Origin of the sequence: Motilimonas sp. E26 (assembly GCF_021278025.1) — a bacterium.
Taxonomy (GTDB): domain Bacteria; phylum Pseudomonadota; class Gammaproteobacteria; order Enterobacterales; family CBDFNC01; genus Motilimonas.
The window spans coordinates 270,851-328,521 of sequence record NZ_JAIBHJ010000001.1; the positions used below are offsets into that span (position 1 = coordinate 270,851).

Genomic DNA, 57,671 nt, shown 5'->3' on the forward strand with positions numbered 1-57,671 from the left:
ACCACTGGGTTTAAATGCAGATTCGAGTTGAAATGATTTTTTCACTGATAGGCTCCTTTGGATAAGTATGCACCGTAGCTCAACTGACTATATTTTACCAACCGAAAAATCGCGCTATTTTAACTGATAAAACTAGCGTTATCAGGCTTTGCTCTGCCTAGGCGCAGTAAAATTACGATAAGAGCGAGCCTGAATAGCAATATTTAGCTTTAGCAGCCCCTTAAACCTTAAATCTCGTCAAACTCACCGCGAAATCTAACGTCATTAGTAATGAGCCACTAACCTGCTCCATAAGGCTATTTTTTAAAAACCGAAAAATGGCGAATTAGCAATAAAAACACCGATAAAAAAATTAATTTTAAGGTTGACTATCGCTAATTTTTCTTAACGAAAAAAGAAATAACCCACAGATGAAGAATTGTACAACCAAGAAATTAAATTTTTCATCGCCACCTTAAACATGACACTATTGACATAATTAAGTCATTGTTATTAAAGAAAAAGAGGGTGAGCAATATAAAATATAGTAATACGCTCGAACCCTGATGGCACAAGGCTCAGGAGCACTTAACAGACCTTAACCCACACACTTATCCACAAAAATAGTGGATAAGTCTACACAAGCCTTACACAGCAAGGTTGCCAGCTTGATGTGTATAACTCTTATTTACTCATGACAAAAAAAACATCGAAAAAAAATGTGAACCAACATTCAATTTTCACTTTATTTTGATGTAGCGCGTCGGCAATTTTGGAAACAAAATCCGGTTAGAATGAAAAATCATCGCCAAAGCCCTATTTTACTAAGTTTACTTGTTAACCACCTGTTACTAGCTATATAACCATTTGTACCTGTAAATTAAGTCCATTAACCGACAATACTATTCATGCTCTCAGATAAGTCTATGTAACTTCATCCATGTCTCATCTTTACAGAAAGCTGTATATAAACACAGTAAATATGAATTATCAAAGAGTTTCGTGTGTTTTTACCAAGCCTATTGTTACACCCTCCATCTAGGCAAACACAGCGACTAACAATCCATAGTTTGCAGGGATATGGCTAAGGAAGACCACCTTTTCGGCATAACAGGTTTTGGTTAAGTGCGTAACGCGCTGCTTACATCAAATCAGATTCACCGAATTAGTGGGACGCGCAAAGCTGTAGCCGTCTGACGCGCTGCAGCAAAGATAATGAGATCGATTTTGTTATCAAGTTTCACCGCTAGGGTCATCTTGGTCATTCACATAACTGCTTTTAATATGGCTAAGCTGAAGTTGATTACGGTAAGGCTCGCTTTGTTATGATTTTAATACCCGTTGCAGCTTTGATACTTACCATCCAATCGACAAATTACTGAGCCTTGAAGGCACAATGGCTAGGTTAGGCTATTTTTACCTTACTTGTTGGCGCGGTGCTATTGGACCTAAGAAGATTTTAAATACGGAAAGAGCATTAAGCGTATGTACAATACAAAGTAGTCATCTGCTAGGAAGATTGAGCGAGTACATTTAATCAAAACATAAAAAGAGGTAACTCAGCCAACGGCAGCTCCCAGAGCCTAAGCAAGTTATTTTTCAGACTCATATTTCACTTCAGCATTGATTCCAAGTTGGCTACCTAAGTTACCGACAAAACGAAATACATTTAGGTTATGACCAAATAGACTTGTTGTCTCGTTGGTTTCTCTGGAGACTTCAATCAATTCACGCATATCAATCATGTCACCGAAGTTGTCCTTATTAACATCATATTTCCCCCAATATTGACTGGTACCATCAGGCCCGCCCCGCTCCATCTCGGTGTACTTTAAAAAATTCTCTTTTATGCCCTGCGCTAACCAAACAAAGCTGGTGTCTTCATTCAATATGTTTTCTAAATAGCTTTTTTCAGTGTCAGCGAGTTTTCCTGTCACCTCAATTGCCCCTTCGGTATTAACCGAGAACCCCCATTTTTTATCTGCTAGTTTTGGGTTTTCCGCTTCGATTTTTGACATAAATTCATCATAATAGTCAGCCATTTGGTCTGCTGCATGAAACATGTCACCTCCGAGATAGAGCTGGCCTATTGCGATGACCCTCATCCTCTGACGCTCTTCTATTTCAGCAATAGTATATTTAGATTCAGTGATCACCATCGGACGACTGTATACAGGATCAGGCTCTTGATCCTTTCCCTTATGATAGGTATCGGCACTCAAAGTAGGCAGCGTATCTTGGCTTAGGGGCGTAGAGCTTTCTTGTACTTTGTTATGATTAGTATTGCTTAATATTGTTGCCATTAAATTATTTGGGAATAGGCCAAGTTTCATCTCATCCTCGCATAAGTCACGTTGACATCACAAAATATGAATTAAATGTCATATCGGCTGCTTTTTTTGAACCTTTAGTAACTAATTTCTTAGTTTCGGTTGCGCTATCGAACATGTTTTATACGCTAATGGCTAGTATTTCAGCAGCCAGTCGCTAAATGACACTTTTTATCTGTTCAAGTGTTGACAGCCCTACGCCCGAGTTTTAATATGCGCCCCGTTGTTGTGAGACACATTGTGTAAATGATTCCTCCTTAGCTCAGCTGGTAGAGCGACGGACTGTTAATCCGCAGGTCGCTGGTTCAATCCCAGCAGGAGGAGCCACACAACAAACAAATATTAAAGAATCATTCCTCCTTAGCTCAGCTGGTAGAGCGACGGACTGTTAATCCGCAGGTCGCTGGTTCAATCCCAGCAGGAGGAGCCAAATTCTGGTTGAGGCAAGAAGCTTGAACCTCAAGTGCAGTGCACTTAGTAGTCAATAAGATTACAAAGTAAAAATTGTTCCTCCTTAGCTCAGCTGGTAGAGCGACGGACTGTTAATCCGCAGGTCGCTGGTTCAATCCCAGCAGGAGGAGCCACATTCTTTTCTTTCACACCTCTCTCAAGTTTTAATAAATGTCTGACGCAATTATATTTATGTCTCAATATTTAGATATGCTATTTTTGTAGTTGAACATACCATGTTAGACTCCATTAACATAACTAGGCCTATAATTGAATCAGCCTTAACTTAGCTTGGATGCGATATGAAAGAGTACAAACATAGCCTTATTATTACCAATGCCATTATTTTGGTTGCTGCGATAGCAGTATTATTGGCAATTAAGCTTCATTTCACACCACTAATTACAGTTGTTAATGAAGACGTCACCAGTGATATTACTCAAACGATTGAGATAAAAGGGGCAACTCAAAACACTGCAGACCAACTTGCCGCTAAGCATCATCTAAGCCATTTACAAATCACCGATAAATCAGGTGACTTCTCTTTTATGGCCAATACATCGGAAGGCGTTTCGCTACTCTTTAAACTTCTATTTCCAAGCGCTACCGAAAAAGTCGATATTCAGACCGCTACATTAAGTATTAATTACATCAATAGCTTTCAAGCAACAGCCAGCATAGCCACCACGCTTTTCTATCAATTATTAGTTTTATTCATAGCAACCGCGGTATTGGTAAACTGGGCGTATTTCCGTTTAATTAAGAACTTAGAAAAAAGCTTAGTGCAGGAAGTCAGCTCAGAAGACGCACAACTCAGCACTTTTTCTCAAGTAACAGAACAGTTATTGGAACAAAGACAACGCTTTCATCAAGTGATGCAAGAGCAGCAACAAAAAATTCAGTTACTTGCTAAGCAAGTTAACATGGATAATTTGACAGGTCTAAATAACCGCCACGCCTTTCGTAAAGAACTAACGCAAATATTAAGCTCTGAAGGTGACAGCAACGCCGCCATCCTTGCTCTTGTTCGCGCATCGGAATTAAACAACATCAACCAACAGCGTGGTTATCAACAAGGTGATATTTACCTGTCAGATATCGGCCGCATGCTAGTGCAATTAATTAAACGCTTTCCTGAATGCCAGTGTTACCGTATTTCAGGCTCAGATTTTGCCCTACTCGCCCCCAACATGACCATTAGCGCGGCGCAAAAACTAGCTAAAACATTAAAACATCATTTTGATGAATACCAAGCACTGCATAACTTAGAAAGTGTGGCTTACACAGGTTTGTCCGCTATTTCTTCAGGCCAATTACCTGAGCAAGTATTGGCTCGTGCCGATATTGCCTTAGCAAAATCACAAACCGAAGGCGTTAATGCTTGGGCATTTGAGCAGAATGACTCTAATGAAACCAATTTAGGTCAACTGCACTGGAAGAAGGTGATTGAAGAAATCATTGAAACCCGCGCAGTCATGTTGCTGCATCAACCTATCCAAGCCATTCATCGCAACATGAAAGGGTACCAAGAAATATTTACGCGTTTCGTTGGTCAAAACAACGCGATGATCCCAACGGAAACTGTGTTTGCTATGGCCCAGCGTATGGACCTAATTGTAAAACTAGAACAAGTTATTCTCGAAACCATGGTTAGCCAATGCCGACATAAAACCGATGGCTCAGCCCGTTGGGGGGTTAATATTTCCGCCACTTCATTACAAAACAGTGCTTTTATTGTCTGGCTTGAGCGTTTATTACTACGTGAACCAAACATTGCAGCATCGATGATTTTTGAATTTGATGAAGAAGTGTTAGATCGTAACTTAGTTGCCAGTAAACGTGTGTTTGATATGTTAAAACGCACTGGCAGTCGCAGTGCCATTAGTAAATTTGGTAAAGGTATTGGTTCATTTCGCTTGTTTAAAGAGCTAAAACCAGATTTTGTAAAAGTGGATGCGGGACTGATCAGTAATATTGAACGCGACAGTGCCAACCAACAATTTTTACGTATGATTGTCGATGTGGCCCACCGTATGGGCTGTCAGGTGATTGCGGAAGGGGTTGAACACCTAGAGCAGAAACAATTACTTGAAAATATGTACGTTGACGGTCTACAAGGCTTTTTAATTTCTCGCCCCACTCCTCTATCAAAAGTTAAATAATTTCACTCGCGGTTTAATAACCCCGCTATTTTAGGCCTTACTCACTGTAAGGCCTTTTGCCAAAAGCGATTAACCCTTCAGCAGTTGCACCAAATTAGCCATGATTTAGCTTATTTCATCGCGTAAAACTTGTTAATATAGCCATTCGGCAATCAAGTGAATGACCAAAATGAGCGAATATCTTCTGCTATTAATCGGTACGGTATTAGTCAATAACTTTGTACTGGTAAAATTTCTCGGCTTATGCCCATTCATGGGAGTATCAAGTAAGATCAGCACAGCTGTTGGCATGTCGTTTGCGACGACTTTTGTACTGACCTTAACCGCAGCCGTCTCTTATTTAGTCAATCAATACCTGCTACTGCCTTTAGACATGATTTACCTGCGCACACTGAGCTTTATTTTGGTAATCGCTGTGGTGGTTCAATTTACCGAGATGGTGGTGCATAAAACCAGCCCAAGCTTGTATCGATTATTGGGTATCTTCTTACCATTGATCACCACTAACTGTGCGGTATTAGGGTTAGCGCTATTAAACGTCAATGAAGGGCATAACTTTGTTGAATCACTCATTTATGGTTTTGGCGCCGCGGTGGGTTTCTCATTGGTTCTCATTTTATTTTCTGCCATGCGTGAGCGTTTGGCTGCTGCTGATGTGCCATTACCATTCAAAGGCGCATCTATTGCAATGATCACCGCCGGCCTAATGTCATTGGGCTTTATGGGCTTTACCGGCCTAGTTAAGTTTTAACGGAGCAGTACGAACAGATGGGTATTGGAGTTGCAATCATCAGCCTAGGGCTATTAGCGCTAGTATCTGGTTTGATCTTAGGCTACGCCGCGATACGTTTTAAAGTTAAGTCAGATCCGATTGTGGAGCAAATTGACGCGATTTTGCCGCAAACCCAGTGTGGTCAGTGTGGCTACCCCGGCTGTAAACCTTATGCCAATGCAATAGCTAACGGCGATGAGATTAATAAGTGTCCGCCAGGTGGCGAAGCTGTAATTTTAAAATTGGCTGATTTAATGGGCGTTGAGCCCACCAAGTTAGAAGGCGAAGAAAAGCCAAAAGCCGTCGCATTTGTCCACGAAGACGAATGTATTGGTTGTACTAAATGTATCCAGGCTTGTCCGGTTGATGCCATTTTGGGCGCAACGCGTCAAATGCACACGGTGATCACCGATGAATGCACGGGTTGTGAGCTTTGCGTCGCCCCATGCCCTACAGATTGTATTGAAATGATCCCAGTAGGCGAAACAACTAAAACTTGGCAATGGGATCTTAACTCTATTTCAATCAAAGAGGTTCAGTAGTTTGATTCAGTCTATATTGGCCCAAATTAAAAGAGGCAAACTCTGGCAATATGCTGGCGGTGTTTTTCCTGCAGAGCGTAAATCTCTTTCAAATCAACAGCCCATTGCACCCGCCCAAATACCCAATGAGCTTATTATCCCCCTTAATCAACACATTGGTGAAGTGGCGGACTTATTGGTGAATGTTGGCGATAAGGTTCTTAAAGGCCAAGCCTTAACCAACCATAATAACTTTAGAGCGCTCCCCGTACATGCAAGTAGTTCAGGCACAGTAAAAGCCATTGAGCCTCGCCCTAGCTGTCATGCTTCGGGCTTAGCTGAACTAAGTATCGTGATAGCAACAGATGGTAAAGATGCGTGGCGAGAGCGTATCCCTACACCTGACTTCACAGTATTAGACCGCCATGCCATCATCGACAAAATCCACCTTTCTGGCATTGCTGGTAAAGGCGGTGCCGGTTTCCCAGCGCACATAAAATTGTCTGTTAAAGCCGATATTGAGCTATTAATCATCAATGGTATCGAGTGTGAACCTTATATTACCTCTGATGATATGCTAATGCGCGAGTATGCCGATGAACTTATCAAAGGCATTGAAATCTTAGAGTTTGTTACGCAATGTAAACAAACAGTTATTGCAATTGAAAGTAATAAACCCGAAGCAATTGCCGCATTATCAGCATTTGATACCGACACCCGCCGCGTGACCAGTGTACCGACAAAATACCCCAGTGGTGGCGAGAAGCAACTCATCGAACTGCTCACTGGCAAACAAGTACCCAGCAGTGGATACCCTATCGATATGGGTATTTTAATGCACAACGTCGGCACCGCATTTGCAATCAAACGTGCTGTAATAGACGATGAGCCACTGATCTCTCGTATCGTTACCATCACGGGTGAAGCTTTCAAAGAAAAAGGTAATGCTCAGGTGCTATTGGGCACCCCGATCCAGTCTTTACTGCAACAATTTGAGCTTGAACCACAGCCTAATGGCCAAACACGTTTGATCATTGGCGGTCCAATGATGGGATTTACCCTGCCAGATGCAATGGCTCCAGTGATTAAGACCACTAACTGTTTATTAGCGCCAACTGTAAAAGAGTTACCACCTCCGGGCCAAGAAATGGCTTGCATTCGCTGCGGTGAATGCGCCGATGCTTGTCCTGTTTCACTATTACCACAACAGCTTTACTGGTATGCCAAGGATAACGACCACGAAAAACTCAATGACTACAACCTGTTTGACTGTATTGAATGTGGCAGTTGTGCGTACGTATGTCCCAGTGAAATTCCCTTAGTTCAATACTATCGCATTGCTAAAGCCGATATTCGCAAACAAGAAACGGAGAAGAAAAAAGCTGAAATAGCTCGGATCCGTCATGAAGCAAGGCAAGAGCGACTCGATCGTGAAAAAGCGGCACGCGAAGCGAAACACAAAGAAGCCGCTGCGAAACGTAAAGCGCAATTAAATGCGGCGGCGAAGTCAGAGTCTGAAACGGCAACCGCGCCAGCTAAAGATAAAGCGCAAGATGCTGTGGCACAAGCCCTTGCTCGCGCTAAAGCCAAACGTCAACCGCCCAACACTAACGCAGATACTGATGTAGCAGCAGCGCGCGCCGCCCGTAAAGAGCAAGCTCGTTTAGCAAAAGCGGCAAAAGCCGCACAAGAACAAGCTGACGATAGCGCAACAACAGCTCAAGAGCAGCAAACAGAAGCAAAACCAAAAGCCACGAATCCAGCTGTAGCCGCCGCCATCGCGCGCGCTAAGGCGAAAAAAGAAACGCAGCAAGCTGAAAATGAGGCACAAGCATCTGAAGAGAACTCTGCGCCAAGTAAAAATCCAGCCGTTGCCGCTGCTATTGCTCGCGCGAAAGCTAAAAAAGAGGCACAGCAAGACGATAACGAAACGTCTGCGCCGCAAGAAAAACCAGCGCCAAGTAAAAACCCAGCCGTTGCTGCAGCCATTGCTCGCGCCAAAGCTAAAAAAGAGGCTCTGCAAGACGATAACGAAACGCCAGCGCCGCAAGAAAAAACTGCGCCAAGTAAAAACCCTGCCGTTGCTGCAGCCATTGCTCGCGCCAAAGCTAAAAAGGCTGCGCAGCAAGCTGAAACAGGAGAGCCGCAGCCTCAGTCAGCAACAGCTGAGCAAGACGATAACGAAACGCCAGCGCCGCAAGAAAAACCAGCGCCAAGTAAAAACCCAGCCGTTGCTGCAGCCATTGCTCGCGCTAAAGCGAAAAAAGAGGCGCAGCAAGCTGAAAAAGAAGAGCCGCAGCCTCAGTCAGCAACTGCTGAGCAAGAAGATAACAAAGCGCCTGCGCCGCAAGAAAAACCAGCGCCAAGTAAAAACCCAGCCGTTGCCGCTGCCATTGCTCGCGCTAAAGCTAAAAAGGCTGCGCAGCAAGCTGAAAAAGAAGAGCCGCAGCCTCAGTCAGCAACTGCTGAGCAAGAAGATAACAAAGCGCCTGCGCCGCAAGAAAAATCAGCGCCAAGTAAAAACCCAGCCGTTGCTGCAGCCATTGCTCGCGCCAAAGCGAAAAAGGCTCAACAAAAGGACAGTACTGAATCATGAAATTTGCATTAGCTTCATCGCCCTTTGGCCGCAAAATGTTCAAAACGCCAGATCTAATGCGTTTAGTGATCTTATGTTTGCTGCCGGGCATTTTTGTACAATGGTATGTATTTGGTTGGGGTAACCTAATCCAAATCGCGATTGCAGGTTTGTTCGCCGTTATAACCGAAGCGGTGATCGTTGCCATACGACAGCGCCCTGTGCTGCCAACCCTACGCGATAACAGTGCCTTATTAACAGGAGTGTTACTAGGGATCAGCTTACCGCCCTATACGCCTTGGTGGATGACCGCCATTGGCATCGTCTTTGCCATTTTAGTGGCAAAACATTTGTACGGCGGCCTAGGACAAAACCTATTTAATCCCGCGATGGTCGCTTATGTTTTACTGCTCATCTCATTTCCAGTCCATATGACCAGCTGGGCACCACCAGAAGCCTTAATGCAAAATAACGTGACCTTAGCTGATGCTTGGTCAATGATTACGACAGGCTTTTCTATTGATGGCTACAGTTTGCATCAAATCAAAATAGCCGTAGATGGTACCACCATGGCCACTCCGCTAGACACTTTAAAAACAGATTTAGGCCACGGTTTAACCACCTCAGAAAGTATGGCGAAACCGATTTTTGGCACCTTCGCTGGCTATGGCACAGAATGGGTTAGCTTTGCTTTTCTGATTGGTGGATTAGTATTACTCAAACAAAAAGCCATCGGCTGGCAAATTCCTGTGAGCTTTATCGCTGGGCTGTTCTTGTTTGCATTAATTGGCTACTTAGGCGATCCCGATGCCAGCGCCTCCCCCTTGCTACATCTGTTTTCCGGGGCAACTATGTTCGCTGCCTTCTTTATTTTGACCGATCCAGTCACCGCATCGACAACGGTGCGAGGCCGCATTATTTTTGGCCTACTCATCGCGTTACTAACATATGTGATACGCACTTGGGGCGGCTATCCTGACGCCGTTGCCTTCGCCGTTATTTTAGCCAATATGTGCGTCCCCTTAATTGACTATTACACCCAACCTGTTGTTTATGGGAGTAAAAAAGCATGATGAAGTCTATTTCTAAAAATGGCTTAACCTTAGGAGTCTTCGCTGTAGTTTCAACAGCGTTAGTTGCCGTTACTTCAGCGCTAACTAAGCCAATGATTGACCAACAAATAGAGCGTCAGTTAATCAGTAACATCAGTGAGCTGATCCCCGCTGAAGAATATAATAACGATTTATTCGCCAGTTGTTTTTACAGCCAAGACCCACATTTAGGCACCACTGAGCCACAGCAAACTTGGCTTGCCCTTAAAGATCAACAACCCGTTGGCCTCGCAATCGAAGCCATCGCACCTAATGGCTACAACGGTAACATCCGCTTGTTGGTGGGCATTTGGTATGACGGTAGCGTAGCTGGGGTGCGCGTGCTCGAGCATAAAGAAACACCTGGACTAGGCGATAAAATTGATCTAGGAAAATCAAATTGGATCACTCATTTCAGTGGCTTAACTGTTGAATCTGAAGCGGACAAACGCTGGGCCGTAAAAAAAGACGGGGGGCAGTTTGATGCGTTCACAGGTGCAACAATCACCCCGAGAGCCGTGGTGCAAGCGGTAAGAAACACAGTACTTTTTTACCAGCTCAATAAAGACAACTTATATCAACAATCCGCTAACTGTGGAGTGAAGTCATGAGCCAATTAGATGATGTAACTAGCAATGATGCTGAGCCAATGGATGGCTCTAAAGAAGCCAAAACTGGGCTTATCTCAAGCGAAAGTAAGGAAATTATTTTACAAGGTCTGTGGAAAAACAACCCGGGCTTAGTGCAACTCTTGGGCCTATGTCCCCTGCTTGCGGTTTCTTCTACTGTTATCAATGCCTTAGGCTTAGCCATTGCGACCACTGCCGTGTTGGTGTTGTCTAACTGGATCGTCTCTTTGGTGCGTCATCATGTACCAAAAGAAATTCGCATCCCTATTTTCGTTATGATCATTGCATCTTTAGTGACCTGCATTGAATTAGTCATGCATGCCTATACCTATGACCTTTATTTATCATTAGGTATTTTCATTCCGTTGATCGTGACTAACTGTGCCATTATTGGCCGCGCGGAAGCGTTTGCATCGAAAAACACGCCAACACTCGCCGCCCTTGATGGCTTAATGATGGGCCTAGGCTTTAGCTTGGTATTACTGGCTTTAGGTGCCATTCGTGAAGTATTAGGTAATGGCACCCTATTTCATGGTGCGCAGGCTTTATTCGGCAACTTGTTTGGCGATATAACAGTACACGTGTTTACCACTGAATCCACCTTTTTGTTTGCCGTTTTACCCCCTGGCGCATTTGTGGTAATGGGCTTTTTAATTGCCGTAAAAAATATAATGGATAAAAAAGCCTAATTCGGTTTTTTCTATGCTGGTGAGCAAACAATGAATAAAGACAAACGACTGGAAATATTAACGCGACTGCGTGATAACAACCCTCATCCCGAAACAGAGCTGAACTTCTCTAGCCCATTTGAGCTATTAGTGGCGGTGACCTTATCCGCACAAGCTACCGATGTAAGTGTAAACAAAGCCACCGATAAGCTATTTCCTGTCGCCAATACGCCTCAGGCGATTTTTGATCTTGGTGTCGACGGTCTTAAAAGCTACATCAAGACCATAGGCTTATATAACAGCAAAGCCGAAAACGTCATTAAGGCCTGTCGCATGTTACTCGACTTGCATGGCGGCGAAGTTCCAGAAAACCTTGATGCCCTTGTAGCCTTACCTGGCGTGGGCCGAAAAACGGCAAATGTAGTACTTAACACCGCATTTGGTTGGCCGACCATTGCCGTAGATACACATATTTTTCGTGTATCAAACCGCACTAAGTTTGCCATGGGTAAAAACGTTGACCAAGTAGAAGCAAAGTTACTGAAAGTCGTACCAGCAGAGTTCAAGGTAGACGTACACCACTGGCTCATTTTACACGGCCGTTACACCTGTGTTGCCCGTAAGCCCAAGTGCAATGCGTGCTTAATTGAAGACTTGTGTGAGTTTAAAGATAAAACCAGCGAAACTTGATCCATTACCGACTAAGTCTTGTTTTTCATCATCTTTAGTCAGTAGAATTGGGCAATATAAAAAATATATCACTTTTTATTTTAGGAGTCAGCAATGCGTTTATTACACACCATGCTTCGTGTCGGTAACTTAGAAAAATCCATTGAATTTTATACTCAAGTGCTAGGCATGAAGTTATTACGTCAGTCTGAAAATGCTGAATACAAATACACCTTAGCCTTCTTAGGTTACGGCGCAGAAACCGAACAAACGGTGATTGAGTTGACTTATAACTGGGGCACAGAGAGCTACGACTTAGGCAATGCTTACGGCCATATCGCCATTGAAACTCAAGATATTTATGCTACTTGCGAGGCCATTCGCGCTGCTGGAGGTAACATCACACGTGAACCAGGCCCTGTAAAAGGTGGCACCACAGTAATAGCCTTCGTTAAAGACCCTGACGGCTATGCTATCGAGCTAATCAACGCAAAAGATGCAGGTAAAGGTTTAGGTAACGACTAATTACCTCTATAAAAAACTAAACTAGCTACTTGAGCATAAGCCCAACCATTAGTTGGGCTTTTTGTTATGCACACTTAAGTCATAAAATTCAATGTTTGCTGATCAAAACGACTTAAACTGGGAAATAGTTCATTTAGTTCACTACCGCTCAAGCCAAACCATTTAGCTAAAGTGGCGCTGTATTGATCGGTACTGACTTGTGGGATCAAACGACCACCTTTTACATCAAACTCACTGCCCAAGCGTTGCGGTAAGAGTGCCCCATATATATCTCGGCCTTTTACTGCTCCGCCCATCACTATTTGGTTACCCGCCCAGCCGTGGTCAGTACCATCCCCGTTCGAGCTCAAAGTTCGGCCAAAATCAGACATGGTAAAACTGGTTACCTGATCACTGACACCTAAACTTACCATGGCTTTATTTAACTCACTAAAGCTGGTCGCTAGCTCAGCTAACAGCTCTGGATGCTTAGTCACCTGCTCATCATGAGTATCAAAACCGCCCATAGTGACATAGAAAATTTGCCGGCCCGCGCCTTGCTGACTTTGACTGGCAATAACTCTAGCCACTGTTTGTAACTGCTGAGACAAACGGCCACTTCCGAAATCAGGCAATGGCGCAACATTCTCTAAACTGGCATTCATTGCTTGGCTGTTGGCGATACCTTGAGTTAACCCGTCACCGTATACCTTAGCCATTCTTTTTTGACTGCCGGCAAGTTGACGCATCACACTTTGCTCTAATTGCACGGCTCGTGTATTCGTGCCAGAGAATGCACTTATATTGGCTTGGCCTGTTCGAGACATGGCAAATGCCGACGTCTTACTACCAATTTGCCATGGATTGGTGCCTGCTAGAGAGATATTACTGGCGAAATGAGGCTGGTCTTCAAGTAACTCCAACATCCGCGCGCCCCAACCGGTGTTAATACTCTGTTTTTCTTTACCGTGCATCCACCGCGCTTGTTGATCATTATGAGAGAATAAATGGCTAGGGATATGACTGCGCTTATTAATATAATCGTCCAACGTGGTCGGCGCTGATAAGGTTCCCACGCCGCCAACAAATGCTAAATCACCCGCATTAAATAGTTCATGCAGCGGCGCTAAAGCAGGGTTTAATCCTGTATCCGGTAAAGCAGATACTGGCGATAAACTAATAGGATCGACAATCGCCAATTGTTGCCGACTGGCTAAATAGTTGGCTTTCTCTTCTCCCGACATTGGCAACAACATATTCATCGAATCATTGCCACCCAACAAGAATACACAAACCAAGGCCTTGTAATCATGATACTGCTGCTGATTTAATAAGCTTTGCATTGCACTAAGCTGCGTTGATGTCAGCACAGCTGCTGATACTCCGCCCTTAATACACAAAGACAAAAAAGTTCTGCGATCCATATTGGTTACCTTTGGTATGTATATTCAGGTGATACAACTATTAAAAACAAGCAATAAGCAACTTGATATTCCACATCATATTTAGATGCCCAATCAAACACCCTTAACAGCTCTTGTTTTAATCCTTCGCTCATTTGTTCACTCAGAAACACTTGGTTGTAGTATTCAACTAGCGCTGTGGCTCCCTGTTGCTCAAGTATCTGCACATGTGGCAATAAATTAACCAGTATTTGATCGCCTGTAGGTTGATCCTTAGTACTAGCAATCCGCCAAACCAGACTTGAGTAATGATGATTAAGCAAGCCTATACTAGCGACGCTGTTAGCAATTTGCGCTTCCGGCGCCACAAGATCTGAACCAGCTAAGGTTAACGGCTGATAATCTGGACGGTAAAAGTTAAAGACCGAAGGCGATCCCAATGGTACTTGCCCATGAGAGGAAGCCAAATCCCAGGTTAAAAAATAACCTGATTCACTATACGCATTAAGCTCTCGCCATAACTGCATCGTTTGTAACAACGGCTCTTTCAACTTGCCGAAATCTTCTGGGGATTGACTTAAATCACGCGCTTCTTCATCCATTAAAATAGCGTAAACAACCGCTTTCAAATCGCCGCGCACACCTTGTCCGTTATCGTTGAATACTCGTGCTACCCGAGCAACATAATTTGGACTGGGATTTGAGCTAGTTAAGCGTTGGATCAATTGTTTACCGATAAATGGGCCAACATTTTCATGATGAAATAAATTATCGAGTCCAAGTTTTAATGCGTTTTCTGGCCCTTCATTTGCAGCCACAGTTACGTCGTTAAGTAAGGTTTTTTCGAATTCTGAATGATATTTAGGCCAAACTTGCATCGGCTTTAGGTAATCTTTTTGCGGATATTTCCAGCTTGTAGTATCAGCAAAAGTCCAGCCAGTGAAGATCCGTGCAAAACCTTCTATTTGAGATTGGTCATAAGTGGCAATTGTGTTGCCTTTACTGTCTCTTTTTGGCGTACCGTCAAGGTTCAGCTGTTCTAGGCCAATAGTAAATAGCTGCATCACTTCCCGCGCATAGTTTTCATCTGGACGAATATTAAGCTCAACATTCGCTTTCTCATTACCTAAATGACTTAAATAAGTCCCCATCACTGGTGATAATGTCACAGCTTCAAGCAAATCACGATAATTGCCAAAACTATGTGTAAGCAGCAAATCATAATAATTAAGCATCCCCTCCGGCTTGCTGCGTAAATTATTACCGGTATCTGACACGACAAAAATTTGGCTTAGGGCAAATGCCACGCGTTGTCGAAGCTGATCGGGCGCGCTGAGACTTGCTCGCCACCATGTATCAATTCGGTTGATATAACCTGCTTGATCTTTACCAGGGCTAAACTTAAGTAATGGCAAATGGTAGGTGATTGGCTGGCTAAACTGGTCATGAATCCAAGCGTGAGCAGATAGCTTACTCGCTGCGGTAATTTCAGCACCTGTTGGTCCCATCGTGCCTTGATGTAACAAGCGACTTGCCTGTGCCACGCTCATTTGCGGATAGATAATTGGCGTTTCAACTACCTGATCCGGCGGAGTTTTACCATCTGGCTGTGAGATAGGCGGTCGCGATTGATCGCCTTCGTAACCTGGTGATTTACCTTCATTGCTTGAGCCACCACCACAAGCGCCTAGCATTAACATACTGGCGAGTAAAATCATCGCCTTACCTTGAATCATTAGCAGCTCCGCTTACCCAGCTTAATCGTAAGGGAAAGGATTCTATGCATTATTTTCTAACTGGTCTGTTAGCTGTAACATAAAACTTACTATTTAATAACAAGTCATGTGCGGCATCTCTCAAACGGCGAAATAAGCATGGGCGATGAATGTTGTGAAAATCGAATGTCTAGCGGCTAGGCTGGACGAGCCATATTGACTCTCCAGCCTTATCGTTAAATAAGTAAATAAAACGAGCCTGATTACCCGATTCAATTAATGATTTGTCACGATTAAAGTCTTCAGACCATGACGTTTGACACGCCACGACTTCGATGTTCCTTAAACTCAAACAACCTCCAAATGAGCCAACGTCGATTTTGTGGGCAATGAAATACCTTAGCGAATTTAGCGTTACGGTTTTCCTTTGTCTTCGACTTCTTCCAACTTAACCATAAAGCCAAAATAAAATGAAACACACGCGATGAACGTTTGCCAGATTAACGCAAAGCAATATTTGATAGGACTAGAATTAATTGAGACATATCGTTCAACCCCAGCACTGGTGTATTCATAACCACCTTCAAACAGCATGCGGATCACCACAAAGGAGAAAGCAACAAACAAAATTCGAGCAACCCAACGCATTTTTCGATCAATTTTCATACATATAGCCTTAAATCAAAATCCCGCTAGCTTGCTGGACAACTTTCTAATGATGGCTTTGCCATCGTTATTCAGCCAGTACCCTTGGCCAAATAACTGCGCCGCAAGCCCTGTGAACAACCAAGCCTGAAAAAACAAGGAGCCAACCAACATAGGGATGGCTAAAGCCTGTAATAGATTAATCACCGACTGAACCTTAAAGCATTGATCACACCACGCGTCGGTATATGGGAATGCCCCAGGAGCGTGGCGCAAGTGGCCTTGCTGATCGCAGATATTACAAACACCACAGTAGCCCTTTTTAACACCTTGTTCAATCAAGGTTTCTGGAGACTGCTGCCAGAGTGAGCAATAGCAGCCTCGATCTTTTCGTTTCAAATTAAGTGTCCGTTAATAGTTTGCCTAAAGTGGTTCTAACCGCTTTAAGCAAAACCCATATAACCTATCCTACTTAGCCGTTTAGGCTATCACCAAGGCAGCTTTCCCGTTTCTAAGCAAATGTAATCTCTGGGTTCAGCTTGTCTTGTTTAACCAAATGAACCTATTTTTCAGCCGACTGAGCAGGTGTCATATACGCATCAGGCGAGGCCATGTCGGTCAATATCTTGGCGAGCAACATTTTAGAGCCGATGCCGGGATCGTCAAATTAGTGGCTAAAGTCATTTCAATGGCTTAAGCATACTGATTTAATGGCGAACTCTTCGCCTGCCAAATTACCTTAGCAAGCTCATTTGCTAAGGTAATCGCCTAGTGACGTGGGCAACTTCGCCTAACACGAATGACAGAGGGATCTACAATAATGGAAATTCGAGCCGCCACTTTATCGGATTTAGACGCGCTGTTATGGTTAAGCCATCAAATAGGCGCTTTACACTTTGAACAGGCTCGTAGCCAATAAACGAAGGGAATATATGGAATTAGCGGCTTTGTTAGACACGTTAGATAATCAACTGCATGAGTTAGAAGAACTGGTATTGACCAGCGCCATAGTGCAAGCCCATACCTTCGCTTTACCTGTGTATGGCAAAGAACAACATACCATTCCTGATGTCATCCCTGTAGAAGCCAGCAGCGGCGAGCCAGCTCGGCAACTTGGTTGGCGCAGGATTAAAAATTACAGTGGCGATCCTAATAGCAATCTTAAAATAACGCGCAAAGCAGCAGGGTTTATTTGGCTGGATTGTGAGCCAGCTAAACTTGCGCTGTTGTGCGAGCAGGTCAATCAAACCAAAGGCGAAATTAAAACCTTTTTAGCCAAGCAGAAAAACCGTCATGTACGTTTTAATCTGGTACATGATTTACGGCCATGCGCGATCACGTTACAGATATTGCGCAAAATTCATTATTGTACCGACCCCCTGACCAGCATTCGTTTTAGTTGGGCCACAAAAACCAGTAATGTGCGCTCAAAAACAGATAAAGCCATTAACTTGGTCGAGCAAGAGCGTCAGCAAACCATGGATGAGGTAGCACAAGCTAACGTCAATGTGCTAGTCAATCAAATCGCCAGTGACAGAAGCAAAGAAGTCGCCTTTCGCCGACGTCTTGCTCCTACTCCTGTGATCCATCTGCGTTATTTAAATAAGCCAGAGCACCTATCCAGTAAAACCCAGCAGCTCACTAATGGCATTCCAATTTTAATCGCTGGTAAGCCCGATGCGCTTAAACAAATCGGCTCGCTTAATCACTTTAATAATCACGCGCAGAAAAAGCCGAGCTATAAGGATGAAAGTGTCATCATTAAACCCTAACAACCCCTAATCGAAAAAATCCTTAATATACACGGGATCCTTCAGTTTGAAGTGGCTTGGGGATAGGGTATACTTTGCGCCCCCAAAGTTGTGGATGTACTTATGCAAGCTGAAATTGGTCTTTTTGACTACCCTAAATTCCGACCTGATCTGAAACCAGCCCCTTTCTTACCTATGTCAAAACGGGAAATGAAACAGCTAGGCTGGGACAGTTGTGACGTTATCCTCGTCACGGGCGATGCATATGTTGATCATCCTAGCTTCGGCATGGCCGTGATTGGCCGTATGCTTGAATCACAAGGCTTTCGTGTGGGCATTATTGCCCAGCCTGACTGGAGCAGCAAAGACGCTTTTATGGCGCTAGGTCGGCCAAATTTATTTTTCGGGATCACCGCCGGGAACATGGACTCGATGATCAACCGTTACACCGCAGACCGAAAACTGCGTAGCGATGATGCCTACACCCCGAATAACGAAGGCGGTAAACGCCCTGATCGCGCCGTGTTAATCTATTCACAGCGTTGCCGCGAAGCCTATAAAGAAATACCACTGGTACTGGGCGGCATTGAAGCCAGCCTGCGCCGTATTGCTCATTACGATTATTGGTCGGATAAGATCCGTCGCAGCGTACTGCCCGATGCCAAAGGCAATATTTTGTTATTTGGTAACGCCGAGCGCGCCCTCGTTGAAGTGGCACATCGCTTAGGCAAAGGTGAATCGATTAATGATCTAACCCGCATTCGTGGCACCGCCGTGATGTTAAAAGAAGTCCCAGAAGATTTCAAAGTGGTGGACTCATCGCGCATTGACAAGCCAGGCAAAGCCATGGTCATGAGCAATCCATATCAAGTTGAGCCAGAGTGCAGCACAGGGCAAAATCCCGCAGAAGAGCCAGCCAAACCTATTCGTATTCAAACCTCACGCCACGATGCCAAAAACACCGTAGTGCGCTTGCCTTCTTTTGAAAAGCTGCGCAACGATAGGATCCTTTATGCCCACGCCAGCCGTGTCATGCACCTTGAAACCAACCCTTGGTCGGGTCGCGCCTTGGTACAACAACATGCCGAGCGTGAGCTTTGGGTAAACCAAGCGCCCATTCCATTAACCACCGAGGAAATGGACGGTGTTTTTGGTTTTCCTTACGCCCGTGTACCACATCCGAGTTATGGCAAAGCAAAAATCCCTGCTTATGAGATGATCAAAACCTCGGTCAACATCATGCGCGGCTGCTTTGGCGGTTGTTCATTTTGCAGCATCACTGAGCATGAAGGCCGCGTGATCCAAAACCGCTCGCAAGAGTCGATCATTAAAGAAATGGAAGACATTCGCGATAAAGTGCCAGGCTTTACCGGCACCATTTCCGACTTAGGTGGACCCACGGCGAACATGTATCGCCTAGGCTGCTCTGATCCCAAAGCCGAGATCAACTGCCGTCGTCCGTCTTGCGTGTTCCCAAAAATTTGTGAAAAACTCAATACCGATCACCAACACACCATTGAACTATACCGTGAAGCGCGCAAGGTAAAAGGGGTGAAAAACGTGATGATCGCCTCGGGGGTACGTTACGATCTGGCCATTGAATCACCGGAATATGTCAAAGAGCTGGTGACCCACCACGTCGGTGGCTACTTAAAAATTGCTCCGGAGCATACCGAAAAAGGCACGCTGGATCAGATGATGAAGCCAGGCATGGGCGCGTATGACAAATTCAAAGAAATGTTTGAAAAATACAGCCGTGAAGCGGGTAAAAAACAGTACTTAATCCCCTACTTTATTGCCGCCCATCCGGGTTGCAGTGATGAAGACATGCTGAATTTAGCGCTGTGGCTTAAACAAAATGAATTTGAATGTGATCAGGTACAAAATTTCTACCCATCACCTATGTGTAATGCCACCGCCATGTATCACTCGGAAACCAGTCCGCTGTCACGGGTGAAATACAAAAAACGTAAAGAGTTATATGTCGCCAAGGGCGACCGCCAACGTCGCTTACACAAAGCCTTGTTACGCTATCACGACCCTCTTAATTGGCCAATTATTCGCGAAGCGCTAAAAGAGATGGGCAAAGCAAACCTAATTGGTGAACGCCCTGATTGTTTGATCCCATCCGCCGAAGCCGAGCACATCAACGTGCGCGGTACGCGTCGCCAATCGGGTCGCCACGGCAGCAACCGTTTTGCGACTAAGCACCCTAACCAGCCAGATATTCGCAAAGACGGCACCACCAATGGTCGAAATGCTAAAAAACCAAAAGGCGCAACCATTAGCCCTACGCATAAACCAAAAGCCGCTGGTAAATCGGCAGGTAAGCCCAGTAACAATGGCAAGCCAGCAGGCAGCCGCGCTAATCCGGGCAATAAACCCAGCGCAGCAAGTAAACGCAAGCCGAGTAAACCGTCTCGCCAAGGGCGCTAAAAGCCCTTAAATTAAGCCATTAGCTATACAATGCCCCGTCAATACGGGGTATTTTTTTAGCTGATAAATCACTCTTTCTGTTTTAAATAACCCGAATTCAAGATAAGCGAAATAGTATGTTTTTCCAGCAAAAACGCGGTAAATATGTCCCTATACGCTTTACGTTTTCATCCCTGAAAACGAAATTTTGCCGTAAAAACATACTGTATTTGGCTACGGCAGGTTTAAGCAGAGCTGAGATTAATTAAGTCATTCAGCTAAACTAAGCCTTAATCACATAACAAAAAAAGGTAGAATTATGGGTTTCACAGCCAGCATATACGTGTCACTGCTTGTTAGCTTCAGTGCTTGTTTTAGCGCCAATGCCACCATTAACTTAACGGATCTTGCTAACAATGGTGTTAAAAACTGGGCGCCCGAGGTGTTTTCAGGCCAAACAAATTACAGCGTGCAACCATATAAAGGCCGTTTAGCGCTAAAAGCGGTCAGTCATAATGCAGCTTCCGGCCTAGTGTTAAAGCAGCAAATTGATCTGTTAGAAACGCCCTACCTGAATTGGAGCTGGCTAGCAGAAAAAGCCCTGCCAGTATTAGATGAGCGCAACAAAAGTGGCGATGATTATATCGCCCGTATTTATTTGGTGATCGAAGGCGGTTTATTCGTCTGGCGCACTAAATCCATTAGCTATGTATGGTCAAGTAACCAAGCAAAAGGGCAAGTTTGGAACAATGCTTATGCTGGGTCGAACCTAAAAATGATCGCGCTGCGCGGCCAAGAGGATCCCCTTGGCCAGTGGCATCAAGAGCGGCGTAACATCTATCAAGACTTAATCACTCATTTTGGTGACAAAGGCAGTGATAAAGCGAATCGCAAAGCCTATCGCTACATCGACGTGATTGCCATTATGACCGACACCGACAATAGCGCCAGCCAAGCCGAGTCTTACTATGGTGAAATTACCCTATCAGATTAAAGCCAACACCCTTTTACTGACCCTCATTTTAAAGCATCCCACTCTACTCCCCCTTTAGCAAATTGTGACTAAGTGGTCTTTATTAACACTGACAATATGCATCATATTGCTTATCCGAGTTAAAATCGCTAAGGTTTCTGCCTATTATTTATTTGTTTATGGAAATATCATGCGCCAGCTTTTACTTAGTGTTATCACCCTTAACCTTATCGCTTGTGGCGGCGGGGGCAGCGATAGCTCGCCCTCTTCAGCTTCAACGCCAACGATTGCGCCTTCTCAACCTCCGACCACACAGCCTAACCAGCCCCCCGCGCCTAAAACTGTAACAATAAATATAAAAGCCGTGCCCGATACGGGTGGCACCATCATCGTAACGCCAAGCAAAGCGAGTTATGAAGTGGGTGAAACGGTAAAAATAGAAACAAAAGCCAAACCTGGCTATTTGTTCAATGGATTTAACTCAAATCAAGTTCAAAGTAGTGAAATAACGCTTACGCAGAGCTTGGTTTTACTAGGTGAGTTTATTGAAGATAATCAAACAGTTGTTACTGTCGCTAACAATGAAGAGCTACACCGCACTTTTGCGGAAGCTAACCAACAAGGTGGGCATTATCTGATTTTGTTAGAAGATGGAGAATACCAACTTAACAATACTTTCGTTGTCGATGCCGCCAATATCACCTTACGAGGCAAGTCTGGTGACTATAACAAGGCAAAAATTGCCGGCCCTAAATACAACAATATGTTTTTAGTGCGTGCTAGCCACTTTAAAATTGAATACCTGACCATTGGCGGTGCACCACTTCGCGATCAGGGCTTTGTACGTAACCATATCGTCCAGATCCAAGGCGAGCGTAATGCCGATTATTTCACTTTACGTCACAGTCGCATCATCGACTCGCAAGAGCAGATGGTCAAAGTATCAACCGACAGTAACAATCCCGATATAGCCTCGGATTATGGCCTGATTGAGCACAATATTTTTGAGTTCACAACTGGCCAGGCACTGTGGTGGTACACAGGAGGAATTGATGCCCATCGCGCACATCATTGGATTGTGCGTAATAACACCTTTAAAAATATCCACAATAACAACCCAGCAGCGGGAGAAAACCCTGATTTAACCGAAGGAGCCATCCATTTTTGGTCGAACTCGAAAGGCACGTTAATTGAGAACAACGTCATAATTAACTGTGACAGAGGGATAATGTTAGGGCTAGGTACTAGCGGTCATTATGATGGCGTTGTCCGTAACAACTTTATTGTTACCAACAAAGACGTCGGTATCTACCTATCTCACGCCAGTAATACGCAGGTTTACAACAACACCGTCTGGCTCAATAGTCAATATGCCAATGCCATTGAATATCGCTTCGCTGATTCAATTAACAACCAAATCAGCAATAACCTGACTAATGGACAAATAAAGCAAAGAAATTCAGGCCAAGCACAGCTAAGTAGCAACGTAGTGCAAGCACAATCAACTTGGTTTACAGACATAAACAGCGGTGATTTACACCTCAAAGCTCCCATTGCGGAAGTGCTGGGTAAAGGTGATAACATCAGCGGGTTAACCCACGATATTGACGGTGATCCGCGCGTGTTAAACAAGATTGATATCGGTGCCGATCAAACCTCTTTTTAACCCGCGGTTAGGCTAAGTTCAATCTGCGTCTGAGATGGGCCGATTATATTGACAATGCCAGCACGTTTCAAAGCTGGCATCGTTTTCTTCATCACATTCACGGCAAAACCAACTCGGTTGTTCCTTCGCGTGGGTGATGTCATGCACTAACTGCTTGGCTCGCTCGAGCTTGCCTTCTTGGGTGATCCAAAGCTCTGGCCAACAGTCAAAGATTGCCAACTCACCCATGCCACCTTGGCTAAATTCATTTTTTAAGAGAGTTTCAATCCCTGCTTGTTCAAGTAAGTTTTTCACATTATTAACTAATAAACGGTTTTCATGGGTGTAAATAAGCTTCATTGATCCTGCCTTAATCCACTTTAAGCTTGCCAGCACTTGGCTAGACATCTTATTTTATGTTGCTAAACTGCTCGCAATCATAGCAGCGAATAAGAAATAAAAATGATAGAACGCCAAGAAACTAAGCAACGCATGAGCAGAATTGTAAAACACAATGGCACCATTTATCTTTGTGGCCAAGTGTGTGCTGACGCCAGTAAAGACATTACCGAGCAAACCCAAACCATGCTCGACAAAGTTGAAACGCTACTGCTGCAATCTGGCAGTGACAAACAGCATATGCTTTCGGCCACTATCTACCTTAAAACCATGGATGATTTTGCCGCTATGAATGCAGTATGGGACAACTGGGTTGAGCCAGGTTATGCCCCCGCTCGCGCGTGTGTCACTGCGAACATGGCACGTGAGGCATTGCTGGTTGAAATTTCAGTCATTGCGGCTGAAATTTCTAAGTAAACCGAGTTCTGGATAAGCACAACTGAGGTTAGATAACAATTAGCTTTCTCCTAACGAGAGCCATTGGAGAAAGCCATTGATCGCTAATGTCACCTACCGCGCGGCAACAACAAATGGTCTTACTCAAGTATGTCCAAATGAACAAGAAACAACGAGCATTAACGATTAATTGAACGAGCTATGCGCGTATAGGTATGTCTGATGCCTCTTATGACAACGCTGTAGGCCTGAATGTTTTCAGGCAACGCAATCCCCATATAACCAGTATCGCCTATATGGTGTAAATCGGCTCCCGCCATTTTACTCATTAGCGCTATCTGTCTGATTGTACTTACGTCTGCGCCTTCTTGGGAGGTGCCAATCGCCGTCATTGCCATTACCTTGTGTTGATGCGCGACATTAATGAGCTCGCTCACATAATCTTGGCTCATCCCTGGCACGGTTCCCGGTGCCGGAACAAGAATAATGTCGGCACCATTTTTTGCAAATCGACTGACATCTTCACCGGTAATGATTTTTGCGCCACTTTCACTCACCACCCCTGCCCCGTGCATCTTTCCTGTGATGATAACCAGCTTATCGCCAACGGCAGAGTGGATCTGTTGTAAAGCATGGCTAATAGCACGGTTACTGACGCCATTATTGGGGTTTCCGGTGATCACAATAAACCGCACGCCCATATCATAAAGCTTTTGTGCGTTCTCGGCATTTGCCACACGGCCACTGCTCATCTGCCAAATTTCATCATGCTGCTGAGCAAATTCAGGGTCGACGGCCTCTAAATTAACCCCTATCACCCTGCCAGTTAGCCGCTTTAATTCGGTGATGAGATCAGTCGGCGCAATATTCTCAGGCATACCATTAATGACTGGGTTTTCTGCATCAAACATATTAAGCAGCAATAAATCTGCCCCCTGAGAAGCGGCTAACTCAGCATTGGTAACTTGCGTTAATAAAGGCGAGGTAATCACAATGTTTTCACTCACCAACACTCGCCCTTCGCTTGCTTTAATGGCATAAAGCAGCTCATTTTTGTCTAAGGCATTTAGCTCGGAAGCGCTACAGTCTAATAGTCGTTTATGCATTGTTTACATCCTCATGCGCGATAAATTTAAGGGTAAAATAAAATCAGGTAAGAGATACATTAGCCTTATCCGCCTAGCGTTTGATGCTGGGCTATTCTCCCTGTGGCAACCTAGGTTGACATTGGTCACGAAACATTAATGTATAGGTAACTGGCAATACGATAAGTGTTAACACTGACGCAAAGCCTAAACCAAAAATAATAGTAATAGCCATTGAGCCGAAGAAAGCATCGTTTAACAAAGGCAGCATGCCAAGCATGGTCGTTATCGCTGCCATTAATACCGGCCGAACCCGACTGATAGTTGAGTCAATAACCGCTTGGAATGCCAGTTTGCCTTCACTTAACTCTAAATTAATCTGATCAACTAGCACGATACCATTTTTAATGATCATCCCATTTAGGCTTAATATGCCAAGCATCGCCATAAAAGAAAATGGCGCGTCAAATAACAATAAACCCGACGCCACGCCGATCATTGCCAACGGCACTGTAAACCATATCACGAATGTTTGCTTAATCGAGTTAAACAAGATCACTGTGATGATAAACATCGCGAGAAACCCTAATGGAATTGAACCAAACACCCCAGCTTCAGCTTCTTTGGAAATTTCACGCTCGCCGCCCCATTCAAAGCCATAACCGGCTGGTAATTCAATCGCTTCTATATCCGCCTTTATCTTATTAAGTACAGAGTCTGATGTTTCACCTTGGCCATTCACGGGATCAGCCAGTACCGAAATAACACGTTTTCGGTCACGGCGCATAATCAATGGGTTTTCCCATTCAGTTTCAAAGTTAGAAACAACTTGAGTAATAGGTACAAAAGTATTGTTGTCTGAGCTCCATACTTGTATTTCAGAAATACTATCTACGTTTAGCCTTTCGCTAGCTGGCGCTCTGGCGATGATAGGTAAAAGATGGCTATTATCTCGATAGGTACCAATCCTTTTTCCGCTAAAGTTCACCAGTAATGCATCATCTAAATCTTGTTTACTGATCCCTACTTCTCTGGCTTGCGCTAAAGATATCTGCGGACGAATCAATGTGGATTGATTACGCCAATTATGACGTACACCGACAGCGGTGGGCTCGGCATTAAATATCGCGCTAGCTTGCGCCGCCAGTTCGCGTAACACCTTAGGATCATCGCCAAAAAATCGAGCTTCAAGTTTAGCCGCAGGCGCGGGACCATTTTCCATATATTTAAAACGATACTGAGCTTGTGGGTATGTGAAACTCAAGTCATTTTCTAATGTCCGCATAAACTTATTAAGTGCTGTTAAATCAGCCATCTCAATAATTATTTGGCCATAAGCGCTGTAGCCTTTTTCAGGCATGTAAGACAAATTAAAGCGTTGTGCGCCTTGACCAATCACGGACGATAAATTGACTAAACCAATATCATTGCGAGTTTGTTGCTGCATAATATCGCTCTCAATACGCGATATATGCTGCTCTGTTGCTCTGATATCTGTGCCTTCAGGCATCCACACATCGACAAAGAAAATCGGGGTATTTGAAGCAGGGAAAAAAACTTGCTTGACCTGACCAAAACCAATCACGGCCAACACCAATGCCACCATGACGAGGGATAGTGTGACCCAACGAAACCTCATGGCGAGGGTTAATACCTGACGGAAAACCGTAAACAAAATCCCCTTGTATGGGTCGCTTTCGTCTCCTTTGTTAACAATGCCGTCCTTAAAAAGCAGATGACAGAAAAAAGGCGTTAACGTCATCGCGGTGATCCAGCTGATAAAGAGTGAAATTAATAGCACTTGAAATAATGAACGACAAAATTCACCCGTGGCAGTATCGGTTAAACCAATGGGTGCAAACGCCATGATGGCAATAATCGTTGCCCCCAATAGCGGCCATTGTGTTTGCGAAACCACTTGCTTCGCTGTTTCCAAACGACTTTTACCGCGTTTGATCCCAATGAGAATGCCTTCGGTAACAACAATAGCATTATCAACCAGCATACCAAGTGCAATGATCAGGGCGCCTAATGAGATTATTTGTAACTCAATATTGAGTATATTCATCACAATAAAGGTACCTAGGATCGTGAGTAATAATACTACTCCCATCAGCAACCCTGATCGCAGTCCCATAAAGATGAGCAAAACAACAATCACTATACCAATAGATTCGGCTAAATTAATTAAAAAGCCACGCACGGTTTCATCAACAATTTTGCTTTGATCGTACACAGTGGTAAGCGCCATACCCATTGGCAATTCACTATTAAGCGCTATCATTCGCGCATTGACAGCGGCGCCAACATCAACAACATTTACCCCACTAGAAAAGGCGATCCCCACTGACAACGCTTGATTGCCAGCGGAGTGATAAATATTAGCAGGCTGCTCTTGGGTATCCTTGTAAATTTCAGCTATATCGCCAAGATAGATGAGCTTATCACTGCTAGGCGGGCTAATAAGTAAACGCTCCATTTGCGCTAAGTTATCAAATTCCCCTGTTGGATGGAGACGAATACGATGATTACCAACACGGGCACTCCCCGCGTTTGAAACCACATTCTGACGTTGAAGCATGCTATAGATATAATCTTGGTCAAGGCCAAGCGCATTAAGCTTTTGCTGAGAAATTTCGACCACGACCTGATCCATCACCTTGCCTGCGATAGTGACTTTTTTTACGCCTTTAATCAGTACCAATTCGCGTCTTAAAAAATCAGCATAATTTTGCAATTCTCGATCACTGTAGCCCTGACCAGTCAGGTTTAACAAAATGCCATAAACATCACCGAAATCATCTATTACTTTTGGCGTCATCACCCCTTGCGGCAAAGTGTCCGACATATCATTTACTTTTCGACGCACTTCATCCCATATTTGCGGAAGTTCATCGGGTCCAAAATGTGCGGCCATTTCAATTTCTATTTGCGACAAGCCAGCACTGTTGACCGAAGTAATATGTTTTACTCCCTCCAGCTGCTGTAATGCGTCTTCAATGGGCAGCGTCACCTCTTCCTCGACCTGCTCTGGAGACGCACCAGGATAAGCGGTGACAACCAATGCCTGTTTGATCGTAAACTCAGGAAATTCTAACTGACCTAATTGAAAAAATGATACGGTTCCACCAACGAGCAGTAGCAAAGTAAACATCCAACTGATCACTTTGTGCGTAATAGAATATTCGGCAAAATTCATCCATTATACCTCGTTCTAGTAACATAACGGCTTAACTGCAAGTTGCTGCATGGTGAGCTAAAGTGCTGGCTAAACAGCGAGTAGAGAAGTGCAAAACGAATAGATAACATTCACTACACCCCTCGCTGTCTGCGCAGGGGCTTAACATTTAAGCCTTCCGCTAAAAATTGCACACCTGCAACCACCACTTTGTCTCCAGCTCTCACACCATGAGTCACTTCAATGCCCTTATTGGTTACCTTGCCTAGGCTTACTTGGCGTGAATTAACCGTGCCGCTACTTGTATCAAAAATCCATACCACACTCTTGCCGTCATGGTCGCGTTTCATGATCGCGTTAACAGGTAAAATGGCTGCCACAGTACTTGATTGGCTTGCTGGTATATCCATGATCACTTCAGCACTCATGCCAGGCAGCACGGCCATGTCTTCTGGTTGAGGCAAAGTAAACACCACCTCATAGCTTTGCGTACCAGGCGTAATTTGCGAGGAATATTCTTTCAGCTTCACCGGCAACGTTAAGTCTGGGTTGATCGCAAACCTTACACTTGCCTGACCTTGCGCATTGACTTTAAAGTGTTGGAGGTTGTTAACAAAAGACTCGGGAACTTGGATTTTCACATCAAGGTATTGCCCTTCTTGTAATACTAAAATGGATTGACCTGCCTGCACCATTTGATAATTATCCACGAGAACCTTAGCCACTATGCCCTCATAAGGGGCGATTAAATTGGTGTAACTTAGTTGGTCTTGTGCGCTGGCTAAACTGGCTCTTGCAGACTTAACTTGCGCTTTAGCCAAATCGTAATCAGCTTGAGAAATCAGTTTTCGGCGTAATAACTGGTCTTTACGCTTAAAGTCGGCAGCTGCTAATTGATAATCCGCCTCGCGATGCAAGAGCGTATTACGCGCATCACGGTTATCTAAACGCGCCAAAACCGTGCCTTTCGTCACGGTATCCCCTTCGTGTAATGAAAGGTCAACAAGATGGCCAGATAGCCTAAATGCTAACTTAGCCTGCTTAGTTGCAGCCACTTTAGCTGGAAACACCCGTGTTAAATCCGCACTGCGGTCGGTTATTTCAAGTAATTTGACTGGCCTTACCGTGGCTGTTGTCATTTCAAGGGACTCAGCACTGCAACCTATTAATAGTGCCCCTAAAACAATGAGTGAAACATTAGTCAGTAAACGTCTCATAATATTAACTCCATAAATATTGCTAAATCGTCTAGCGTTGAGTTAACGATATCAGTCATTAAAGTTGACAAAAACGGAATCAAATGGAACCGATAGTTCCATAAAATGAGACAAAATAAGCTTGAACTCAGTGATTTTTATGTAAAACTGTTAACACTTAAACAAGTGGCTTAGTACGCACGAGTGGTTAAATAACCTCAGTATTCCCTAAACCGGTTACAACTAAGTAACAGTATGTTTTACGCAAAGTTTCGTTTTTAGGGGCGAAAACACTAAGCATATCGAGGTATATGCATAGGTTATGCAGGAAAGCCTACTATTTCGCTTATCCAAGAGTCGGGTGATGTCATGAAAACGGAAGATATTGCACTGTTTCACCGCATTGTAGAAACCGGTAGTTTAGTTGAGGCTGCTGATATTCTTAACTTACCAAAATCGACTTTAAGCCGCCGTTTACAAGCGCTGGAGGATGAACTGAACGTGAAGTTATTTCATCGTCAAAGCCGTGCTATGTCTCTAACAGCATCCGGTAGCCATTTTTACAGTAAAACGACACCTCTGTTAGCAGCGTTAGAGCAAACTCGAACGGAGTTAACAGGGCATAAATCCGACGTATCAGGACACTTACGCATATTAATTGTGCCTGTTCCCGAACAGCTGTGGATCACACGGGTGATTTTTGACTTTATGGATCAAAACCCAGAGCTGTCAGTTGAGCTAATCGTCAGTGCTGAACCACAAAATATGATCCGTAATAACATCGATTTAGCTTTTTTACTCGAAGACACATTCAATGAAACTGAGATGGTTGCGCGGCATATATGTGACGAAAAAATACATTTCTACGCCAGCCCTGACTATATTAAAAATTCACCTGTCCCTATCTCGCTCGAAGAGCTGCCTAATCACAACTCTATCCTTTTTCGTTACCCTAATGGCCGAGTTTTTAATAACTTCCCTATCGGTGAAGACAAGGTGTTAACACTCAAAGGTAATTTATGTGTGAACAATCTTGAGGCCATCTTAGAAGCAACACTGACTGGGCGTGGTATATCTATGATGCCGCGGCCATACGTACAAGAGTTTATTGATAATGGCCAATTGATCATGCTATTTGAAGAAATAGGGCCATTTGAAGGCAAATGCTATCTTGTTTATCCATCTAGGCGTTTTATTAGTTTAGCCAGTCAACGCTTTATCGACTTTATGATGAATACGTTGGAGCAACACAAACAAAGTAACGCAGGTAATATTGGTATTGCTGCTCACGGCTTAATACACAGATGATGGGTAAAGTAGCGGCCATGCCTTTGGCCGCCAAATCAGAACAGTAACAGTAGCGTTTAGGTAAAAAGTACTTTACCGAGCACTCATTACTGCTAGCGTAAACTCACGTTAGCCTTTAAATAATTCTTTTTGCAATTGCTTGTTGTGAACTGAAGATAATACGAGCAAAGAACAAATTGCCCCCAGTAAGGCTAATCCCATGTCTGATTGCGTATCCCAAACATAGCCTTGTGTGCCGAGAAATGCTTCCGCATTCTCACCAGTAGCAATTGCTACCCACCATTCAACTAGCTCATAGAAGGCACTAAAGGCTAAGCAAATAGACACAATAATAACACTGCGCCAAAAATCACCATTGACGACATTTTTACGTATTAATATTTCTCTAGCCAGTAAAGCTGGCACAAAGCCTTGAAAGAAATGGCCGACCTTATCGTAATTGTTTCGCTCTGAGCCAAATAAGCCATCAAACAGCGGCACTTCAGCATAGGTGTAATGCCCACCAACCATCAGCACAACGCAATGCGCAAGAATAAAGAAGTATAGTATGGGAGTAAGCCTAAAAGACTGATAAGTAGCCGCTACTAATACTGCACCGATAATGGCCGGTAAAACTTCTAAAAACCAAGTGAATTGATCTTTTGGCTCTATGCCAGACCAAAACAAAACGGCTAAAAAGGTGAATGCCCAAAGATGTTTAATTTTTCTATCCTCTTACAATGTAACGATTAAGTGTTTATATAAGCACAAATATGTACCAACCTCTTATTAAACCTCGCCAGTGCGCTGTATTGGCTTTGATGGTGCAGTGGGACTCTCCGTATGTTTCATGATATCCCGAAGGTCGAATAGGCAAATGGGTAGTGGTACGGTTAATTTGGCCAACCAGTTAGCAGTCATTTCATCACTTCGTAGATTAATGGTGGCATAGCAAAACAGTTCGGCACGCGCGTCCAAATCAGACTTGAACATAGTGTTATGCCTGCTCTAAGCCTTTCAACGTACTTGGCACTATTATTTTATGAAATGGAGCAACGAAAAACATGTATATTTTCCCGAATACATTGTTCACATGAACCACAGTGGTTGCATGAACTGTCGCAGCGCCTCCTTCAGGTTCAACTAAAAAAGAAACTCGGACGTTAAGGTGTTTATCACAGTCTTCTAATACAACTTCATGATCCGTTATACTTACCAACGTAAAGATACCGACTCGTTCACCCACAACATATTCTGTACTGAGTTTTTTCTTGGGTACGTCTTGTAAACCACCCAAATGTTTCAAGCCGAGCTTGGAAACAATCCAATTTCTCATAGACATCAGAAATTCAATCCAAACAGGGGTTCTAGTAGCTATTTCAAGGAATACTTCAATAGCAGTTTGGTTGTTATATTTTATTCTTTTTGAAAAGCTATCAAAGAAATACGCCCCCTTTGAATACTCATTCAATATTGATTTATTGGGTATAGGCATAAACTCTCCTTCAAAATGCAATCGTGGTAGAGCCCCATCACTGGGCCGCCCCACACAGCTCCCGACTGGCGCTTCTGTTGCAACATAAGAATGCATCAAGCTTTTTGCTCTTCAATTATATATTCGCGCGTGTAAATCACGCGCCTAGAACCAATCTAAGTGAATACATCGTTTACTCATTTTTGGTCGAACAACTGCGTAATACATTAGCATCTTATTGAAATGACTCCAATTATAACTTCACCTAGCACTTCGCCTATTCAGCCATTTGTACAAACTGTGCAGCACATAACGATGCAGTTTTTTAGCGCCTGTTTGCAAATTTGGCAGGTGCTGTAAATTCCTTATGCCACTAGCGGTCACTGATTACGACTTTGCTTGCTAGCCCAATTAGCAAAACACCTGAGACGCCTTCAAGTGCTCGTGAGTATCGCTGAGAATTCGGACGACTAAAAACCCAGCTACCAACTGACGCATATAAAACATTGCACATTGTAGCGAGTGCGCTGAATAGCAAACCAAGCACTAGTAATTGCATAGAAGCAGAGCCTGTTGATGTATCAATGAACTGGGGCAGGAATGAAAGAAAGAACAGTGCTACCTTAGGGTTCAAAACACTAACGATTACACCTTGTACAAATACATTTTTATTGTCTTCAACGCTTTCACTAACCACGATTTTTCCGCCCCCTCGCCACATAGAAAGTAGCGACTGAACACCCAAATAGACTAGGTAAGCAGCGCCAAGCCATTTCACCGCACTAAAGGCAACCGCAGAGCTAAGGATTATCGCGGATAAACCCAATGCCGCAGCCAATGTATGAATAAAGTAGCCAACACCGAGTCCAATAGCCGCTTTAAACCCAGTTGCCAGCTTCCCCCTCATAGTGTTCGAAACGATGTAGATAACGTCTGGCCCTGGTATCATGTTGATAGCAAGACAAGCGACCACAAATAATAATAGTGAATTTACATCCATTTTCTTTCCTCCATGCTGAATGCCTTGTGACAATTGTGGTAGAGCGCTCCATAACTGGGCCGCCCCACACAGCACCGAACGTGCGCTTCCTTTACAACATAAGAACGCATCGAGCTTTTGGGGCCTCAGTTATATATATCACCACGCGTCTAGTACCAATCTAAGTGAATACATCGTTTACTCACTCTTAGTCGATCAACTGCGTAATACATTAGCATCTTATTGAATCATCAGCATTGTTTTCGGCCTGTTTGTATCCCTCTTGATCCCCTGCTCCCTGCCTATTACAGCATTGTCGATGATATAAGACACTAAGCAAGAAAGGGCGTAACGCCCTTTCTGTTTTCTTTACTGGATTATCTAAGAGAGGGGAATACTAGCCTGCCGGGTTTTCTCCGTGCGCCAAATGCTTACAACGCTGTTTTGGCTGAATCTGTTCAGGCTGAAGGGGTGCCTCTCCCGTGTCTGCACCTGACAACTTGGGCGATAAACCAAGTACAGCTAAGCCAGCCAGCGCGACAGCAGCCCCCGTCCAGATCACACTATGAAGACTATAACCAATATCCAGCATCAGCCCAGCAGCAAAGCTACCAAACATAATGCCAACGTTAATCACGGAGGCGTGCAAAGTGTTGATAAAAGCCCGTTGCCCCTGCGGTAATTCCATCAAACGGCTGACCAAAGCAGGGTTGAGGCTAATACCACAAAACCCCATGACAATCAGACAAATCACCGCTACCCAACTGCTCTCTACAAACAGGGCAAAGACCGAAAAAGTGCCAATGAGAATGAGCAACCCACTTATCAATGTTACTTTCGCGTGTTTCACCGCCAGCATAGCTACAACATGATTACCAGCCAACATGCATACCCCGTAGGCGAACAGCAGCCAGGTCACTGCATTTTCTGGTAAGCCTGCCAAATCGGTCAGGAGCGGCACGATAAAACTGAATGGTGCATACACCGCACCTATCACACAGAAACTGGTGGCAAACACCCACCATAAACGGCGATCAAGCACCCCTTTCAATTCCTGTTTGATCGGGTGTGGTGCTTCAGCCGGTAAGGAAGGAATGGCTTTAAGCGTGATCAGAGCACTGATTGTTCCAAGTGCCACCACCAGATAAAAACTCTCGCGCCAGCTCCATTGTTCAGCCACCACTTTTGCCAGCGGCAGACCAATAATCGTCCCGAGCATGATGCCAGCCAGCACCAATGCTACTGCGCGTAAGGTATCCTGAGGTGCCGTCATACGAGAGCAAAGGCCAATGGACACACCAAAGAAAGCACCAGCCACCATACCCGTGATGGCTCGCGCCACCATCAATTGACTATAATTTTGCGCCAGTGCGCCAAACAGCTCACCCAACAGGAAAATGACATACAAGCAAGCCAGAATGGTACGGGGCGGAAAGCGCGACAAAATCAGCATTAAGATCGGGCCACCGATCGCCATACTGGCAGCAAATGCCGACACCAGATATCCCACCTCCGCGATGGTAACCCCCAAGTCTGCGGCCAACTCTGGCATAAAGCCCAGCACCTGCAACTCGCAGGAAATCATAATAAAGATACCGAGGCTGAGTAAGTAAACCCCGGAAGGTAGACGAGATCGCATAATTTCATTCCATATAACGGTTAAGATTCACTCAGTATCATTTATGAAATATCATAAATAAATAATTAAAATTCATTTCAGTAATGATCTTATTCATGAATATTGACCTTAATGCCATCCGCCAGTTTGTTAAAGTCGCGGACCTGCGCAGCTTTACCCTTGCAGCAAGCCAGCTGGGGATCACCCAATCCGGAATTTCACGAGCGATTAGCCGATTAGAAAAGCAATTAGGGGTAAAATTGCTGCACCGTAATACTCGCAGCCTAAGCCTGACTGCAGACGGCGAATTGTTTCTCTCCCGAGTACGGCCATTGATCACTGGCCTGTCTGATGCACAGCACGAAATTCAACGCCACGGCTGCACCCCTAAAGGCACACTTAAAATCAGCGCCCCTTCAGCATTCGGCCGTGCCATCGTTATCCCGATGGTCAGCGAACTGTTAACCACCCACAAGCAGATGGATATTGAACTGGTGTTGACCGATCGCTTGGTCGATATCGTCGACGAAGGGTTTGACGCGGTGATCCGCAGCGGCCCGGTGGCGGATGCCAGAGTGATCGCCAGACAATTAGCACCGGCGCATTGGATAACCGTTGCCTCGGCAACCTACCTTGCCCGCCACGGCGTTCCTCAAACCCTTGCCGATCTGTCACAGCACAATTGTCTGCGGGTCAGATTGGCGACCAATGGTCAGATCAACCCGTGGCAGTTTAACCATAACGGCAAGGCAACCCGGCTAAATGTGAGCGGAAACTTGCTGCTTGATCATGGCGAGCCATTGGTAGACGCCGCAGTCAACGGCATCGGCATCGCCCAGCTATTAACCTTTTTTGTCCGTCCCTATCTGGCAAACGGTCGTTTGCAGCAAGTGTTGGCTCAATATGCCCCTACGCCGCAATCCCTCAATCTGCTTTACCCACCTTCGCGCCAGTATTCTGCCAAGTTGACGGTATTTCGCGATGCCTTAATGAAACATTGGAGCACCAGCCCGAAATAAAGGAGCCATAACGGTAAAACTCACTGATGCTGCCGCGGTGCTTTCCAGCGCCCGTTAGCAAATTTAGGAGGGAGCTGTAAATTCTGCTTATTGGCTGAAGTTGTACTTTGGTGCATTAAACTCATTGCTAGGCAGCAAAAATGGCAATATCAGTTTCAAGCTAACACCATCAAAACACGTCACGTTTTGTCAATATCACGGGTTGCAAAAGAGGTGCTAAAGCGACTGAAAACCAGTCCGACAACATGCGAATGCAAGACTATAAGCTTGCTATTTAGTTCCCATTGGGCTTAATTTTCTAGCATTTCTTTCAATAGTGATATCCAAAGCTTCACGAATGCGCTTTTCCCGTGTGTCGGGTTTTACAGCTTCACCAATCTTCCGGATTAAATAATTTCTTTTTCCAGGTGGAAGATCCATGAACTCATCTATCATTCCACTCGTCTCTAGGGTCTGTTGATCTTTCGTGATTGTTTTTGCAGCGAATTGTTGGGTATTTATACAAGGCAGCGCTTTTGTGGTGTAGCTAGCTACACGAAAAGGCGATAACGCAGTAGAAATACCCAACAAACGCTGTCCTAGGGATTCGGCTAAAAGCGTTTTGCCCATCGTTGAGCAGTATTTACTTAGAATGCTAAGCTACACACTGCTCGCCTTGCTCAAAACGCTTTTATCCCGAACAAAAATTAACCAGCAAAGATCAACAGACCCTAGCAATGCTAGTAAATCATTAGGAACATCTACGTCTTCAGGATCTAGAACTACGAAATCAAGTTTAATATGGTCGCCCGCTTTAGTTTTCGTGAGCTTACGAATTTTTGCTTTAATACGAATATAGTGCTTACCACCGCCAACCGGAAATAAGCTTACTTGAAATGACTCAGAATGATTAACACTAGCACGAACCAATACAGGCCCTTTAGTTCCAAGTGATTCTGTTATTTCAGAAGGCACACTAACAGCGCAGTAATCCATTCCCTCTGCCCAGTTCTCTAATGTCGCATAAAAACCAAACTGTTTTCCGATTAAAGAGCTATCTATCATAGGTAATTCTCAATTTCACAATCGTGCTAGAGCGGCCATTACTGGGCAGGCACGACACAGGTCCGGACGTGAGCTTATTTTAAAACACAAGACTGCATCGAGCTTTGGGCTCTTCCGTTATATTTTCACGCGTGTCAATCAACACGCACCTAGTGTCAGCCAAAGTGAATGAACCGCTTACTCATTCTTGGTCGCTCAACTTTGTCATAGACTAGCATTTTATTACAATTTCTCCAGCCGTAACAAACTGATAAGGATGATGTTTATCATTATCGCCCCTTACATAAATCCCCCTCGTCTTGAGAAAGTTACTCAGGCTAAACGCGGTTAAGGCCATTACAGCTATTTACTTAATATGAAAAGAGCTAAGATTGACGAGGCTCTGTACTTGTCCTCTACCCAAATATGGAGTGTCGGCTTCGAGACTATTCTTGTTGTATGTGCGCGCTACAAATACACCACAGCTTCAACATTATTACCATCTGGGTCTAAAACGAATGCGGCATAATAGTTTGGTGCATAATTTTCACGCAGCCCCGGTTTGCCGTTGCATTGATATCCTTCACTTAAAGCAACCTGATAGAATTTCTCAACAGATTTCTTGCTCGAAGCTGAAAAAGCTATATGCGAATTAGTGCAATTGTCACTTTTCTCTATCAAGAATCTGACTTTGTCCTCACCAATGATGCCAAAGCCCGCGGCAGATTTATCTGACCATTTGATTTCGATTTTCAGTGGTAAGAGGACTTTTTCATAGAACCTTTTACAGTCATGAAAGTTTATGGTTCTGATTTCAAAATGATCTATCAAATCAGTTTCCTTTCTGGTTTATGAAGATGAGGTTGATATTACGCAAGCTCTTAACCCTTTAGCACACCCAAGACCGGAGCTTGAATTTGTTAAGTCTTTTGTTAGGCGGGTTTTCTCCCATGAAACCCGATATATAATTGCTTTAACACATCAGGTAAAACCTCCCAAAATGGGACGGCTTTTTCAGGAGGAACATTCCAAAACAAGTTTTCTACAAATGACACATCAATGCAGTCTTTTACGTCATTATCACTTTTCATATAACTGCTACGGAAAAACTCAAATAATGCTTTATATTCTTTAACAGAAGCTGATACTGTCATTTCGTAATTCAGAGCATTCGCCAGACTACCAAACCAAGAGTATGCAAATTCAGGATCTATCTCATCCCAAAGACGAATATGCTCTAAGTCGGCTTTCGCCGTAATATCTGGAAACTCAGCCCTAAAATCATTATACAAATCTAAAACGGTCATATTATCCGCCTAACGCCGCTAGCACGCGCGGCTTTGTAGAAAACCATAACTGGACACCCACCTCTTTTTCTGTATTAGTTTAGATGGTGGTGCACTTCGTTCTTAAAGCAGGGAGAAAATGGCACATTATTTTAAGTGGGTGCCCTTACTCCTCTCTCGACTTTGGTTCTAGGCTTGCGCCACTGTCGCCAGTAAACCATTCGTACTCTGCGGCTGATCCAGTAAGCAAGGTCAAATTGGGATCAATGACTTTTGAGCCCCACTTTCGTTCTGTCGTTTATTTCCTAAGGGCAAAAGCTCACATTTCAAAGTGAAATCCTGCCCAGGAGGTAAGGCTAAGTGGCGACAAGAGACCACCGCCACTCAGGGTGACTCAGCGCTCGGCTTCCTGAGGAGATGATTTACCTTTTGCAGCCACCGCCGAACCTGTTGGCGGATAGTCCAAAGTATCCTTCATCTGTTCCAGCTGCTCTGCATTGTAGTCAGGAAAAGGCAGTACACCTGCATCACGCCATGATTTGACCTTCAGTTCTGAGTTCGCGATTTTATCTTTATCCATGCCGTTATCCCGGGCCAGATAAGTCGTCTGAGAAGGAAATGCAAAGCCAGAGCCCGCTTGTTCCACCAGCTCCTCAACCTTTAGTAAAACATCTTCCTGGATCGCCAGAAACTCGTCCTGTGAAACACACTTGAAATAGGCTTTCAAGGATATATCTTTCGAACAGGCGCCAAAACCTGTCATCCGCACCCGGGTGGTATCTGTTATCAGCATAGGGTGGGCGATCAGCAGCTTACGCAGCTTGGCAAGTATATAGCGCATCTGCTCGGGTGAGGTTTCATACCTCAGGCCGATAGTCAGGTTAAATAGCCTTCTGTCCCGCACACCTAGGTTATCCAGCTGCATCTCAGAAAACTCGGCATTGGGGATAGTCACAATGGAACGCTCCAGAGTGCGGATACGGGTAGAGTAAATACCAATGGATTCCACCGTACCGGTCTTATCGCCATATCTGAAAAAATCCCCTTGCCTGACGGGTTTATTGACAAAGAGAATGATGCTCCCTATCAGGTTGGCCACAGTACGTTTGGCCGCCAACGCAATCGCCAGACCTGTAACACCCAGACCCGCAAACAGTGGTGCCATATCTGCACCTATACTGCGCATACCGGCGGTCAGGATCCACATACTGACAAAAGCGCCAGCGACCGTGGCGCAGATACGGATAAGGCTGGCATCGACACTTTTCTCCTGAATACGAGGTGAACTGATGATGGTTTCAGCAATGGCGCGCCCCACCAACCAGCCCGACCAGGCAAACAGGACGATAGTGAGGCCTTTGCTCAACTGAGTTATCAACAACAGGGCACTCCCCGTAAAATTCAGATCATTATCGATAAAGTGAAACACTAGCTCCACCAGCACTGCCAGAAGTATTGGCATCAGCGATTTAAGCCAGGCACCACGCGATACTTCCATTGCTAGGCTAACGCGATGAAACAAACGAAAACTACACCAAGAAACCACGCCAAGAAACGCGACCGATATGACCAACCCCAGCCACTGAGCCAAAGTTTGCCCGCTGTATAACTGGTGCATGCCTTTGGGTAAGCCTGCAAACAAACTGCCCAGATAATTGGTGTGGGGAATCAGATCTCCTGGGGTCGATATATAATATTCATAAAAGCCTTCGGACTTATGAGGGGAGTGGTAATCCATCTCTATAGGGCTGATATGATCTTCACGGTAGGGGAGCTCAGCCACCCCCTCATAGAAATCATCGATCGCCTTAACGGTTTCTGCACTAAACAAATATTCCCCAGCTCTGGGGCCATCGGTCATTCTAACAATCTCAATCCGAGTATTGGGATAGCGCCACTTATTCACACTGTTAACCGACAGAGTAAAACTATTTGGTACGGCCTGCAGCGGCGGTAGCATCATACGATCCAAAATTTCTTTCAGTTGCAGCGTGGCGTTGATGGCAACTCCTTCTCTCAATGCTGAAGGCACCTTGCTGAGATCCATCGTTAGGGAAGCTTGGCGCAAAAAGTTTCTTGCCATCTCTTCCTGCTTTTCAGAATCAGCCAGCGAAACCGTCGGCGGATTAGCCGTTAGCGCTTCGTCCATCTCCATGACTATGCTGTACGCCATGTTAACACTGGCCAGAAAGCCTTCAAGGGTGCTACGGGGGCTGCTGGTATCAACCGGTTTCAAGCGATTACGGATCTCACGCTCTGTGTTTACCACAGAGCGTGGTGAACGAATATAAGTTTCATACAAGCCTTGCTCCTTGCCAGAGAGATAAGGTAGGTGGCTGATTTTCCTGTAGTGGCGCATCAAAGCTTCAACTGTGTCGGCCGAAAACAGATAGTGCCCCTTTAGTTTGCCTTCCTTCTGCCTGACCAGACGCAACTCAGTACCAGGGATCACCCAGAACTCCAGCTCTGTTTCTTTCGCTTCTTTAACACCTGGGATGTTTTTTTCATCGGGCAGCGGTACACGATCCAGAATTTCTTTTAGCAGGGCAAACCGTGTAGAACGCACATCCCAGCTATCACTGTGTGGAGTGGCGTTAAAGTCCATGGTTTGCAGGGCGCGTAAAAAAGCCTGTTTGCTATCAACGGGCTCCCTTTGCCCTGCCAACATGCCTTCTTCAACAAATTCGGCATTTCTTATAAAGCTGGCAATCGTATCCCGTGGGCTGAAAGTTTCAGCCCGCCCCAACTCATAGGGGGCTTCATCTGCTTTTGCTACTCCCAGTAAACAAAGCACCATCAAAACTGACAATAGTCGCGTATATACCGATAGCTTCACGTTTCTCTCCCTGTATCTTAATACTCTTAATACTCTTTATACTCTGCTACGGCTGATGCTGTTCCAGTGATTGCCCACTAATGTCCAGTAGATTAACGCCCAGTATCACACCTTTCTGCCTGGCCATGGCCACATCGCCCATCGAATAATTTAGAAATAAGGGGGCTCCCACCACTCTTGAGCAAATTCACACCCCGCCCCCTTTTCTGGATAAGCTGGTCAAATGTGCGTTGCATGATAAAACGCCCCTAAAGTCAGATCATCGTGCCATATGTCCATTAGCTTTATCTGATACTTAGCATCTATGTCTTCAGCCAAGGTTTCTATCTCTAGCGAATCAGGCATCCATTGATGGGGATAAAGCGCTCGATAAATATCAAGAATTTTATCTGTTGGTGCAAACTGCAGCCTATCTCGCTCAACAAAAGCAAATGCCAAGGTGAAATCACTTAAAAAGCGTCGGATGTCTTGCTTAGTCGCATAAGGAAAGGCCCGCTGCCAACGACGCCCCGTACAGACACGCCGACGATACTGTTTTGGCAAAGAATCATTCCCGCAAACTAGAACAATCATTATGATGGCAAATATAACAACCAGCATGAATTCCATCTTAACTCCTTGGTTAACTTAGATTAGCATCACAATGGCAAGCCACCCAATCCATAGCCGAAACACCCAACTCATAGCCTCACCAAACTCAACTGTCAATTATCTTATTTGCCTAACTGCCAGTTGGCCTCGCTCACCGGGCTAGCCGCAGTTTTTCCAGTGATTACGAGCGTAGAACAGCTCAGCCAGTGTATTACCGGGGATATACCTCAGCTGCGCTTGGACACAGCCTTGTTTAGCTAATTCAGCCATCACAAAATCATGTATCTTTTGCCCTATTCCTAAACCTCGCCATTCAGGGGTAAGATAAAACAGATTAACATAGCCACCTAAACTTGTTACATGTGGTGAAAGATTTTAGTCGCAGCTTTGGCTGCGCAGCAGGTAGCTGGGAGGCATTGACTCATCACAGTGAGTTAGCGGGCCATTGTTGGTCTCGCGGTCAAGTTGCTTGCCACCAACTGAGTGGTTACGGCTAAACCATATTCATTAATTTATCGATTGATATCAAATGCTTTGAATGAGTAGGTTTTGGTGCGCCGATATTTCAGATAATATACATTTGTTCGCTTATGTTGAACGCTTAGGTGCTTGCTCGCATCGCTTGTCATAAACTGAAGCGCTTTTTTGACAGCCCTTTAGGTTCATTTTGTAAGGGAAGTCAGTCAGTATTTAAGAGGGTGTCCAGTTAAATCCTTTCTGATAATGATATGTCAGGCTTAAGCCTGAGAGTTACCAGTTACTCAACAAGGTAACTCTTACTTCTCATCATTATTAAGTTTCGAACATTGCAAAATATGTATCATAGATAGAAACCCTAGATTTTAAATAATTGTCATTATTTATTTAACCAAAAATAAAACGGTCTGAATTATGGATAAAATTTTCTATATAATTTTTTATATAATTAGCATACTAATTGTTGCTGTTGTTGGTGATTTTTTACATTTAAGTATAGTGTATTACTTGTTTGTACCTGTTGTTGCATATTTGCTATCTCTGCCATTTAAACCTAAAGCATTTTACCTAAGCGGTATTGGTCTGACAATATTATTAAGTTATGTCCCATATATATTTTATTACAAGGCAGGGAAAAACATTGAGGGATTAATGGGCTTGGGTCATTTATTTTCTCTGTTCGGTTTAGGGCTAGGTATTATTTTGGCTGGATTTTATATAAAAGGTAAAAAAAATAAGCCTGTAGTATTATTCATGATAAGTCTGGTGTTTTCTTTATCAGGTTTCCTGCTAAATCAATTAATAGTATGTAATACAGTATTATATTGTGGAGGATTGTTTAGTTTTCTGATCTAATAGTCCCAAATTCAACTCCGAAGTGTGGCATTCGTTAAGTTTAAGTCTGATCGCCCCCTAGAGTAACGCATGAATGCTCACATTTTGACCAACTAAATCAAACCCGCACTTATCCCTAGGGCGAGCGCACAGGGCGAGATCTAATACAAACTGTAGGGTTTAACCGTTGCTAATTTGTACTTGATGAGTGTTTTTTGAGTACATTTTTCACGTTAATACAAATCATTATAATAGTTCGCTTATGTTGAACGCTTAGGTGCTTGCTCGCATCGCTTGTCATAAACTGAAGGGGCTTTTTTGACAGTCCTTTAGTTTCATTTTGTGAGGGAAGTTGGTCAGTATTTAAGAGGGTGTCCAGTTAAATTTCCTGGTATCCTGCGACCGAGATAATCAACCCCGCAAGGACGCAATAAGGATAATGGCCTTCACCACGCTAAGGGCGACAACAAGAGGAATACAAATAAAGAAACAACACACAGGCAAGCCGTAACAAACTGATAAGGCAAGCGTTTACATTATGATCGCCCCTTACATCCCTCCCGCTCGTCTTGAGAAAGGTACTCAGGCTAAGCGCGGTTAAAGCTCAATGCAGCAATTTACTTAATAAGGCAGGAAATCGAGCTCATCGAGGCTCCGGGCTTGTCCAACACTTGAATATAGGGTGTCGGCTTCGCGACACCTATTCTTATCTGTTATGTTTACTTACTGCTATCGGATAGTGTTTTGGTAATTAACTGTTTTAGCGATGTTTCATCGCCACTAGATGCTTTATTAATTGATTCGTAATAATCCTTTGAAGCAGGATTAAACTCAATATGTTTTTCAAACAAATAGGATAACTGCTCTCCAAGTAGCCTTCTACCTAGCCTTCCATTACCATCTATAAAAGGATGAATAATCATTAGATATGTATGAAATCTTGATGCTAATTCGACTTTCGATTTTTCATTTAGCTTACTACTTGATTTAACCCATTTATTCCACATTTTGATATTTTTTTCTAAGGCTAAATCTATTTCTTTTTTATATAGAGTTTTTGACTCTTTCACTTCAGAGCCGATTTGACTGCTATCACTCATTACAGTACCAATTTCTAATTCAGGATTAGAAATTTTGTTCTGCGGCATAATGATAACTACATCAGAGTCTCTATATACACCAGACTGAAAACCACTATTTCTAAACATTACCTCATGTGCATGACGAATACGTTTAGATGATAATTTACCTCCTTTCTGCAAAATATTAGCAATATCTAGTTGTTCGTTTAAATTACTAAAGGTTTTATCGAATTCTTCAAAAAATACAGAAGGCCTATTTTCAATATATTTTAAATAAAGGTGCCGAAAAAATGGAATTGCAGCAATAGATAATATTGCTAATAAAATTTTTATTTGAAGAGGTTCCATAACATCCTTGATTTAACACCTAAATTAGAGGTAAACATAACGCTTACAGCACGCGCCAAATACCGGAACTTTGTTTTTGTGCGAGTATTTTCCCGCACAAAAGCGAAGTGGAGAGTATTTGGTCGCAGTGCCTGTGATTGTTATGTTTATTGACACTTTAAGGCCCGACCGAAGTAGGTTAAATTTGTACCCGCGGTGCCATTTGGCCCGTGCCACATTTCAATTTCTACATGGCCTGTATCATATATAGCCATATTACCACCAACAGCCTCGACGGCTTTCTGAAATTTTTCATTGATTCCAGTTTCATTTTAAGAGGTAACTTCGACAATCTGTATAAATTTGCAATCTGCGTACCCTTCGATAGCGAAGAATTCTGGCGTAGATGAGCAACCTGCAATTAGCAGAACACTTAGCAAACCTAAAAACCTAGATAGATTCATGATTCCGCCGAAAACATAACAGCGTTTTATACGGAATTCCGTATAGATCCCGTACGCTACCGCGCGAAAATCGTCATTCCGCATAAAATAAATTAATAATATTCAGCCAGTTAAATGCTCTTTTGTTAACCGTAACAAGCAACACAGGGGTAAACAAAGCGAGCCTAGTATTTACCGAGACCAAATTTGGCCCCCGTAAAGGATTTGGCTGATTCATTATGTGATTATATATCAAAGCTTTAGATATAAGGTGTGAACAAAGCGAGACTTTTACAATTTATTTACCGCGCCAAAACTTGGCAAAATCAGCCAAACTCCATTACACCTGCATAAATAAACAGCACAAAAAGCAGGCGGTAGGTCATAGCTAAACCTCCATTTATCAAGTCTATTAAAGCAAAGTTAGCCCTACTTGCTGATGGGCCACTGAGTTTGCTCGATGATAAGACACCGATTCCGGTCGGCTGGCACAACCCTATCTCACGAGTGTCAGGTATGAATGATACTCGCGCCAAAATTTGCTGTAATCGCACACTAAAACCAACAACAATCTGCTACAAGTTGTTTTTTCCATTGGGCTCGTTCATTAATTTAGTTATAGTGAACTCAGATGTCTTGCCGTACTAACGGTGAAATAATGCTTTTGAACAGATAGTTAGCGATGCAGGATCAAGTATGAAAAAAGTAAAGAACGAAGCACAATTGCTGAAAAAAGCACTGGAAATTGGCCTTAAATACGCAGCCCAGCGCGGTTACGGTCAGTTAGATAAATATGTCACGCAAAAAGATAAAGTGGAGGTGGTTTATCGTTTGCTGGTACAAGATAAACAAATTACGCCGTTGCCTGCCGATAAAGAAGACAGCCAACAGCTTAAGCACAAGTTGATTATTTGGATCAGCAAGATGCTACCCGCTGATCACGAACTGCTCAAATAAACGTTACAAACAAGGGCGAATAAAGCCTTTATTTTCAGCCAATAACGTTTTCGCATCTGTGGCTGACAACTGAGCTAACAGCATCACAATGGCGGTTTTACAATGGCCGCCACATTGTAACAAGGCATCACTCGCCTGCTCTCTGCTACAGTCCGTTGCTGCCATCACAATGTTTTTTTGCCGTTCAACCAATTTGGCATTGGTTGCTTCTACATCCACCATTAAGTTGCCATAAACCTTGCCAATGCGGATCATTGCGCCGGTGGTGAGCATATTCAAAATCAGCTTTTGCGCTGTACCTGCTTTCATTCTTGATGAGCCAGTTACCACCTCTGGACCAACCACTGCGCATATTTCAATGTCAGCCAATTGTGCCATGGGGCAGTCTGGATTACAGGCCACGCTGATCACTGTTGCGCCTTGCGCTTTAGCATAATCCATCGCGCCCAGCACATAAGGGGTACGGCCACTTGCCGCAATGCCCACCAGCACGTCTTGGTCACTAAAATTAATCTGTTGTAAATCGATTCCGCCCTGCTCGCGATTATCTTCTGCGTTTTCCACTGCCGCTAAAATGGCTTGATGGCCACCCGCAATTAAACCCACCACTTGGCTTGGATCACTGCCAAAGGTTGGCGGACATTCACTGGCATCTAAAATGCCTAATCGTCCTGAGGTACCAGCGCCAACGTAGATCAACCGTCCTCCTTGTTGCAGCGCGGCGGCGATCACATCCACACTATGACTAATAGCGGGTAAAGCAGCCTCAACAGCAAGAGGCACCTTTTGGTCTTGCGCGTTAATCACTTTTAGCATGTCTAATGTGCTTAAGGTATCAATGTGCTCACTGGCAGGGTTACGACTTTCAGTAACAAGATGATTCAATTTTATTTGCATGGATTGGGCCATCGCCTTTGCAGAATATTAAGGGTGAAGTAGAAAAAAGTAACCCGCAAAGCCGAGCCAACTGATCGCTAATAACAGCCAAGGTAATACGCTTTGTTTTGCCGTTGTTGGTTGTGTCGGCAATGTTTCATTACTTATGGTTGGGTTAGTCTGCTCTTGCTCAAGGGTTGATTTAGCTTGTTGTAGCTTACGCTTTTGCTTATCTAATTCACGGGCTTTTTCTTTATTGCGCTTCTTATATTCTTCAATGCCCTTTTGAATGCCTTGTGCAATCAGTTTGGTCTGTTCTTCATGTTTTAAATACGGGAAAACTATACTAGGCGAAAACAAAAACACAACAACCTCTTGATTTATAATGATTAAACTCATTACTTTTAACTTTTTATTTTACAAAATGAATAGAAAAAGTAAAAAAATGTAACAGTCCTTTACCAATGCAAAATATTGAGCATAATTCTTTACAAAAACTCAAATCAAGGGCAATTGGTTAAGGTAATTATTCAGGTTACTTTCCCCTTTAAATCAAATCATATTTCGAGTCATTCTTACATGAATGGAACCAACATCGGCTTCTTCAAACAACTCTTCTACTCATACTCCATACTACATGATGTGAAAACGAAGAGAGTTAATAATTAGCAGCCAACTGATGTTACGACTAAACCTGCGAAAATACATATAGCGTTACAATGTAATGTTAATGAACCTGAACAGAAGTAGCAATCAATGAAGGATTATCCAACTAAAAGATACGGTTATAAATGGGAGGATTACCGATCAACTATTTGGAATCGCCAACAGCGATCAAGGCTGTGTTGACCTTGATCATTGGATCCGGCGCAGACTGAATGTGCTACTGGCGACAATGGCGAAAACCGCGCACCAAAGTGAGAAGTTTCATCAAACTGGGGGGCAGTGAACGTCTCGCCATTGCTTGTGGTATCACCAGCAAAGGGCCCTGCAGAAGCTCGAAAACCAAAGGAATAAACATAGGTACATATAAGCAATGAGTTCCTTGCTGCTCAAGGTCTGATATCACTGAAGGACATTTGGATTACTATTCATTACGGAAGATGAACCACCCATTGCGGACCCGCATGATGGGTGGTGTGGGGGCTAGAGGTTAGATACCTCAGGCTACCCGATTAGATTTATTTCGACAATACTGAAACAAGACCGATTATTGAACCAATGAGACCTGTGAATATTGTAAAGTAGAAGCCGATTGCTTCTCTTTTAGACTTTTTTTCTTCTCTAACTAGCTTGCGCAATGAATAAATACCTTTTGATGTAAGGTAGGTAACAGCTCCATTTTCATCACCAAAATCAAAGCTTGTATACATTCCCTGCTCAGATTTTTCGGGCATCGGGATAAGGTACTTGTTAGCTTCACCTCGATAAAAATCAGATTTTCGATATTCAATCCATCTATCTAGTTCTTGGAGATCTTGTCCCAGAAATGACAAATGACCATTGTCATTTTGCCCTTGGTAACTTTCTCCAGTCGCTTTAAAATCCTGATGTAACTTTTGGGATGCCTTCTCTAAATTGTACAACTCGAACCTAAACCTAAGATAACTTATCACCGTTGCCTCCAATAAAATCATCGTGGTAGAGCGACCCATTACTGGGCCGACCCCACACAGATCCGGACGTGCGGAATTACCGCATCGAGCTTTTGGGCTCTTCAGTTATATATTCACGCGTGTAAATCAACACGCCCCTAATACCAATCTACGTGAATAAATCGCTTACTCACTCTCGGTCGCTCAATGGCACAATACATTAGCATCTTATTGAAATTAATCCAGTTATAGCTTCGCCTATTCAGCCATTTATACAAACTGTGCAGCACATAACTGTGCAGTTTATCTAGGCTGTGGCTGTTGTTTGGCAAGCCAAAGTAATTTCGGTATCCCATCAGTTTGCGTTTCAATTGTGGCATCCAAGTGTTGAGCTTGTTTGACCGCTTGGCTTTGATATATTGGTAAAACTCGCTCATGCTAGCGCGATGCTTTTCAGCGCCTGTTCGCCGCCTGAGTCGGGGCTGACCCTTCGCATCTTTTACCCAATAAAAGGCAAAGCCGAGAAACACAAATTGCCGTTTTCGACTCGGGTGAAATCGACTAAAACGTAGCAGTGAGGTTTTCTCTTCTGCCACTTCTAGGTTGAATTTCTTGAGTCGTTTTGGCAACACCTCATAAAATCGCTCCGCATCGTTGGCGTATTGAAACGCGCACACAAAATCATCGGGGTACCGGATGAGTATCGCGCGGCCACGCATTCGTGGTTTTACTTTCTTTTCAAACCATAAGTAGAGTGCGTAATGCAGGTAGATGTTCGCCAGTACTGGGCTAATGATGCCCCCTTTCGGCGTACCGATTTTCGGGTGTTCAAAACCCCCTTAGGGTGATTTTATGCGGGCTTTAAGCCATTGGCTGATTAAACTCAGCATGGCGTTGTCATCAATGCGTTGCTTGAGCATTTTCATCAGCCAGTCGTGGTCAAGGTTGTTGAAGAAGCCTTTGATATCGGCCTCCACAATGTACCAATATCCTTTAAACTGAAGATTCAACGCTAAACTGTGCACCGCCTGGTGCGCGCTTTTACTCGGTCGGTAGCCATAGCTATTGGGCAAAAAGTCCGCTTCCCAGATACTTTGTAATATCTGGCTTACGCTTTGTTGCACCAACTTATCGCCCACCGTGGGTAAGCCCAGCGGTCTCTGTTTGCCATTGCTTTTGGGAATAAAGACACGTTTGATGTCATTGGCTCGAAAGCGCGACTAATAATATTATGCGGCAGGTGTTAACTCATTTCTGTCCAAAAGCTTGCTAGAGATTGATCAGACTTTATTGTCTCTTCCACAGTGTTTCATTATTACTGTTGTTTTAATATTTTCGAAATGGCTCTGACATGGCTGTACAATCTTCTATGCTCTTGTTCTGCCTGATTAAAAAATGGCTTCACGCTATTTTTTTGGTCGGGATAGCGCTTGATTAAACTAGCAAATGTCTCCAGTTCACCTTCGATCATCAATAAATGGTCCTCGTGAGCTTTTTTCTCTTTTTGCAGTGAGGTAAAGAAAGATTCAGGCTCAAGTGATTTTTTTTCTGGTACCTGTTTCAGTGTTTTCTTGGACTTAAAGAGCACATTTTCAAACTGAGCAGAAGTGATATACCTGACTTCCTTGCTGTGGCTTGATTTGGTCTTTACGAGTAGCTCTTTAGACTCTAGGAATAAAACTCTGCGATAAACGTAAAGACGTGCTTCTTTGGGGCTAAACGCGTTACTCGTAGAATCCAGTAATGCATCTCGAAGCTCTGTGATAGTGAAATTGTTCACTCTTTTTACAATCAATAAGTTATAAAAAAATTCATGTAATGACACAACATTAGACATTAGATGAGTACTCACTTATTAAACTTAGGATTGCTAAGTATACAAGATTCAGTAAAACTTAGACAATCTAAGTTATTCTAGGTTTACTAATGATGAATGCCCATTGCCACAAGATAGCCCTATTCCTAAACGTCTTAAAGATGCTCGCCAAAAAGCAGGCTTTACTCAAAAAGAGTTGGGGATGCGCATCGGCATGGATCAAGGCTCTGCGAGTGGTCGCATGAACCATTATGAGAAGGGGCGGCATACACCAGATATCAGTGTATTAAAACGGATGGCAGAAGAGCTTGATGTTCCACTTCACTATTTTTTCTGTGAAGATGATATCACAGCTGAGCTAGTTTGTTTGATTGATAAACTTCCCGAGCAAAATAAACTAGAGCTACTCAATTTATTAACTTCTCGAGCTAAACCTGAAGTAGAAAACTAGTGTTAAGCTGAAGAGTTTGGTATTTCAAAGTCTCTTCTAAGGTTTGCCCTTATTAGTCTCGCTCCGAAGACCATTTCCTGATTTCTGCTATACAAACTCGAATAATTCAATTTAAGCTCACAAAATACGGCACCAACCTTAAAGCTGTGATATGTTTGGATTTATTTCCAAAGCTTAGTGTTTAGAGACATGACTATGATTCGTTGTCATCTCGCTCGAATGATGGGTGAGCATAAAATGCGTATAGCTGATGTAGCTAGAGAAACGGGGGTCAGCCGTGCCACAGTGACCTTGCTTTACAAAGAGACCGCGCAGAAAGTTGACTTAGAGGCTCTTGAAAAAATCTGCCTGTTATTTGATTGCCAAATAGGCGATCTACTCGAGTTGAAATCATAATAATAAGGAATCTCATGAAATTTAACGAAGACTCTCGAGTAAAAATCCCTGCAATTCTGCATCTGATGCGTTTAGGTTATCAGTATCTGTCACTCAAAGGACAAAGTTGGGATCTCAACACCAATATCTTCCCTGACCTATTCAAAACGGCTATCGGCAAAGTTAACCCTGGTATTGAAGAAGCCGAAGTCGGTCGTTTACTAGAAGATGTAAAACTACTTCTCGATAACGAAGACTTAGGCAAAGCATTTTTTGAGCGCCTATCTGAACGTTCAAATACCAAGCTGATCGACTTTGAAAACTTCAATAACAATACCTTCCATGTTGTTACCGAGCTAACGTGCCAGAATGGCGATGAAGAATTCCGTCCAGATATCACGCTACTAATCAATGGGATGCCATTGGTGTTTATTGAGGTGAAAAAGCCCAATAACCGCGAAGGTATTCTGGCCGAGCGTGACCGAATCAACAAACGCTTTCAAAACCCTAAGTTCAAGCGCTTTGCCAACATCACCCAGTTTATGATTTTCTCCAATAACATGGAGTACGACGACGGCGACCCAGAACCCGTACAAGGGGCTTTCTATGCCAGTAGTTCTTACTATAAGCCGGTATTTAATTATTTCCGCGAAGAAGAAATCTTAAACTTAACCGCTTTGTTGAAGCCGGTATCAGATGATGACGAGCTGAAAGTCCTAAAAGACAACAATCTGGAAGTGATCCGCAGTAACCCAGAATTTCAAACCAACAAGCAGCCAGAGCGACCAACCAACCGCATTTGTACGTCTTTACTAAGCCGTGAACGCTTAGCCTTTATCTTGCGCTATGCACTGACCTATGTGTCTGAGTCAGATGTGCTACAAAAGCATATTATGCGTTATCCGCAGCTGTTTGCTACCAAAGCCATTGAACGCAAACTCAGCGAAGGCGTTAAAAAAGGCATTATCTGGCATACGCAAGGAAGTGGTAAAACCGCACTGACGTTTTACAACGTGCGCTTTTTAACCGACTACTTTCAAAAGCAACAAGTCATCCCAAAGTTTTACTTTATTGTCGACCGCCTAGACCTACTGCAACAAGCACAGCGTGAATTTACCGCTCGTGGTTTAACGGTGCATACAATTAACTCCCGTGATGCTTTTAGCCGTGATATTAAAGCCACACAGGTGATCCATAACCATTCTGGCAAGCCTGAAATTACACTTGTTAATATTCAAAAGTTTAAAGACGACCCTGATGTTGTCAGTACCAAAGATTACAATATTGCAATTCAGCGCGTGTACTTTTTAGACGAAGTACACCGGAGCTATAACCCCAAAGGCAGTTTTTTAGCCAACTTAAGCCAATCAGACACCAACGCGATAAAAATCGGCTTAACCGGCACCCCGCTATTGGGGGATGACTACAACTCACGCGCCTTGTTTGGTGACTACATTCACAAGTACTACTACAACGCATCCATTGCCGACGGTTACACTTTGCGCTTAATTCGTGAGGCTATCAGTACCCAATACAAAATTGAACTGCAAAAAGCCCTTGAAGAAGCCGAAGTAAAAATGGGCGATGTTGATCGTAAGCTGATATACGCCCACCCAAGCTTTGTTGAACCCATGCTTAGCTATATAGTAAACGACTTTGAAAAAAGCCGTGGCGCATTAAACGATGTCAGCATCGGCGGAATGGTGATCTGTGACAGTTCAGACCAAGCAAAACAGATGTTTGAAATTTTCAATAGCGTTTATGCCGATGCACCTATTCTGCCGCAAACTTCCAATTCAAATAGCCAGATACTCGAAGTCGCTGAGCCTGCGCCAACCAGTTACGCAGAGTCTGCCAAACAAGCCCAAAAGGTAAAAAACGCTGCCCTGATCCTGCACGATATAGGCACTAAAGAAGAGCGTAAAGACTGGGTAGAAGATTTCAAAGCTGGCAAAATCGACTTTCTGTTTGTATACAACATGCTACTGACTGGCTTTGATGCCAAGCGCCTGAAAAAACTCTATCTTGGTCGGGTGATCCGCAAACATAACCTGCTACAAGCCCTCACCCGAGTGAATCGCACATACAAAGACTTCCGCTATGGTTATGTGGTCGATTTTGCCGATATTAGAAAAGAGTTTGATGCCACCAACAAAGCCTATTTCGACGAATTACAGTCGGAACTGGGCGATGAGATGGAGCACTACTCACAGCTGTTTAAATCTCAGGAAGAGATCAAACAAGAAATCGAGCATATCAAAGACGTACTGTTCCGTTTTGATACCGACAACATGGAAGAGTTCTGCAACCAGATCAGCCAAATACAAGACCGCGATACCGTACTGGCACTCAAAAAAGCCTTAGCCGATGCCCGCAGTTTGTATAACTTGATCCGCTTGCAAGGCGAGTATGACTTTCTCGATGAGTTGGATTTTGCCAAGCTCAATGTGCTGTATCGTGAAACCAGCAATCATCTGGATTTGCTCAACCTTAAAAACGATTTAGAAAATGGCCAAGACACCACAAACCTGCTCAACCGCGCTTTAGAAGAGGTGATCTTCAAGTTTGTAAAAATCGGCGAAGAAGAGCTGGTACTGGCCGACAAGCTTAAAAACACCCTGCGCCAAACCCGTGAAGCACTGGCCAGTAATTTTGACCAGCAAGACCCACAGTTTCTTAGCTTAAAAGAAGAGCTAGAGCGCCTGTTTAAGAAGAAAAACCTTAGTGAAGTCACTCAAGACGAAATGAATGCTAATATTGACGCGCTGAATAAAATTCACGACCGCGTCAAAGAGCTGAACCGCCAAAACAACCAACTGCGGCAAAAGTACCTAGGCGATGCCAAATACACCCGTATTCACAAACGCTTGCAAGAGCGCCAGCAAAGCCAAAGCGACATCAGCGAGTCAGAGCGTAAAATTTTTGCAGCCTTGGCAGGTGTGAAACAAGATGCCGACGAGCAAGTGCTCAATAACAGCCAAGTGCTCGATAACGAAAGCTACTTTGAACGGCAAATGATGCCGCTGGTGATTGGCCGCTTTATGAAAGAGCAGCAAATTAAACTCAACGCCGACGCTTCGCGTTACATTAACCACCTCGTCGTCGCGGAGTATTTAAAAGAATTTAATACCGGCAGCCAAGCGTGGTAATGCGGGTAAAACTGATTAGGAAGTAAATACCAAATGGTTGAATTAGAATTTCAGCAAAAAACCAGAACCTTAATCGATAGTTTAAAAAGTATCTGTGCTACCTATGGTTTAGGTAACGACGGTAACGAATTTAAAATTATTACCCAAACCTTTTTGTACAAGTTCTTAAACGACAAATTCGCCTTTGAAGCAAAAAAAGTTGATGAAAGAATTGCTAAAGCCGACAAGTGGGACGATGCCCTCACAGCCATGAGCGAAGATGACCTCGTCATGTTGCAGTTGCAAATGAGCCCTGACACTGCGAGGCTTAAACCGCAGCACTTTATCAGCTATCTATTTAGCCAACAAAACGCGCCGGATTTTGCCAAGCTGTTTGACGACACCCTTATCGACATTGCCATTAGCAATAACGATGTGTTCGCGGTTAAAACCGACGGCGGCGCAAAAGTGGTTCTGTTCGACCGCATCAGCCAATACATTGCCGACGAGTCAAAACGCGATGCCTTCTGCCGCGCCATTATCAACAAACTGGTGGAGTTCAGCTTTGAGCGTATCTTTACGCAAAAATTCGACTTCTACGCCACCATCTTCGAATACCTAATCAAAGACTACAACAGCAATTCAGGCGGCAAATACGCCGAGTACTTTACCCCTCATGCAGTAGCACGCATTATGGCCGAAATTTTAGTACCTAAAGAGCAACGTGGCACCGTCCGCAACGTCGCCTGTTACGACCCATCAGCAGGTTCGGGCACGTTATTAATGAACGTGGCTCACGCCATAGGTGAAAACCGCTGTAGTATTTACACCCAAGATATTTCGCAAAAATCCTCCAACCTGCTGCGTTTAAACTTGATCTTAAATAATCTGGTGCACTCAATTCCGAATGTGATCCAAGGTAATACCGTGCTCCATCCCTACCATAAGGATGGCAAAGAGTTAAAACGCTTTGATTACATCGTCTCCAACCCGCCATTTAAGCTGGATTTTAGCGACTTCAGGGATGAGCTGGACAGCAAAGAAAACAAAGGTCGCTTTTTTGCCGGTATTCCAAAAGCACCCGCTAAAGCTAAAGACAAAATGGCCATTTACTCGCTGTTTTTACAACATATCATCGCTTCGCTAAAGCCTAATGGTAAAGCGGCTGTTGTGGTGCCCACTGGCTTTATTACCGCGCAATCAGGTATCGACAAAAAAATCCGTGAGCATTTGGTGAAAAATAAAATGCTGGCGGGCGTGGTTTCCATGCCATCCAATATCTTCGCCACCACAGGCACTAACGTCTCTATTTTGTTTATCGACGCCAGCAACGATGGCGATGTAGTACTGGTGGATGCCTCTAACCTGGGCGAAAAAGTCAAAGACGGTAAAAACCAAAAAACCGTATTAACCGCCGATGAAGAACAACAAATTATTGATGTGTTTAACGCTAAAGAAGGACTTGAAGATTTTTCTGTTGCGGTGAGTTATAGCGAAATCGAAGCCAAAAACTACTCATTAAGTGCAGGCCAGTACTTTGATGTCAAAATCGAATATGTGGATATCACCCCAGAACAGTTCGCTGAAAAAATGCAGGGCTTTACTAGCAACCTAGATAGCTTGTTCTCTCAGTCTCGTGATTTGGAAACCGAGATTAAAAAGCAGTTGGCGGGGTTGAAGTATGAAGCCTAACTATATTACAACGATTGGCGGTATCGCCGATGTTTATGATGGACCGCATGCTACTCCAAAGAAGTTGGAAAAAGGACCATACTTTCTAAGCATATCGAGCTTAGAGAAAGGCCGGTTAGACTTAAACAAATCGGCGTTCTTAAGCGAAGCTGATTTTAAAAAGTGGACAAAAAGAGTCACTCCTAAAGAAGGTGATCTTCTTTTTTCTTATGAAACTCGTCTTGGTGAGGCAGCCCTTATGCCTTCTGGCATCAGAGCCTGTTTAGGAAGACGGATGGGCTTACTTCGGCTCAATAGAGAAAAAGTTACGCCGGAATACGTACTTTACGCATATCTATCACCTGCTTTCCAACAAACGATCAAAGCAAATACTATAACTGGCGCCACTGTAGATCGTATCGCGTTGAACGAGCTTCCAAGCTTTCCAATACGCATACCTCCTATCGAGGAGCAGAAAAAAGTCGCGAAGCTATTAAGCGAGATTGACAAAAAAATCGAACTCAACAACCGCATCAACGCCGAGCTGGAAGCTATGGCCAAAACCCTGTACGACTATTGGTTTGTACAGTTCGACTTCCCCGACGACTCACCACAAGGCCAAGGCAAACCCTACAAAACCTCCGGCGGCAAAATGGTCTACAACCCAACCCTAAAGCGGGAAATACCTGAGGGGTGGGAAGCAGCCACAGTTGGCAAAATATCAAAAACTGAATTGGGTGGAACCCCATCAACATCCGTGGATGAATATTGGCAAAATGCAGATATTCCGTGGCTGAGTTCAGCTGAAACAGCTTCATTTCCGATTATTACATCGGAGCAAAAGATTTCTCAAGCTGGCATTGAGAACTCAGCTGCCATGCTGTTGCCTAAAGGTACAGTCGTCATTTCGATTGTTCGTTATATTCGACCTTCGATACTGGGCATTGATGCTGCAACAAACCAATCTGTGGTGGGAATTAGAGAATGCAAGAGGCTAAAAAGCTCTTTTATATACCCTTATTTTTGCAGTGAAGTTCCAAGATTAATGGGGTTACGGACTGGGGCTCAGCAGCCCCATATTAACAAGGGCGTTATTAAAGACAGTCCAATTGTTATACCTTGCGATAAAGTTTTGACTGACTACTACAAAGTCGCAGACCCCATATTTGAAAAGATCTTGAATCTTGCGCTTCAGAGCCACGAGCTTGTTCAACTCCGTGACTGGCTTCTCCCCATGTTAATGAACGGCCAAGTAACAGTAAAATAAGGAAATTGGGCGATGACTATAAGCCAAATCGAGATAAGGAACATCAAAGGCATTTCGCATGAATGCTTTAACGTGCAATTAAAAGCCTGCAAACCCAATCTTTTAGTTGCGCCCAATGGCTTTGGCAAGAGCTCGGTCGCCACAGCATTCTCGTCGATGAATACCAAGCGAATCGATCTCGCGGAAAAGGATTATCATAAAGAGAACGATAAGCTGGCACCTGAGCTGAGCGTCACGGTTAACGGACAGAAGTTAACCGCAGACAAAACCAAAAACGAGATTAGACAACAGTTTGATGTGCTAGTTGTCAATAGCGGCCTAACCCCAAAAGCGAAAAAGCATTTCAAAGGGGCAGTATCCTCCACTATTGAAATAAAGCCCATAACCATCTGCAAAATCCCAGCTAGATCTGACTTTTCATATAGACCTGCTGACGCTAAAGCCCAATTTGGTCAAAACGGAAAGATTCTGACCAACATCTCTGATCTATTAAAAGACTCAAGACTTTTGGATGCGATTCAGGGCGTCGATTTATCAAAATTCACTCAGGTTCGCATTCAGACAGCAGTTCAAGCCATAATCGACAAGGTGAACCATCAGAATGGAAGTGCAGCCTTCATATCCCAATGGGTATTGGATAACTGTATTCAAGAGCTTAGAGCAGTGACTATTTTAAATAGCATCTCTGAACGATTAATCCAGTTTGGTACTGTTGATTCTGAGATTGAAGGATTTTTCACGGCTTACCAGATTGCCTGCTTACATGCAGCCGATCCTAAAACATTTTCCGCTGCAACAGACTGGCTATATTACGTTACGGTCAAAGCACATTATCAAGACTTGCTGGCCAATTTCAAAAGCTCGACCTGGCAATGGGCTAAAGTTGAAGAAACCAAAAAAAAGAAAGAGCTGGTTATCAACTACCCCAAAGCCCACCAATTATCGAACGGACAGCGAGACATCATCACGCTTGTGGTTCAGCTCCATAAAACCTTGTACGAGGGTAGCAAAAAACCACTAATTCTGATTATAGATGAGGTGTTCGACTATCTGGATGACGCAAACCTAGTAGCTTTCCAATACTATGTCACTTCAATTATTGAAGAAT

General features: G+C 43.9%; 51 protein-coding genes, 3 tRNA genes and 3 pseudogenes (2 of these 57 running past the window's edge). 30 read left to right on the top strand and 27 right to left on the bottom strand.

Annotated features, from left to right (window positions below):
- Together uvrB and K1M91_RS01090 are read right to left on the bottom strand one after the other, a co-directional pair.
- On the bottom strand, nucleotides 1–45 hold the beginning of the coding sequence (gene uvrB, locus K1M91_RS01085; protein WP_232799709.1) for an excinuclease ABC subunit UvrB. Its footprint begins 1,953 nt before the window's first position; only the first 45 of its 1,998 coding nucleotides appear in the window; it begins with the start codon at nucleotides 43–45; its stop codon lies off the left edge, out of view.
- 1,526 nt (nucleotides 46–1,571) lie between these two features.
- Nucleotides 1,572–2,312 carry a hypothetical protein gene (locus K1M91_RS01090; RefSeq protein ID WP_232799710.1) on the bottom strand — a complete coding sequence of 247 codons (741 nt, stop codon included), beginning with the start codon at nucleotides 2,310–2,312 and terminating at the stop codon, nucleotides 1,572–1,574.
- 248 nt (nucleotides 2,313–2,560) lie between these two features.
- Here K1M91_RS01090 and K1M91_RS01095 point away from each other — a divergent pair.
- The 12 genes from K1M91_RS01095 to gloA all read left to right on the top strand — a co-directional run bounded on the left by K1M91_RS01095 (nucleotide 2,561) and on the right by gloA (nucleotide 12,371).
- Nucleotides 2,561–2,636 (top strand) — tRNA-Asn (locus tag K1M91_RS01095).
- 27 nt (nucleotides 2,637–2,663) lie between these two features.
- Nucleotides 2,664–2,739 (top strand) — tRNA-Asn (locus tag K1M91_RS01100).
- Nucleotides 2,740–2,817: 78 nt separating this feature from the next.
- Nucleotides 2,818–2,893: transfer RNA gene (locus K1M91_RS01105), tRNA-Asn, on the top strand.
- 168 nt (nucleotides 2,894–3,061) lie between these two features.
- Complete coding sequence (locus K1M91_RS01110) at nucleotides 3,062–4,921, top strand: bifunctional diguanylate cyclase/phosphodiesterase (RefSeq protein ID WP_232799711.1); 1,860 nt, start codon at nucleotides 3,062–3,064, stop codon at nucleotides 4,919–4,921.
- Between the two features lie 169 nt (nucleotides 4,922–5,090).
- The gene (gene rsxA / locus K1M91_RS01115; RefSeq protein WP_232799712.1) at nucleotides 5,091–5,672 is read left to right on the top strand and encodes an electron transport complex subunit RsxA; all 582 of its coding nucleotides are present in this window, start codon (nucleotides 5,091–5,093) and stop codon (nucleotides 5,670–5,672) included.
- Nucleotides 5,673–5,689: 17 nt separating this feature from the next.
- On the top strand, nucleotides 5,690–6,235 hold the full coding sequence (rsxB, locus tag K1M91_RS01120) for an electron transport complex subunit RsxB (protein WP_232799713.1): 546 nt from the start codon (nucleotides 5,690–5,692) through the stop codon (nucleotides 6,233–6,235).
- A 1-nt stretch (nucleotide 6,236) separates the two neighbouring features.
- Nucleotides 6,237–8,810 carry an electron transport complex subunit RsxC gene (rsxC, locus tag K1M91_RS01125; RefSeq protein WP_238481287.1) on the top strand — a complete coding sequence of 858 codons (2,574 nt, stop codon included), beginning with the start codon at nucleotides 6,237–6,239 and terminating at the stop codon, nucleotides 8,808–8,810.
- Nucleotides 8,807–9,862, top strand: a complete 1,056-nt coding sequence (rsxD, locus tag K1M91_RS01130; protein WP_232799714.1) for an electron transport complex subunit RsxD — start codon at nucleotides 8,807–8,809, stop codon at nucleotides 9,860–9,862. Before rsxC ends, rsxD begins: the two co-directional genes overlap by 4 nt.
- Nucleotides 9,859–10,491, top strand: coding sequence for an electron transport complex subunit RsxG (rsxG, locus tag K1M91_RS01135; RefSeq protein ID WP_232799715.1), 633 nt, complete (start codon nucleotides 9,859–9,861; stop codon nucleotides 10,489–10,491). Before rsxD ends, rsxG begins: the two co-directional genes overlap by 4 nt.
- A gap of 38 nt (nucleotides 10,492–10,529) precedes the next feature.
- On the top strand, nucleotides 10,530–11,198 hold the full coding sequence (locus K1M91_RS01140; protein ID WP_336623453.1) for an electron transport complex subunit E: 669 nt from the start codon (nucleotides 10,530–10,532) through the stop codon (nucleotides 11,196–11,198).
- 30 nt (nucleotides 11,199–11,228) lie between these two features.
- Nucleotides 11,229–11,867 (top strand): endonuclease III, encoded by a 639-nt coding sequence (gene nth / locus K1M91_RS01145; protein WP_232799716.1) that lies wholly within the window; start codon nucleotides 11,229–11,231, stop codon nucleotides 11,865–11,867.
- A 93-nt stretch (nucleotides 11,868–11,960) separates the two neighbouring features.
- Nucleotides 11,961–12,371, top strand: coding sequence for a lactoylglutathione lyase (gene gloA, locus K1M91_RS01150; RefSeq protein WP_232799717.1), 411 nt, complete (start codon nucleotides 11,961–11,963; stop codon nucleotides 12,369–12,371).
- Between the two features lie 74 nt (nucleotides 12,372–12,445).
- On the opposite strand, the gene K1M91_RS01155 is transcribed toward gloA, so the two are convergent.
- The 5 genes from K1M91_RS01155 to K1M91_RS01175 all read right to left on the bottom strand — a co-directional run bounded on the left by K1M91_RS01155 (nucleotide 12,446) and on the right by K1M91_RS01175 (nucleotide 16,512).
- The gene (locus tag K1M91_RS01155) at nucleotides 12,446–13,774 is read right to left on the bottom strand and encodes a DUF1501 domain-containing protein (RefSeq protein WP_232799718.1); all 1,329 of its coding nucleotides are present in this window, start codon (nucleotides 13,772–13,774) and stop codon (nucleotides 12,446–12,448) included.
- Nucleotides 13,775–13,779: 5 nt separating this feature from the next.
- On the bottom strand, nucleotides 13,780–15,489 hold the full coding sequence (locus tag K1M91_RS01160) for a DUF1800 domain-containing protein (RefSeq protein ID WP_232799719.1): 1,710 nt from the start codon (nucleotides 15,487–15,489) through the stop codon (nucleotides 13,780–13,782).
- A gap of 169 nt (nucleotides 15,490–15,658) precedes the next feature.
- Nucleotides 15,659–15,820, bottom strand: a complete 162-nt coding sequence (locus tag K1M91_RS01165) for a hypothetical protein (protein ID WP_232799720.1) — start codon at nucleotides 15,818–15,820, stop codon at nucleotides 15,659–15,661.
- A 62-nt stretch (nucleotides 15,821–15,882) separates the two neighbouring features.
- A complete protein-coding gene (locus tag K1M91_RS01170) occupies nucleotides 15,883–16,134 on the bottom strand; it encodes a hypothetical protein (RefSeq protein ID WP_232799721.1) in 252 nt (83 codons plus the stop codon).
- Nucleotides 16,135–16,149: 15 nt separating this feature from the next.
- Nucleotides 16,150–16,512 (bottom strand): hypothetical protein, encoded by a 363-nt coding sequence (locus K1M91_RS01175; protein ID WP_232799722.1) that lies wholly within the window; start codon nucleotides 16,510–16,512, stop codon nucleotides 16,150–16,152.
- 533 nt (nucleotides 16,513–17,045) lie between these two features.
- On the opposite strand from K1M91_RS01175, the gene K1M91_RS01180 reads away from it, so the two are divergent.
- The 4 genes from K1M91_RS01180 (at nucleotide 17,046) to K1M91_RS01195 (ending at nucleotide 22,918) form a co-directional block, all read left to right on the top strand.
- Nucleotides 17,046–17,885: a DNA replication terminus site-binding protein gene (locus K1M91_RS01180; RefSeq protein ID WP_232799723.1), complete on the top strand. Its 840-nt coding sequence runs from the start codon at nucleotides 17,046–17,048 to the stop codon at nucleotides 17,883–17,885.
- A 102-nt stretch (nucleotides 17,886–17,987) separates the two neighbouring features.
- Complete coding sequence (locus K1M91_RS01185) at nucleotides 17,988–20,300, top strand: YgiQ family radical SAM protein (protein WP_232799724.1); 2,313 nt, start codon at nucleotides 17,988–17,990, stop codon at nucleotides 20,298–20,300.
- 298 nt (nucleotides 20,301–20,598) lie between these two features.
- On the top strand, nucleotides 20,599–21,273 hold the full coding sequence (locus K1M91_RS01190; RefSeq protein ID WP_232799725.1) for a DUF3047 domain-containing protein: 675 nt from the start codon (nucleotides 20,599–20,601) through the stop codon (nucleotides 21,271–21,273).
- A 169-nt stretch (nucleotides 21,274–21,442) separates the two neighbouring features.
- Nucleotides 21,443–22,918, top strand: coding sequence for a right-handed parallel beta-helix repeat-containing protein (locus tag K1M91_RS01195; RefSeq protein WP_232799726.1), 1,476 nt, complete (start codon nucleotides 21,443–21,445; stop codon nucleotides 22,916–22,918).
- An 18-nt stretch (nucleotides 22,919–22,936) separates the two neighbouring features.
- On the opposite strand, the gene K1M91_RS01200 is transcribed toward K1M91_RS01195, so the two are convergent.
- A complete protein-coding gene (locus K1M91_RS01200) occupies nucleotides 22,937–23,257 on the bottom strand; it encodes a DUF2007 domain-containing protein (RefSeq protein ID WP_232799727.1) in 321 nt (106 codons plus the stop codon).
- 102 nt (nucleotides 23,258–23,359) lie between these two features.
- Here K1M91_RS01200 and K1M91_RS01205 point away from each other — a divergent pair, with 102 nt between their 5' ends.
- Nucleotides 23,360–23,713 (top strand): RidA family protein, encoded by a 354-nt coding sequence (locus K1M91_RS01205; protein ID WP_232799728.1) that lies wholly within the window; start codon nucleotides 23,360–23,362, stop codon nucleotides 23,711–23,713.
- Nucleotides 23,714–23,871: 158 nt separating this feature from the next.
- Here K1M91_RS01205 and K1M91_RS01210 read toward each other — a convergent pair whose 3' ends face one another.
- From K1M91_RS01210 to K1M91_RS01220, 3 genes are all read right to left on the bottom strand, one after another.
- Entirely contained in the window at nucleotides 23,872–24,798 is a 927-nt protein-coding gene (locus tag K1M91_RS01210) for a haloacid dehalogenase-like hydrolase (protein WP_232799729.1), read from the bottom strand.
- Nucleotides 24,799–24,889: 91 nt separating this feature from the next.
- A complete protein-coding gene (locus tag K1M91_RS01215; protein ID WP_232799730.1) occupies nucleotides 24,890–27,976 on the bottom strand; it encodes an efflux RND transporter permease subunit in 3,087 nt (1,028 codons plus the stop codon).
- Between the two features lie 113 nt (nucleotides 27,977–28,089).
- Nucleotides 28,090–29,172 carry an efflux RND transporter periplasmic adaptor subunit gene (locus tag K1M91_RS01220; RefSeq protein ID WP_232799731.1) on the bottom strand — a complete coding sequence of 361 codons (1,083 nt, stop codon included), beginning with the start codon at nucleotides 29,170–29,172 and terminating at the stop codon, nucleotides 28,090–28,092.
- A gap of 348 nt (nucleotides 29,173–29,520) precedes the next feature.
- On the opposite strand from K1M91_RS01220, the gene K1M91_RS01225 reads away from it, so the two are divergent.
- A complete protein-coding gene (locus K1M91_RS01225; RefSeq protein WP_232799732.1) occupies nucleotides 29,521–30,459 on the top strand; it encodes a LysR family transcriptional regulator in 939 nt (312 codons plus the stop codon).
- Nucleotides 30,460–30,567: 108 nt separating this feature from the next.
- Here the strand turns inward: K1M91_RS01225 and K1M91_RS01230 are convergent, their stop codons facing one another.
- The 4 genes from K1M91_RS01230 to K1M91_RS01245 all read right to left on the bottom strand — a co-directional run bounded on the left by K1M91_RS01230 (nucleotide 30,568) and on the right by K1M91_RS01245 (nucleotide 34,530).
- Nucleotides 30,568–31,161 (bottom strand): DUF2238 domain-containing protein, encoded by a 594-nt coding sequence (locus tag K1M91_RS01230; protein WP_232799763.1) that lies wholly within the window; start codon nucleotides 31,159–31,161, stop codon nucleotides 30,568–30,570.
- Between the two features lie 274 nt (nucleotides 31,162–31,435).
- The gene (locus K1M91_RS01235) at nucleotides 31,436–31,933 is read right to left on the bottom strand and encodes a DUF2867 domain-containing protein (RefSeq protein ID WP_232799733.1); all 498 of its coding nucleotides are present in this window, start codon (nucleotides 31,931–31,933) and stop codon (nucleotides 31,436–31,438) included.
- Between the two features lie 352 nt (nucleotides 31,934–32,285).
- Nucleotides 32,286–32,912, bottom strand: a complete 627-nt coding sequence (locus K1M91_RS01240; RefSeq protein ID WP_232799734.1) for a LysE family translocator — start codon at nucleotides 32,910–32,912, stop codon at nucleotides 32,286–32,288.
- A gap of 376 nt (nucleotides 32,913–33,288) precedes the next feature.
- The gene (locus K1M91_RS01245; RefSeq protein ID WP_232799735.1) at nucleotides 33,289–34,530 is read right to left on the bottom strand and encodes an MFS transporter; all 1,242 of its coding nucleotides are present in this window, start codon (nucleotides 34,528–34,530) and stop codon (nucleotides 33,289–33,291) included.
- A 95-nt stretch (nucleotides 34,531–34,625) separates the two neighbouring features.
- Between K1M91_RS01245 and K1M91_RS01250 the strand changes: the two genes are divergently transcribed.
- Nucleotides 34,626–35,528: a LysR family transcriptional regulator gene (locus K1M91_RS01250; protein ID WP_232799736.1), complete on the top strand. Its 903-nt coding sequence runs from the start codon at nucleotides 34,626–34,628 to the stop codon at nucleotides 35,526–35,528.
- A gap of 87 nt (nucleotides 35,529–35,615) precedes the next feature.
- Nucleotides 35,616–35,759, top strand: a pseudogene (locus K1M91_RS01255) (IS4 family transposase); the annotation flags it as partial.
- Nucleotides 35,760–35,798: 39 nt separating this feature from the next.
- Here K1M91_RS01255 and K1M91_RS21500 read toward each other — a convergent pair.
- From K1M91_RS21500 to K1M91_RS01290, 6 genes are all read right to left on the bottom strand, one after another.
- On the bottom strand, nucleotides 35,799–36,098 hold the full coding sequence (locus tag K1M91_RS21500) for a YdeI/OmpD-associated family protein (protein ID WP_348983255.1): 300 nt from the start codon (nucleotides 36,096–36,098) through the stop codon (nucleotides 35,799–35,801).
- Nucleotides 36,099–36,167: 69 nt separating this feature from the next.
- Nucleotides 36,168–36,572, bottom strand: a complete 405-nt coding sequence (locus K1M91_RS01270; RefSeq protein WP_232799737.1) for a DUF1905 domain-containing protein — start codon at nucleotides 36,570–36,572, stop codon at nucleotides 36,168–36,170.
- 447 nt (nucleotides 36,573–37,019) lie between these two features.
- Nucleotides 37,020–37,382, bottom strand: coding sequence for a VOC family protein (locus K1M91_RS01275; protein WP_232799738.1), 363 nt, complete (start codon nucleotides 37,380–37,382; stop codon nucleotides 37,020–37,022).
- Nucleotides 37,383–37,483: 101 nt separating this feature from the next.
- Nucleotides 37,484–37,858: a hypothetical protein gene (locus K1M91_RS01280; protein ID WP_232799739.1), complete on the bottom strand. Its 375-nt coding sequence runs from the start codon at nucleotides 37,856–37,858 to the stop codon at nucleotides 37,484–37,486.
- Between the two features lie 373 nt (nucleotides 37,859–38,231).
- Nucleotides 38,232–40,673, bottom strand: coding sequence for a mechanosensitive ion channel family protein (locus tag K1M91_RS21505; protein WP_232799740.1), 2,442 nt, complete (start codon nucleotides 40,671–40,673; stop codon nucleotides 38,232–38,234).
- A gap of 219 nt (nucleotides 40,674–40,892) precedes the next feature.
- Nucleotides 40,893–41,282 carry a hypothetical protein gene (locus K1M91_RS01290; RefSeq protein WP_232799741.1) on the bottom strand — a complete coding sequence of 130 codons (390 nt, stop codon included), beginning with the start codon at nucleotides 41,280–41,282 and terminating at the stop codon, nucleotides 40,893–40,895.
- Nucleotides 41,283–41,629: 347 nt separating this feature from the next.
- On the opposite strand from K1M91_RS01290, the gene K1M91_RS21305 reads away from it, so the two are divergent.
- Together K1M91_RS21305 and K1M91_RS01295 are read left to right on the top strand one after the other, a co-directional pair.
- A complete protein-coding gene (locus K1M91_RS21305) occupies nucleotides 41,630–41,761 on the top strand; it encodes a hypothetical protein (RefSeq protein WP_282561054.1) in 132 nt (43 codons plus the stop codon).
- A gap of 394 nt (nucleotides 41,762–42,155) precedes the next feature.
- Nucleotides 42,156–42,596: a hypothetical protein gene (locus K1M91_RS01295; RefSeq protein ID WP_232799742.1), complete on the top strand. Its 441-nt coding sequence runs from the start codon at nucleotides 42,156–42,158 to the stop codon at nucleotides 42,594–42,596.
- Nucleotides 42,597–43,294: 698 nt separating this feature from the next.
- Here the strand turns inward: K1M91_RS01295 and K1M91_RS01300 are convergent.
- Entirely contained in the window at nucleotides 43,295–44,005 is a 711-nt protein-coding gene (locus tag K1M91_RS01300; RefSeq protein ID WP_232799743.1) for a Fic family protein, read from the bottom strand.
- 1,118 nt (nucleotides 44,006–45,123) lie between these two features.
- Here K1M91_RS01300 and K1M91_RS01305 point away from each other — a divergent pair.
- The gene (locus tag K1M91_RS01305; protein WP_232799744.1) at nucleotides 45,124–45,384 is read left to right on the top strand and encodes a DUF5062 family protein; all 261 of its coding nucleotides are present in this window, start codon (nucleotides 45,124–45,126) and stop codon (nucleotides 45,382–45,384) included.
- Between the two features lie 3 nt (nucleotides 45,385–45,387).
- Here K1M91_RS01305 and murQ read toward each other — a convergent pair whose 3' ends face one another.
- The gene (gene murQ / locus K1M91_RS01310; protein WP_232799745.1) at nucleotides 45,388–46,281 is read right to left on the bottom strand and encodes an N-acetylmuramic acid 6-phosphate etherase; all 894 of its coding nucleotides are present in this window, start codon (nucleotides 46,279–46,281) and stop codon (nucleotides 45,388–45,390) included.
- Nucleotides 46,282–46,308: 27 nt separating this feature from the next.
- Nucleotides 46,309–46,659, bottom strand: a complete 351-nt coding sequence (locus tag K1M91_RS01315; protein ID WP_232799746.1) for a DUF2956 domain-containing protein — start codon at nucleotides 46,657–46,659, stop codon at nucleotides 46,309–46,311.
- Between the two features lie 415 nt (nucleotides 46,660–47,074).
- On the opposite strand from K1M91_RS01315, the pseudogene K1M91_RS01320 reads away from it, so the two are divergent.
- A pseudogene (locus K1M91_RS01320) lies at nucleotides 47,075–47,367 on the top strand (group II intron maturase-specific domain-containing protein); the annotation flags it as partial.
- Between the two features lie 74 nt (nucleotides 47,368–47,441).
- On the opposite strand, the gene K1M91_RS01325 reads toward K1M91_RS01320, so the two are convergent.
- The 3 genes and pseudogenes from K1M91_RS01325 to K1M91_RS01340 all read right to left on the bottom strand — a co-directional run bounded on the left by K1M91_RS01325 (nucleotide 47,442) and on the right by K1M91_RS01340 (nucleotide 49,692).
- Nucleotides 47,442–47,846: a hypothetical protein gene (locus K1M91_RS01325; RefSeq protein WP_232799747.1), complete on the bottom strand. Its 405-nt coding sequence runs from the start codon at nucleotides 47,844–47,846 to the stop codon at nucleotides 47,442–47,444.
- Nucleotides 47,847–48,013: 167 nt separating this feature from the next.
- Nucleotides 48,014–48,994: pseudogene (locus K1M91_RS21510) on the bottom strand (reverse transcriptase domain-containing protein).
- 176 nt (nucleotides 48,995–49,170) lie between these two features.
- Nucleotides 49,171–49,692 carry a hypothetical protein gene (locus tag K1M91_RS01340; protein ID WP_232799748.1) on the bottom strand — a complete coding sequence of 174 codons (522 nt, stop codon included), beginning with the start codon at nucleotides 49,690–49,692 and terminating at the stop codon, nucleotides 49,171–49,173.
- Between the two features lie 103 nt (nucleotides 49,693–49,795).
- Here K1M91_RS01340 and K1M91_RS01345 point away from each other — a divergent pair, with 103 nt between their 5' ends.
- From K1M91_RS01345 to K1M91_RS01370, 6 genes are all read left to right on the top strand, one after another.
- Complete coding sequence (locus K1M91_RS01345) at nucleotides 49,796–50,122, top strand: helix-turn-helix transcriptional regulator (protein ID WP_232799749.1); 327 nt, start codon at nucleotides 49,796–49,798, stop codon at nucleotides 50,120–50,122.
- Between the two features lie 195 nt (nucleotides 50,123–50,317).
- The gene (locus K1M91_RS01350; RefSeq protein ID WP_232799766.1) at nucleotides 50,318–50,518 is read left to right on the top strand and encodes a helix-turn-helix transcriptional regulator; all 201 of its coding nucleotides are present in this window, start codon (nucleotides 50,318–50,320) and stop codon (nucleotides 50,516–50,518) included.
- A gap of 14 nt (nucleotides 50,519–50,532) precedes the next feature.
- The gene (locus K1M91_RS01355) at nucleotides 50,533–53,646 is read left to right on the top strand and encodes a type I restriction endonuclease (RefSeq protein ID WP_232799750.1); all 3,114 of its coding nucleotides are present in this window, start codon (nucleotides 50,533–50,535) and stop codon (nucleotides 53,644–53,646) included.
- A 33-nt stretch (nucleotides 53,647–53,679) separates the two neighbouring features.
- On the top strand, nucleotides 53,680–55,317 hold the full coding sequence (locus K1M91_RS01360) for a class I SAM-dependent DNA methyltransferase (protein WP_232799751.1): 1,638 nt from the start codon (nucleotides 53,680–53,682) through the stop codon (nucleotides 55,315–55,317).
- Nucleotides 55,307–56,563: a restriction endonuclease subunit S gene (locus K1M91_RS01365; protein WP_232799752.1), complete on the top strand. Its 1,257-nt coding sequence runs from the start codon at nucleotides 55,307–55,309 to the stop codon at nucleotides 56,561–56,563. Before K1M91_RS01360 ends, K1M91_RS01365 begins: the two co-directional genes overlap by 11 nt.
- A 12-nt stretch (nucleotides 56,564–56,575) precedes the next feature.
- Nucleotides 56,576–57,671 carry the 5' portion of a hypothetical protein gene (locus K1M91_RS01370; RefSeq protein ID WP_232799753.1) on the top strand. 668 nt of this gene lie beyond the right edge of the window, so 1,096 of the gene's 1,764 nt are visible here — the first part of the coding sequence; it begins with the start codon at nucleotides 56,576–56,578; its stop codon lies beyond the right edge, outside the window.

What these genes read in the sequence shown, in the direction of transcription:
- K1M91_RS01315 (WP_232799746.1), bottom strand. Translation starts at nt 46,659, where the DNA reads ATGAGTTTAATCATTATAAATCAAGAGGTTGTTGTGTTTTTGTTTTCG.
- K1M91_RS01300 (WP_232799743.1), bottom strand. Translation starts at nt 44,005, where the DNA reads ATGGAACCTCTTCAAATAAAAATTTTATTAGCAATATTATCTATTGCT.
- rsxB (WP_232799713.1), top strand. Translation starts at nt 5,690, where the DNA reads ATGGGTATTGGAGTTGCAATCATCAGCCTAGGGCTATTAGCGCTAGTA.
- nth (WP_232799716.1), top strand. Translation starts at nt 11,229, where the DNA reads ATGAATAAAGACAAACGACTGGAAATATTAACGCGACTGCGTGATAAC.
- K1M91_RS01195 (WP_232799726.1), top strand. Translation starts at nt 21,443, where the DNA reads ATGCGCCAGCTTTTACTTAGTGTTATCACCCTTAACCTTATCGCTTGT.
- K1M91_RS01360 (WP_232799751.1), top strand. Translation starts at nt 53,680, where the DNA reads ATGGTTGAATTAGAATTTCAGCAAAAAACCAGAACCTTAATCGATAGT.
- K1M91_RS01240 (WP_232799734.1), bottom strand. Translation starts at nt 32,912, where the DNA reads ATGGATGTAAATTCACTATTATTATTTGTGGTCGCTTGTCTTGCTATC.
- K1M91_RS01280 (WP_232799739.1), bottom strand. Translation starts at nt 37,858, where the DNA reads ATGACCGTTTTAGATTTGTATAATGATTTTAGGGCTGAGTTTCCAGAT.
- K1M91_RS01245 (WP_232799735.1), bottom strand. Translation starts at nt 34,530, where the DNA reads ATGCGATCTCGTCTACCTTCCGGGGTTTACTTACTCAGCCTCGGTATC.
- K1M91_RS01355 (WP_232799750.1), top strand. Translation starts at nt 50,533, where the DNA reads ATGAAATTTAACGAAGACTCTCGAGTAAAAATCCCTGCAATTCTGCAT.
- K1M91_RS01365 (WP_232799752.1), top strand. Translation starts at nt 55,307, where the DNA reads ATGAAGCCTAACTATATTACAACGATTGGCGGTATCGCCGATGTTTAT.
- K1M91_RS01160 (WP_232799719.1), bottom strand. Translation starts at nt 15,489, where the DNA reads ATGATTCAAGGTAAGGCGATGATTTTACTCGCCAGTATGTTAATGCTA.
- K1M91_RS01140 (WP_336623453.1), top strand. Translation starts at nt 10,530, where the DNA reads ATGGATGGCTCTAAAGAAGCCAAAACTGGGCTTATCTCAAGCGAAAGT.
- K1M91_RS01350 (WP_232799766.1), top strand. Translation starts at nt 50,318, where the DNA reads ATGATTCGTTGTCATCTCGCTCGAATGATGGGTGAGCATAAAATGCGT.
- K1M91_RS01340 (WP_232799748.1), bottom strand. Translation starts at nt 49,692, where the DNA reads ATGTCTAATGTTGTGTCATTACATGAATTTTTTTATAACTTATTGATT.
- K1M91_RS01170 (WP_232799721.1), bottom strand. Translation starts at nt 16,134, where the DNA reads ATGAAAATTGATCGAAAAATGCGTTGGGTTGCTCGAATTTTGTTTGTT.
- K1M91_RS01155 (WP_232799718.1), bottom strand. Translation starts at nt 13,774, where the DNA reads ATGGATCGCAGAACTTTTTTGTCTTTGTGTATTAAGGGCGGAGTATCA.
- gloA (WP_232799717.1), top strand. Translation starts at nt 11,961, where the DNA reads ATGCGTTTATTACACACCATGCTTCGTGTCGGTAACTTAGAAAAATCC.
- K1M91_RS01235 (WP_232799733.1), bottom strand. Translation starts at nt 31,933, where the DNA reads ATGCCTATACCCAATAAATCAATATTGAATGAGTATTCAAAGGGGGCG.
- K1M91_RS01110 (WP_232799711.1), top strand. Translation starts at nt 3,062, where the DNA reads ATGAAAGAGTACAAACATAGCCTTATTATTACCAATGCCATTATTTTG.
- K1M91_RS01295 (WP_232799742.1), top strand. Translation starts at nt 42,156, where the DNA reads ATGGATAAAATTTTCTATATAATTTTTTATATAATTAGCATACTAATT.
- rsxG (WP_232799715.1), top strand. Translation starts at nt 9,859, where the DNA reads ATGATGAAGTCTATTTCTAAAAATGGCTTAACCTTAGGAGTCTTCGCT.
- rsxD (WP_232799714.1), top strand. Translation starts at nt 8,807, where the DNA reads ATGAAATTTGCATTAGCTTCATCGCCCTTTGGCCGCAAAATGTTCAAA.
- rsxA (WP_232799712.1), top strand. Translation starts at nt 5,091, where the DNA reads ATGAGCGAATATCTTCTGCTATTAATCGGTACGGTATTAGTCAATAAC.
- K1M91_RS01090 (WP_232799710.1), bottom strand. Translation starts at nt 2,312, where the DNA reads ATGAAACTTGGCCTATTCCCAAATAATTTAATGGCAACAATATTAAGC.
- K1M91_RS01180 (WP_232799723.1), top strand. Translation starts at nt 17,046, where the DNA reads ATGGAATTAGCGGCTTTGTTAGACACGTTAGATAATCAACTGCATGAG.
- K1M91_RS01210 (WP_232799729.1), bottom strand. Translation starts at nt 24,798, where the DNA reads ATGCATAAACGACTATTAGACTGTAGCGCTTCCGAGCTAAATGCCTTA.
- K1M91_RS01290 (WP_232799741.1), bottom strand. Translation starts at nt 41,282, where the DNA reads ATGGAATTCATGCTGGTTGTTATATTTGCCATCATAATGATTGTTCTA.
- K1M91_RS01220 (WP_232799731.1), bottom strand. Translation starts at nt 29,172, where the DNA reads ATGAGACGTTTACTGACTAATGTTTCACTCATTGTTTTAGGGGCACTA.
- K1M91_RS01215 (WP_232799730.1), bottom strand. Translation starts at nt 27,976, where the DNA reads ATGAATTTTGCCGAATATTCTATTACGCACAAAGTGATCAGTTGGATG.
- K1M91_RS01185 (WP_232799724.1), top strand. Translation starts at nt 17,988, where the DNA reads ATGCAAGCTGAAATTGGTCTTTTTGACTACCCTAAATTCCGACCTGAT.
- K1M91_RS01225 (WP_232799732.1), top strand. Translation starts at nt 29,521, where the DNA reads ATGAAAACGGAAGATATTGCACTGTTTCACCGCATTGTAGAAACCGGT.
- K1M91_RS01270 (WP_232799737.1), bottom strand. Translation starts at nt 36,572, where the DNA reads ATGATAGATAGCTCTTTAATCGGAAAACAGTTTGGTTTTTATGCGACA.
- K1M91_RS01200 (WP_232799727.1), bottom strand. Translation starts at nt 23,257, where the DNA reads ATGAAGCTTATTTACACCCATGAAAACCGTTTATTAGTTAATAATGTG.
- murQ (WP_232799745.1), bottom strand. Translation starts at nt 46,281, where the DNA reads ATGCAAATAAAATTGAATCATCTTGTTACTGAAAGTCGTAACCCTGCC.
- K1M91_RS01205 (WP_232799728.1), top strand. Translation starts at nt 23,360, where the DNA reads ATGATAGAACGCCAAGAAACTAAGCAACGCATGAGCAGAATTGTAAAA.
- K1M91_RS01190 (WP_232799725.1), top strand. Translation starts at nt 20,599, where the DNA reads ATGGGTTTCACAGCCAGCATATACGTGTCACTGCTTGTTAGCTTCAGT.
- K1M91_RS01250 (WP_232799736.1), top strand. Translation starts at nt 34,626, where the DNA reads ATGAATATTGACCTTAATGCCATCCGCCAGTTTGTTAAAGTCGCGGAC.
- K1M91_RS01305 (WP_232799744.1), top strand. Translation starts at nt 45,124, where the DNA reads ATGAAAAAAGTAAAGAACGAAGCACAATTGCTGAAAAAAGCACTGGAA.